This is a genomic window from Pseudomonas sp. LM13 (assembly GCF_041381355.1).
Lineage (GTDB): Bacteria > Pseudomonadota > Gammaproteobacteria > Pseudomonadales > Pseudomonadaceae > Stutzerimonas > Stutzerimonas frequens.
The window spans coordinates 1-55,946 of record NZ_JACBXH010000030.1; the positions used below are offsets into that span (position 1 = coordinate 1).

Here is a 55,946-nt window from a genome sequence, read left to right on the forward strand (position 1 = left end):
CTTCGATCGATCCGACCGAAGCCACCAACCAGGCTCAACCACCACCCTGTCAGCGCGGCGCATTCTACTCGAATCCGCCACCAGTGCAACCCTTTTAATTAGCTAACCTTTTGATTTACAAGAGGTTTTGCTTGAGGACTGCGCCGGAAGTGGTGCGCATTATAGGGGCCTGAAAACAGCCGTCAACCGTTTATTTCGGTTTTGTTGCGGCCTTTGCTCGTTTGTGTACGCAGTCGTCCTAAAACAGAGGCTACGACTGGGAGCCGTAGAACAAGCAAGATCGCAGCTATGCTGGCATAAAGCGACCATCTTCCAGCATCGGCACGTACAACCCAAAGCATATGTATCAACACCACAATGACGATGACGTAGATCAGTCGATGCAGGGTTTTCCAGCGTTTACCGAGACGCCGCATGCTCCATCGAGAGGAGGTAGCGGCCAGCACGGTGAGCCCAAGCAAGCCGAGCGCCCCGACAAAAATGTAAGGGCGTTCGCTCAACTCCTCAGGCAAACGCGAGAATTCAGCACCCAGCAGGAAGAAAAGATAACTGGCGACATGCATCAACGCGTAGGTGAAGCACCAAAGTCCAAGCTGGCGGCGTACGGCGAGCCAACCGGCCCAACCCGTCACCCGCTGCAGGGGCGTCATGGCAAGCGTTAGAAGCAAGAGGACCAGCGCGCCCTGCCCCAGGTTATCCACCAAAACCTTTCCAGGGTCAGGTCCCAACGCAAACGTCCAGGCGAGATATAGCCAGTACAAAGATACGCTGGCGGCGCATAGGAACACACCCAGCCGCCACAATGGGTAACGCATCAGTAGTCCTTGCTGAGATCCATCGAAGCGTACAAGCCTGCCACCTGATCGGCATAGCCGTTGAACAGCTGGGTCTCCCGGACGTTGGGGCTGAACAGGCTCCCAGGAAGCCGCCGCTCACGAGCCTGAGACCAACGCGGATGGGAGACCTGTGGGTTGACGTTGGCGTAGAACCCATACTCCTCAGGAGCCATCGACTGCCAGGTGGTGGTCGGCTGCTCACTTACAAAGCTGATTCGCACGATCGATTTGATGCTCTTGAAGCCGTACTTCCAGGGTACGACTAGCCGTAATGGCGCCCCATTCTGATTCGGCAATACCCGCCCATACATGCCAACGGCGAGCAGGCTGAGCGGATGCATCGCCTCATCCATGCGCAACCCTTCGACATACGGCCAATCGATCAATGCAAAGCTGGAACGCGTGCCACGCATCTCGTCGGGCCGGTAAGCCGTTTCGAAGCGTACAAACTTTGCTGCCGAAAGGGGGCGAACCCTCCGAATCAGGTCGCCCAACGGAAAACCTAGCCAGGGAATCACCATCGACCAGGCCTCCACACAACGCAGACGATAGATCCGCTCCTCGAGCTGCCCTTCCGCAAAAAGATCCTCGAGCGAATAGCGTCCTGGCTTTTCGACTGCGCCATCAATCAGCACCGTCCACGGCTCGACTTTCAACTCGCCGGCGTAGCGCGCCGGGTCGCCCTTGTTGGGGCCGAACTCATAGAAGTTGTTGTACTGCGTGGCGTCCCCATACGGAGTGATGGCTTCGTCTTCCGGGACGACAGCGCGCCAACGGGTATCGCTCAGTTTGCCAACGAACCAAGGAGAGGCTGGCGCATCGGGGACGCCGGGGTACTGCTCGGATGCCGGGGCCAGAGAGGGCAACCCCAAAGCCGCTCCGGCAATTGCTGCCCTCTGAATGAAGCGACGCCGACTTCGATAGACCGTCTCCGTCGTCACCTCAGATTCACGGCACGTACCGGAAGGGGGGATTCTGATCAGCATGAGCAGCTCCGCGTATCGGCTCTGAACGAGCAATACGCGCAGCCAGATCGAAAATCAACCCTCGACGCGCTTACGCCGACGCAGCTGCATCAGGTACTGAACCGGGCCGGAAACCGCATATGCGAGGAAGATCAGCAGGAGGATACGAGGCGGGTCGCTGAATACCACCGCAAACACCAAGACCACGACCAAAATCGCAACGAAGGGAACCCGCCCTTTCAGGTCCAGATCCTTGAAGCTGTAGTACTTGATATTGCTGACCATCAGCAGACCGGCAGCCGCGACCATCAGCGCAAAGAGCATGACCAGCACCAGCGGCAGATCGACGCCACGAATACCGGCATCATCGAGCGCCCAAACGGCCCAGACCCAACCAGCCACCACGCCCGCCGCGGCCGGACTTGCCAACCCGATGAACCAGCGTTTGTCGACCTTGCCGATCTGCGTATTGAAACGCGCCAGACGCAGCGCCGCGCAGGCAACGTAGATGAAGGCGACGGTGAGCCCAACGTTGCCGAGTTCCGAAAGCGCCCACTCGTATGCGAGTACCGCAGGCGCCAGACCGAAAGCCACCATATCTGACAGCGAGTCGTATTCCGCGCCGAAAGCACTCTGCGTATTGGTCAGGCGCGCAACGCGTCCGTCCAGACTATCGAGCACCATCGCGACGAAGACCGTCGCCGCGGCCACATAGAAATTGCCGTTGATCGCTGTGATGATCGAGAAGAACCCAGCGAAGAGGTTGGCAGTGGTGAACAGGTTCGGCAGCAGGTAGATGCCCCGGTGGCGTACCTTGCGGCCGTCAGCCTCCTGGGTTTCCTCCACATGCTCGTCGATCGGCAGAATGCTTTCTGGCTCGACTGGCTTGTTCGGCTCTTCGGATTGTCCACTCATGCGCATTCACCTTCTACAACAGGTACGGATAGATTTCGACCAGATCGACACACTCGCGGTTCAGCCTGGCCAAAGCCGCGATTTATACCAGAAGCCGGGGAACAGAATGAAAAAACGCGGCCGTAGCCGCGTTTTCTTGAGCAGAAAAACCGATCAGTTCTTGCTCTTGTCCACGATCTTGTTCGCAGCGATCCAAGGCATCATCGCGCGCAGCTTCTCGCCAACCACTTCGATGCCATGAGCCGCATTGTTGCGACGGTAGGCCGTCATGGACGGATAGTTGGCGGCACCTTCAGTGATGAACATCTTGGCGTATTCGCCGTCCTGAATGCGCTTCAGGGCATTACGCATGGCGGCGCGGGACTCGGCGTTGATCACTTCAGGACCGGTCACGTACTCGCCGTACTCGGCGTTGTTGGAGATCGAGTAGTTCATGTTGGCGATGCCGCCTTCGAACATCAGATCGACGATCAACTTCAGCTCATGCAGGCACTCGAAGTAGGCCATTTCCGGCGCGTAGCCAGCTTCGACCAGGGTTTCGAAGCCGGCCTTGACCAGCTCGACGCAACCGCCACAGAGAACGGCCTGCTCGCCGAACAGGTCGGTTTCGGTTTCGTCCTTGAAGGTGGTTTCGATGATGCCGGTACGGCCACCGCCGACGCCGCAGGCGTAGGACAGTGCGACGTTACGGGCATTGCCGGAAGCGTCCTGGTAGATCGCGATCAGGTCGGGAATGCCGCCGCCCTTGACGAACTCGGAACGCACGGTGTGACCCGGCGCTTTCGGAGCGATCATGATCACGTCCAGATCGGCACGCGGCACGACCTGGTTGTAGTGAACGGAGAAGCCGTGAGCGAAGGCCAGGGTCGCGCCCTGCTTCAGGTTTGGCTCGATCTCGTCCTTGTACAGGCGGCCCTGAAACTCGTCCGGGGTCAGGATCATTACCAGATCGGCAGCGGCAACGGCGGCCGGAACGTCACTGACCTTCAGGCCATGGGCCTCGGCCTTGGCAATGGAAGAGGAACCCGGACGCAGACCGACGGTGACGTCGACGCCGGAATCCTTCAGGTTGCACGCGTGCGCGTGACCCTGGGAACCGTAACCGATGATGGCGACCTTCTTGCCCTGGATGATGGAGAGGTCGCAGTCTTTATCGTAAGAAACCTTCATGAATTACCCCTGTTGCCGGCCTCGTGGGCCATTCGATAAAACGTTGCTGACTGACGAGACGACGTGTCCGGCAGTCGTTAGATACTCAGCACTTTGTCGCCGCGAGAGATTCCGGTGACACCGCTGCGCACAACCTCGAGGATCGAGGCTGTACCAATGGCCTGGATGAAGCTGTCCAATTTGTCACTGGTTCCGGCCAGCTGAATGGTATAGACGCTGGTGGTCACGTCGACGATCTGCCCACGGAAGATGTCGGTGGTGCGCTTGACTTCGGCGCGCTGAGCGCCGGTGGCCTTGACCTTGATCAGCATCAGTTCGCGCTCGATATGGGCGCTCTCCGACAGGTCGACCAGCTTGACCACTTCCACCAGCTTGTTGAGGTTCTTGGTGATCTGCTCGATCACTTCCTCGTGCCCTACCGTGGTCAACGTGAGACGCGACAGGGTCGGGTCTTCGGTCGGTGCCACGGTGAGGCTTTCGATGTTGTAGTTGCGTTGCGAAAACAGGCCGACCACACGAGACAGCGCACCCGGTTCGTTTTCCATCAGCAGGGAAATGATATGTCTCATGATCAGGTACGCTCCGTCTTGCTCAGCCACATGTCACGCATCGCGCCATCCTTGATCTGCATTGGATAGACATGCTCGGCGGTGTCGACGGCGATATCCAGGAAGACCAGGCGGTCCTTCATGGCGAACGCCTCTTCCATCATCGGCTTGAGATCTTTGAGATCGGTGATGCGCATGCCGACGTGCCCGTAGGCCTCGGCCAACTTGACGAAGTCGGGCAGCGATTCCATGTAGGAATGCGAGTAGCGACTGTTGTACACCATGTCCTGCCATTGGCGGACCATGCCCAGCGCACCGTTGTTGAGGTTGATGATCTTCACCGGCAGGTCGTACTGCAGGCAGGTGGACAGTTCCTGGATGTTCATCTGGATGCTGCCCTCACCGGTCACCACCGCGACATCGGCTTCGGGGAAATTCAGCTTCACGCCCATGGCTGCCGGCAGACCAAAGCCCATGGTGCCGAGGCCGCCCGAATTGAGCCAGCGGTTGGGCTTGTCGAACTTGTAGTACTGGCAGGCGAACATCTGATGCTGACCAACGTCCGAGGCTACATAAGCCTCGCCCTTGGTCACTTCGCAGAGCACCTCGATGGCGGCCTGCGGCTTGATGATCGAACCATCGCCCTCGTTGTAGGGGAACAGCCGGCCATTGCCGCGCCACTCGTCGATCTGCTTCCACCAGCTGGCCACGGTCTCGGCATTCGGCGCCTGGCCGATCTCCTTGACGATGGCGACCATCTCGGTGAGCACGCTGTCCACCGGACCGACAATCGGGATATCCGCCTTGATGGTCTTGGAGATGGATGCCGGGTCGATATCGATGTGGATGATCTTGGCGTTCGGACAGAACTTGGTCGCGCCGTTGATCACGCGGTCATCGAAACGCGCACCGACCGCGAGGATCACATCGGAGTGATGCATCGCCAGGTTGGCGGTGTAGCTGCCGTGCATGCCGAGCATGCCGACGAACTGGCGGTCGCTGCCCGGAAAGCACCCCAGGCCCATCAGGGTGTTAGTCACCGGCAGGTTGAGCATCTTCGCCAGCTCGGTCAGTTGCGCCGAAGCCTTGCCCAGGACCACACCGCCACCGGCGTAGATAATTGGCCGCTTGGCGCCCAGCAGCAATTCCGCTGCCTTGCGAATCTGGCCGGAATGCCCACGCACGGCCGGGCTGTACGAACGCAACTTGGCCTTCTTCGGGTAGACGTACTCGAATTTCTCGGCCGGGTTGGTCATATCCTTCGGGATATCGATGACAACCGGCCCTGGACGCCCGGACTCGGCGAGATAGAAGGCCTTCTTCATCACTTCGGGAATTTCCGAAGGATGCTTGATCATGAAGCTGTGCTTAACGATCGGACGGGAGATGCCGATCATGTCGGTTTCCTGGAAGGCATCGGTGCCGACCATGGTGCTGGGCACCTGACCGGAGATGACCACCATCGGGATCGAGTCCATGAAGGCGGTGGCTATACCGGTGATGGCATTGGTCGCCCCGGGACCGGAGGTCACCAGCACCACGCCGGCCTTGCCGGTCGCGCGCGCATAGCCATCGGCCATGTGCGTGGCGGCCTGCTCGTGACGAACCAGGATGTGCTCGATGGCCTTTTCCTTGAAAAGCGCATCGTAGATATGCAGAACGGCACCGCCCGGGTACCCGTAGATGTACTTAACGCCTTCGTCACGCAGGGAGCGGACGACCATTTCAGCGCCGGATAAGAGTTCCACGTTGTTCACCTCTGAACGCCAGATAGCGGTCCAAGCCGGAGCCGCCAGAAATAGGTTTACTGCCAACAGGGCATGAGCGACGGTGGTCGCCGACTACGTCAGCCACTGATTGAGCCAGTATCGGAAGAGTCCCTGGTGTCGCGGGCTCTCCACCCAGCGCGAGGTAACGCGTTGCGGGTGATGCAGGTCGGCGCGGGTAGCACCTCATGTCTGTCTAGACTGAGCCGGTATCGCTTGCGGCGAGGCGACTCAGGACAGCAAGCCTCGGATTGTTCGGATTCGGCACCCGCAAGTCAAGCCTGCCGTTACGTTTCAGCCAACCTCGAGCTGTGACGGCGCGCAGAAGTACGCCCTCGGCTTTTGGGTATAGTGGAGGCCGTTTTCCGATCCTGATGAAGGTAACAGCATGCGATTGACGGTTCTTGCGAGCGGCCTGGCACTGGCGCTTTGCGGCAATGCCATGGCCGCGCAGGTGTACAAATGGGTGGATGCCCAGGGCGTGACGCACTTTGGCGCCCAGCCGCCGCAGGGGCAGCAGGTGGAAACTGTTAATACCGTGGTTGCGCCAGGCAAATCCGTAACAGCGCCGGCACCTGCCCCGCAGGAAAAAAGCGGCGAGCCCGATCAGCAAAGCATCGACCGCAAGGTGAAACAGCAGGTCGCCGAGCAAGAGGCCGAGCGCAAGCGTTACTGCGAAACCATGCGCACCAACCTCGCGCAACTGCAGAACAATCCGCGGGTCCGTGTTGAAGAGAAGGGTGAAACCCGGCGAATCACCGAAGAGGAGCGGCAGGCCCGGATCGCAGAAACACGCGACAAGATCGCCGAAAACTGCAACTGATACCGCCGCTTCAGATTTTGAGCTGGCGGCCCGCCAAGCCGCTCAGCGCGAAGGCGCCTCGATCAAGGCATCGAAAGCACGCAACGCCTCTAGCAGACTGACTACCCGTCCCTCCCGATAGACCACCTCTGCCATCGCACAGATGCCCGACGCCTGTGGCAGAGGATGATCCGCTTCGACGATCGCTTTCATCCGCGGCAGGAATATCCACTGCAGCCATTGCTCGAAGCGCAACGTATCCACGCAAAATGGCTCGACGCTGGCCAGAGCCTCCGGCGACGGAGGTTCTGCGCTCCACAGGTCAAGCGTGCGCAGCTCGCGCTCGATCAAAAGCAGCTGCTGCGCGATCGCCGGAAGGCGCGGATCCATCACAGATTGACCTTGGCTCGCTCACGAGCTTGAGCGGCACCGGCACTGTCGCCCCGCCGCTCACGTGCCTGTGCGATCAATTCCCAGAGGCTCGCCTGCAGCGCGGGGCGTCCACTGGCATAACTCAATGCGCGGCGCGACAGCTGCTCCGCCTGAGTGGCATCCCCCTGTGCCAACCGGACCTGAGCCAGACGATAGAGGACCTGCGGCTCGCGCGGCGCAATACGCTGCGCGCGTTCGAGACTGGAAGCCGCACCATTCAGATCACCACCGCCCTGCTGCTGTTGAGCCGTAGTCAACAGCGCGAGCACAGGTCCATCCAGTTGCTCGTCGGCGGCCAGGCCGCTGCCGGAGGATGGGATACCGGTGGGCATGCTCGGCTGCTGCGTGCTGGCTGGCGCCGAGATTGACGGCGCCGGCTGCCACGCAGGCTGATCGCCGCCTGGCGTCCCACTCGCCCCAACAAAGGGAGCATCTGGCGCGGCGAACGTCTCAAGCGGAGCAGAGCTGCCTTGCGGCACCATCACCACCACCCCAGAGTCCTCCTGCTGCTGCCTTGGTGCTGCGACCCCGGCTGGCGCGCGGTATCCCTGGCGAGCCGCCACCTCCTCGGAAACGGGAGCGCCCGAGTCCACCACGGGGATCGAACCACGATCCACGGTCGCGCACCCCTGTACCAGCGCCACCGCTGCAACAACGGCCATCCACTGCTTGTTCACCAATTCAGACCTCTCAACGTAGAACCACGAAGCGCGCGACCTCTGCGGCAGTTACTCCAACCAGCCACGCACCCAATCCATGACCGACTCCGCTGGCGCCTGAATGCCGCAGCCAGGTCCGGGTGCCGGCTCGCTGCCGCGAATATAGGGCATCTGCACCGCATCGGGGCAGCGCTCATCCGTACCCAGTCCGCTTCTCGCATCCACCCAGGCGTATGTCACGTTGTCCGGCACAGGCATCTGCAGAGGCAGCGGATCGGCCCTCCGCATGAAGTCGCTCCACACCTGCAGCGCGCCGGTCGCTCCGGTCAGTGAAGTCTTGCCATTGTCATCACGGCCCAACCAGACCACGGCCAGCAGATCCTGACTGAAGCCGGCAAACCAGCTGTCACGCGAATCGTTGGTGGTACCGGTCTTGCCAGCCAGATTCAGCGACTGCGGCAAACGGTTGTAGGCGGAACGCCCCGTTCCTTCGCGCATGGCCCGCTGCATGGCGTACTGAGTCAGGTAGATCGCGCCCGGATCGAAGCGCTGCTGAATCTGGAACGGGTAACGCTTGAGTGGCTCACCGTCCGCGGTCAGTACACTGCGAATGCCCCGCAGCGGGGTATTGAAGCCACCGTTGGCAAGCGTCTGATACATGTCGGCCACTTCGATCGGACGCAGGCCGCCGGCCCCCAGCAGCATCGACGGGTAAGCCGGCCATTTGGGTGATGCACCCAGGCGCTCGAGCGTCTTCAGCACGTTCGGCACGCCCAGATCGAGCCCGAGCCGCGCGGTCGACAGGTTGTAGGAATTGGCGAGCGCCTGATACAGATACACTGTTCCATAGGCCTGACGCCCATAATTCTGCGGCTTCCAGACCTGCCCATCGGCACCTTTCACGGAGAAGGGCTCGTCCTCGAGCAGACTGGTCAGCGTGTACTGGCTGGGCTTCTCCAGCGCGGCCAGGTAGATGGCCGGCTTGATCAGCGAGCCGATCGGACGCGACGCGTCCAGCGCCCGATTGAAGCCGGCGAAACCTGGCTGGCGGCTACCCAGCATGGCCTGGATTTCACCGGTTTCGGGATTAGTGACGATCATCGCGCCCTCGACGCCCTCGGTGGCCTTGCCGAGTCGCTTGAGGGTTTCGCTCATGGCCTGCTCGGCCTTCAGCTGGAGCACCGGATCGAAACTGGTGAAGACGCGCAGGCCCTCTTCGGTGAGGTCCTCGTCCCGATAGTCCTCGCGCAGCTGACGCTTGACCAGGTCGAGGAAGGCCGGATAGGAACTGTCCGCCATGCTGCCGCGCTGGGTTACCCCCAGTGGCGCCTGCTTGGCCTTGGCCGCCTCATCGACACTGATGACCTGCTGCTCGGCCAAGAGATCGAGCACCAGATTGCGCCTCTCCAGCGCACGCTCGGGATTGCGTCGCGGGTTGTAGTAGGTAGGCCCCTTGACCATACCGACCAGCAGCGCCACTTGCGGCAGCTTCAGCTCGGCCAGCGGCTGACCGAAGAAGTACTGGCTGGCCAGTCCGAAACCATGCACGGCGCGACGGCCATCCTGGCCGAGGAAGACTTCGTTCAGGTAGGCCTCGAGGATTTCCTGCTTGTCGTAATGCAGCTCCAGCAACACAGCCATCATCGCCTCGGTTGCCTTGCGGCTGAGGCTGCGTTCGTTGGTCAGGTAGAAGTTCTTGACCAGCTGCTGGGTCAGGGTACTGCCACCCTGGCGAACCTGGCCGGCAGTCAGGTTGACCCAGACGGCGCGAGCGATGGATTTGGGCGACACGCCAAAATGATTGAAGAACTCCCGGTCCTCCACTGCGACCAGCGTTTCCACCAGATAAGGTGGCACCTGGTCCAGCTTGATCAGGATGCGATCTTCGTTGTGCGCCGGATACAGTCCACCGATCAGCACCGGCTCCAGACGCGCCACAGGCAGGGCGCTACCGTTGGCGCTGCTCAGGCCGGCAACGAAATCGCCGGAGAAGCGGACCCGCAGCCGCTGCGACTGCTCGGCACCTTCGTAGAATTGGAAGCCGCGGGTGTGCAGTTCGATGTCATTGCCGGCAACCGAAGCGCCGCCCGGGCCACTGACCGAGCGCTCGCGCCGATAGCCGAGCGCGTCCAGCTCAGCAAGGAAGTCGTTCTTGTCCAGCTTCTGACCGACGAACAGTTCCAGCGGTCGCGCATAAACCTTTGCCGGAATCGTCCAGCGCTTGCCGGAGAATTTCTCCTGCACGACAGCATCGAGGTAGATGGCGAAACCGGCCAGGATCACCAGGCCGACAATGGAGAGCTTGACCGCCCAGCCCAACCAGGGGCGAGCACCACTGGAGCGGCGCTTGGAGCGATTACGAGGGGAGCGAGGTTTAGTCATGGCGGCGCATTATACGCACTTTGCCGCCGCCGATTGACGGCCTCTCAGCGGTTTGCAGCGCAACGCTCAGCGGCCATAATGCCGGCGACTTTACGACTGTGTGGACTGCTTCGCAGTGGACTCGCACGCCCCGTTCAAGAACTTCGACAAGGAATGACCGTGAGCCAAGCACTGATCGCCGCCCTGCAGAATCCTGCCCTGTATCCGCACCCCACCGAAGGCTTTCGGGTCATCGAAACCCATATCTCCTGGGTCATCCTCACCGGCCAGTACGCCTACAAGATCAAGAAGCCGGTGAACTTCGGCTTCCTCGACTTCACCGATTTGTCTGCGCGCAAGCATTTCTGCGAAGAGGAGCTGCGCCTCAACCAGCGCATGGCGCCCGATCTCTACCTGGAAGTGCTGCCCATCAGCGGCTCGCCTGATGCCCCGGTGATCGGTGGCGATGGCGAACCCTTCGAGTACGCGCTGAAGATGCGCGAGTTTCCGCAATCCCAGCTGCTGGCCGAGGTCCAGGCCCGCGGCGAGCTGACCGACGCGCATATCGACGCCTTGGCCGAGCAGATCGCCAGCTTCCACCTCAGTACACCGCAGGTACAAGCGGACCATGCGCTGAACAGCGCCGACGCGATCGTCGCACCAATGCGGCAGAACTTCGAACAGATCCGCCCGCTGCTCAGCGAGCCGGAAGATCTGCGCCAGCTGGACGCGCTCGAAGACTGGACCGAAACCAGCATCACACGCTTGCGCCCGCTGCTCGAGCAGCGCTGCCAGCAAGGCCTCGTTCGCGAATGCCATGGCGACCTTCACCTGGGCAATGCGACGCTGATCGATGGCAAGGTCGTGCTGTTCGATTGCATCGAGTTCAACGAGCCGTTCCGCCTGATTGATGTCGCCTCGGATGCTGCGTTCCTGGCCATGGACCTTGAGGATCGCGGGCTGAAATGCCAGGCCCGACGTTTTATCAACGGCTGGCTGGAACACACCGGCGACTATGCCGCACTGGCCCTGCTCAACCTGTACAAGGCCTATCGTGCACTGGTTCGCGGCAAGGTCAGCCTGTTCCGCCTGTATCAGGAGCAGGACGCCGTGCAGCGCAAGGTAGTCCTGCGCCGGTATCGCGGCTACGCCAACCTTGCCGAAAGCTACAGCGCGATTCCGTCCCGCTTCCTCGCCATCACCCACGGCGTATCGGCCGTTGGCAAGAGCCACGTGGCACTGCGCCTGGTCGAAGCGCTGGGCGCGGTGCGTCTGCGCTCGGATGTCGAGCGCAAGCGTCTGCACGGCGAGCAGGCCGAGGCGCAGGCGGGCCAGCTCGATAGCGGCATCTACAGCCAGCAAGCCAGCGAAGCGACCTATCGCCACCTGCACCAGCTGGCGACTGCCGCACTGCAGGCCGGGTTCGCCGTGGTCATCGACGCAGCCTACCTGAAGCAGTCGCAACGCCAGACGGCATGGCAGGCGGCCGAAGCGACCGGCGTGCCGTTCCTCATCCTCGATTGCGAGGCTCCGGAAGCGGTGATCGCCCAGTGGCTCGCTCAGCGTCAGGCCGAAGGCACCGATCCGTCCGACGCGACAATGGAGGTGGTCCGCGCGCAGCAGGCCAGCCGCGAGCCGCTGAGCGACAGCGAGCGCCTGCACAGCTGCCGGGTCCAGACACAGGATGCCGGCAGCCTCGACGAGCTGGTCGCCAACATCCGCCAGCGCCTGCCGGGGCTTTGACCGTTAGGCACCGTCGCGGGCAGGCCGCGGCGGTGCCTCTATACTCCCGGTATAACAACCGTGGGAATGCCTATGCCTGCCAGCGAACCCCGCCTCTCCCGAGCCGGAGACAGCGTTCAGCTGTTTTCCAGCCGCTCCGATGACTACGCCCGTTACCGCCCGACCTACCCGGAGGCGCTTTTTGCCTGGCTCGCCAGTCAATGCGAGGCGACCGACAACGCGCTGGACCTGGCCGCCGGGAACGGTCAGGCCAGCCTTCCGCTGAGGAGCCACTTCCGCCAGGTGCTGGCCTGCGATGCCAGCGTCGAGCAACTTGCCGCGGGCGACGGTTGGGCGGACGTACAGCGTTTCGTCGCCGAGGCAGAGCACCTGCCTCTGCGAAACGGCCTGCTCGACCTGATCGTCGTCGCGCAGGCACTGCATTGGTTCGCCACTCCGGCATTCTTTGCCCAGGCGCGACAAGCGCTGAAGCCCAACGGACTGTTCTGCGCCTGGTGCTACAGCCTGCTGGAAGTATCCCCGGATGTGGACGCCGTCATTAATCACCTCTACCACGAAACGCTTGCTGGCTACTGGCCTGCCGGTCGCGCCAGCGTCGACGCCGGCTATCGAGATATCCGGCCACCGTTCGCATGCATCGACACGCCACCCTTCGCCCTTGAGGCACAGTGGAATCTCGGCGAGCTGTTGGGCTACTTGCGCACCTGGTCAGCCGTCAAGCAATGGCAACGGCAGCACGGCCGCGACCCCATCGAGCTGCACGAACCTCAAATTCTCTCGGCCTGGGGCCCACCCGATCAGCGGCGCCCAGTCCGCTGGCCGCTACACTTCCTTACAGGCTTCCCCAACCGCTAGCAATGCAAGGACGCCGCCATGCACGACGAACTGCTATCGCTCCGCAATCTCGGCAAGACCTCGGTTCAGTGGCTGCACGCTTCGGGCATTCACACAAGGGATGACCTGCGGCGGCTCGGCTCGGTCAGCTCTTATCGGGCAGTCAAGGCGCGCGGCTTTGCTGCTTCCAAGGTTCTGCTCTATGCCATTGAAGGCGCACTGCGTGACGTGCCCTGGCAGCAACTACCGTCCCCGCTGAAGGACGAGCTGAATCGGAACCTGAGCAACGAGTCCGACAACTAGAGCTAGCTCACAACCTCCGCTTGGCACGATTTACTCGCTCGCGCGACCGGGCCTATTGTGCGTCAACGTGACCCTGCCAATCGTCTGCCGCTCGTTCAAGGATTACCGACATGTATCTACTCGGGGAACAACCGGCGTATGCCGATCGCCTGATCAGCCGCCTGCAAGCCATCCCCAGCCAGTTGCTGGAGGGCCTGCAACCATCAGGCCCCAATCTCGACATCAAACACACCGACGACCTTTGCGCGGAGCTGCCGCCCCAGCAGCTGTTCGTGATCGAGACCGGCCTGCTGCATGCGGTGATCGACGGCAAACCGCTGTTCTATTTGCAGGAAGGCGACTTGATCGGCCTGCGCCAGTCGAGCGATCTGCCCGAGTGCCGCTACAGCAGCGACGAGCCCGTCACACTGGTGCCCTACTCGCGCAACGCGGTGTTTCAGCACGTTCATGGCGACACGCATCGGCAGGAACTCTTCACGCAATATCTGATCGGTCATACCGCCCTGCTCGGCGACGCCCTGGCACGCCTGAAGCAACCGGAAATCCGCCCGGCAACGGGGTTCAAGCATTTCGCGGTAGGCGAGGAGCTCATTCGCCAGGGCGACGAGGCGGACAACGTATTCATCATCATCGAAGGCCACGCGGACGCTATCGTCGACGGACAGAAGGTCGGCGACGTACAGAAAGACGAGATCTTCGGCGCCATGGCGGTGTTCACTCGCGAGCGCCGCAGCGCAACGGTGGTCGCCAGCGAGCCGTGCACGGTCATGGTGATTCCCAAGGAACAGTTCCTCGGCCTGACGCAGAGCAATCCGCGCATCGCCCACAGCCTCATCGAGAGCATGGCGCGCCGCATCGATCTGCTGAACAAGGAGGTCACCCACCTGCGGGTCAACATTGCCGTCTAGCGAGGCCGGAATCGCGGGCAGTAAATTTTTTGAGAAAGCCTGTTGACGCAGAAATGAGAATTGTTATTATTATCGCAACTGATCGCGAGGTCAGCCGATAGCTGAAGGCTCAGGCAGTCGATCCTTCAGGTTATCTCCTCATCAGGCTAATCACGGTTTTGACCCGGCGCTGCCGGGTCTTTTTTTGCCTGTATTTTGCGGCTGGCAGATAAGGCTGCGCTATTTGCCGCGCTGCTGCAGTTGCTCGCAATGATCCTGCTCTGGTTGTGCCGGTGTATACCAGACGAAGTCTGCCTTCTCGGCAGATACCCTCTCGCCGACCTCGGCAAGCATCAGCACCGTGACAGGCATGTCTGCCAGATCCTCGATATGCAGCGGCACTCCAAGGTCACGCCGCACATGGAACGCCCCCGCCAGCAGCATCGCGGGCTTTGGCGCCGCGAGCAGACGTTCGGCCATGCGTCGATCACGCTGCTGTTGCACCGCCAGCATCGCCGGAAGCTGACTTGCCGGCAGCATGCCGCAATGCGAGGTTTCGATCTGCGCGAGCAGAGCATCCCTCACCGTAGTCGTTGCCGAAGCGCGCCCCTGCAAGCGGGGAGCGGCCCGGTAGATGGACATGATCTCGTCGCGTCCGAGATTTGCCTGCAACAGCGGATAGGACTGCATCAGCGCATGGCTGACCAAAGGCCCGTAGAGGTTCCAGGCCCAGCCCTTCTGCCAGTCCAGCGCCTGGGCAAGATCGCCCGGCGCATGGCCCGCGCGAAGGTTTCGACGCACACTGTCGACACGCGCCTGCTGGCCGGGCTCGAGCATTTCCAGCAGCAGGCTGCCGTGCGGGCGTTGCTGCTCCAGCGCCTGCAGCAGCCAGAGCTGCAGCGCATGGTGATCGGGATTGTCGTGGCGCTCGCCGACCAGCAGGGCCTCGCTGTCCTGCAACCTGGCGACGAGCTGAGCCGGGGTCAGCACAGCGTCATTGTGCAGATCGACGATAAGGCCGAGATCGGCGTGGTCCCGGCCTTCCGGACCCTGCCACTCAGGTAGCGGTGGCAGTACGCTACAAGCGCTCAGCAAGACCACTGTCAATAAAACGATGATGCGCACCACATACCTCCTCAACGGGCGATGACCAGGGGGTGACCTCGTTCCGGATGCCGCTGGACCAGCACATCCAGGCCGAACACGGCTTGCAGCGGCGCCTCGCGCAACACCTCGTCCGGCGCGCCGGCGATCTGTGCGCGACCGTTCTTGAGCAGCAACAGCCGATCACAGTAACGGGCAGCCAGATTCAGGTCATGCAGGATCACCAGTGCGGCGCCGCCCTGCTCGGCGAAACGCCGAACCGCCTGGAGGATGCTGTGCTGATGTGCCGGGTCGAGCATCGAGGTGGGCTCGTCGAGCAGCAGCACGCTGCCCTCGTCCCCCGGCCAGAGCTGCGCCAGCACTCGGGCCAGATGCACCCGCTGACGCTCGCCACCGGACAGCCGCAGATAGCTGCGCCCGGCCAGATGCTGCGCATCCGCGGCCTGGAGTGCAGCGGCCACGATGCGAGCATCAGCCTGACGGCCGCTGCAATGCGGCAGGCGCCCCATCGCGACCACATCTTCGACCTGGAAGGCAAAGCTCAGCGTCGAACTCTGCGGCAATACCGCTAGGCAACGCGCCCGCTCGCGATCCGACCAGTCGTCAAGCGCTCGCCCATGCAGCATGACCTGCCCTCTGGCGGTTTTCAGCTCGCCGGACAGAGCCTCCAGCAAGGTGCTCTTGCCCGCTCCGTTCGGGCCGAGCACACCCGACACCTGTCCCGCCTGCAAGCGCAGAGAAACCCCATCCAGCGCCGTGATGGCGCCACGCCTTACCGTCAGATCGCTGCCGACCAGCATCAAACACGCTCCCGGAGCAGCAGGAACAGAAAGAACGGCGCGCCGAGCAGCGCCGTGACGATGCCGATCGGCAACTCGGCAGGCGCGATCACCAGCCGCGCGGCGACATCCGCCAGCAACAGCAGGGTGGCGCCGGCGAGCGCCGAGGCCGGCAGCAGCAGCCGATGATCCGGCCCCACCAGCAGACGCATCAGATGCGGGACGACCAGGCCGACGAAGCCGATCAGGCCCGCGGCAGCAACGGCGGCGCCGACACCCAGCGCGGTACAGACCACCAGCTCGCGCTTGATGCGCTCGACGTCGAAACCCAAATGGCGCGCCTCGGATTCGCCTAGCAAGAGTGCATTCAATGCCGTTGCGCGGCGTGGCAGCCAACAGCCGACGGCAAGCGTGATCAGCAACAGCGGCCATAGCCCCGCGTAGCTGGCGCCGTTCAGGCTGCCGAGATTCCAGAAGGTCAGTGAGCGCAACGTGGTGTCGTCGGCAAGATAGGTGAACAGGCCGACAATGGCACCGGCCAGTGCGGTCAGGGCGATACCCGCCAACAGCATGGTGGCGACGCGGGTCTGCCCGTCGCGCCGCCCCAGCCGATACACCAGCAAGGTCACCGCGAGGCCGCCAAGGAAGGCGAACATGGACAGCACATAGGGCTGCCAGACCTGCGGCAGCGCGGGCACGAAGGTGCTGCCGACGATCGCGGCAGCCGCACCGAGCGCGGCGCCGCTGGACACCCCGACGAGCCCGGGATCGGCCAAGGGGTTGCGAAAGAGTCCCTGCATCGCCACGCCGCACAGGGCCAGCACGGCACCTGCGGCGCAGCCGAGCAGCGTACGCGGCAGCCGGATCTGGCCCAGGATCAACTCTGCCTGCTGCAGACCATCATGTCCGATCGGCAGTCCCAGCAGGCGCAGCGCCGCCAGCGCAGTGTCGTCCAGCGCCAGGCTCAACGGACCCAGCGCCAACGACAGCCAGACGGCCGCCAGCAACAGCACGCTGAGTACGACAAACAGAATACGTACGGGAACCCGAGTGCCCATCAGGGATGCTTCGCCAGGCGGATGAGGGCGAAGGATAAGAGCGTGTCGGCGGCGCCGCCACCCCGCGGTTAGCATCAGGCTGCGCACGAGCAGTGGTTGCGGGATAATCGCCGTTCCTGCGAGAGGTCAAGATGATTCGATTGTGCGCAACATCCGAACTGCCGGAAGGGCAGAGCCGCGGTTTCACCGCAGGCGAACTGCAGATCATCGCGGTTCGCCGGGATGGCCGGCCCTACCTGTACGAGAACCGCTGTCCGCACCGGGGAGTGCCATTGGAATGGCTGCCCGACCGCTTTCTCGACGAAAGCGGCAGCCTGCTGCAATGCGCCACGCATGGAGCACTGTTCCTTATCGAGTCTGGCGAATGCGTCGCCGGCCCCTGCGCCGGTCAATCGCTGCGGCAGCTGGATGTGATCGAGCGGGACGACAGCATCTGGTTGCAAACTGATCGACAGGGCGACAGTTGAGCACGGGCACCAAGCTCGAGGCTTGGTTATCATGCCGCCAAAGCTTTGCCGTGAGATCACCATGCTTCGCCTACTGAGTCTGCTGCTCCTCTTCTGCGTACTACCCGCCAATGCCGGCCTGTTCGACAACAAACCCAGCGCGGGCTTCGGCAGCGCCCTGAACAATAGCAGCGACTTCCTGCCGGTACGCGAGGCATTCAGGCTGAGCCTCGTCGAAGCGACGCCCGAGCGAATCACCCTGCGCTTCGTCGCTGCCGAAGGCTACTACCTCTATCGGCATCGATTCGTCTTCAAGACCGACGAGCCGACGGTCACCATCGGCGAGCCTAAGCTGCCCGCTGGTGTGCCCAAGGTCGATGACTATTTCGGCGAGATCGAAGCCTACTACGGCATTGTCGATGTCGAACTTCCGCTGACCAACCCGGACAATCGCCCCTTCGTCCTGCAGGTCTCCTACCAGGGTTGTGCCGACAAAGGCCTGTGCTATCCACCGGAAACCGAGTCGCTTCCCATCGGCGATGGCGCAGGCGCATCCGCCGGAGCGGCCAACAGCGGGCAGGCCAGCGAAGGCGACCTCTCCTGGCGCTCGGTCGCGCTGTTCTTCCTCGCCGGCCTCGGCCTGACATTCACCCCCTGCGTGCTGCCAATGCTGCCGATTCTTACCGGCGTGGTCCTGCGCGGCCAGCCCGGCGGCATGCGCAGCTTCCTGCTGTCGGTGACCTATGTGTTGCCAATGGCTGGCGGCTTCGCCCTGCTCGGCGCGCTGATGGGCGTGTTCGGTGCAGAACTGAATCTGCAGGCACGCCTGCAATCGGCGTGGATTCTGGTGCCCTTCGCCCTGTTCTTCGTGATATTCGCCCTGGCCATGTTCGGCCTGTTCGAACTGCGCCTGCCGCGAGCCCTGAGCGGCCGCCTCGACCGGTTGGCCGGCAGCGCCCGCGGCGGTTCGTTCACCGGAGCGGCGCTGCTCGGTGCGGTGTCCAGCCTGCTGGTCTCGCCATGCGTTTCCGCACCGCTGGCCGGCGCGCTGCTGTACATCAGCGCCAGCGGCGACGCCCTGGGCGGAGGGCTGAAGCTATTCGCCCTGGGGCTGGGCATGGGCGCACCGCTGGTGCTGTTCGCCACGGGCGGCGGCGCCCTGCTACCCAAGAGCGGGCCCTGGATGGTTGGCGTGCGCAACCTCTTCGGCGTGCTGCTGCTGGCGGTCGCGATATGGATGCTCGAGCGCGTACTGCCCGGCCCCGTCGCCCTGGCGCTCTGGGGATTGCTGGCGGCGGGCAGCGCGCTGTTCCTCGGCACCCTCGAGCTCACCAGCAAGACGCCACGCCAGAAGCTCGCCCAACTGCTCGGCCTGGCTCTGCTGGTCTACGCCCTGGCCGCCTGGGTCGGCGCACTGCAAGGCGGCTCCGACCCGCTGCGCCCGCTGCCGATCGCCAGCAGCTCCGCACCGGGCAGCCAGGTTGGCGAAGGCTGGCACACCATTTCCACGCCAGCGGAACTGGACGCGCAACTGGCCGCCGCCCGCGCCGCCGGGCAACCGCTGATGCTGGACTGGTATGCCGACTGGTGCATCAGCTGCAAGGTCATCGAGCGCGAAGTCTTCGCCAATCCACAGGTGGCTCCGCGCCTGGCCGACTATCGTCTAATCCGCTTCGACATCACCGAGAGCAATGCTGCCCAACGTAGCCTGCTGGATCGCTACCAGCTGTTCGGCCCACCCGCCATCCTGTTCTTCGATGGCAACGGAAAAGAACTGAACGAGGTGCGCGTAGTCGGCGAAATAGACGCTTCCGGCTTCGCCGATCGACTGGATCGAGCGGCGGCTTTGCTCCAGGCGTCGCGATGATTTGCCGTGCTTCGTTGCAGGCACTCGAAGCACGCCTTGGGTCGACGAATGATTGCGGGAAACTTCAGACATAATGCAGGCATTTCCTTCGATCGCGACATGACTGGACAGTCAGCCCTTGCCTGGGGCATAGTTTTTCACCTCTCGCGACCCGGCCGGTACTTGCCGGATCGGCGCACCAAGAAAAACAAGGAACCTGCATGGCCACGTTTCTGGTCCTCCATGGCCCGAATCTCAATCTGCTCGGCACTCGCGAGCCCGGCGTCTATGGCGCTGTCACGCTGGCGCAGATCAACCAGGATCTGGAGCAGCGTGCCCGCGAAGCGGGGCATCATCTGCTGCACCTGCAATCGAACGCCGAGTACGAACTGATCGAGCGCATCCATGCCGCGCGCAGCGAAGGCGTCGATTTCATCCTGATCAACCCTGCAGCCTTCACTCATACCAGCGTCGCATTACGTGACGCATTGCTGGCCGTGAGCATCCCATTCATCGAAGTGCACCTGTCCAACGTGCACAAACGCGAACCTTTCCGCCATCACTCCTATTTCTCCGACGTAGCGGTAGGGGTGATCTGCGGCCTTGGCGCCAGCGGTTACCGACTGGCCCTGGAGGCCGCCCTGGAACAACTCGCTGCTTCCTGACGGACACTGATGTGGCTTGAAGAAGCGAGCAGCAATGCCCTTTGAACTTACCTGGGAGTCAACGCTTCATGGATATTCGCAAAGTCAAGAAACTGATCGAACTGCTGGAAGAGTCCGGTATCGACGAGCTGGAAATTCACGAAGGTGAGGAGTCGGTTCGCATCAGCCGCCACAGCAAGCAGGTAGCGATGCAGCAACCGATCTACGCCCATCAGGCACCGGCCGCCCCGGCACCCGCTCCCGCCGCTGCTGCCGCCCCAGCTGCCGACGCCGCTCCGGCCGCGCCCAAGCTGAACGGCACCGTAGTCCGTTCGCCGATGGTCGGCACCTTCTACCGCGCCTCCTCGCCGGAAGCCAAGCCGTTCGTCGACGTGGGCCAGACCGTCAAGAAGGGCGATATCCTCTGCATCGTCGAAGCCATGAAGATGATGAACCACATCGAGGCCGAAACCAGCGGCACCATCGAATCGATCCTGGTGGAGAATGGTCAGCCGGTCGAATACGACCAGCCGCTGTTCACCATCGTTTGAACCGCGGAGAGCCAGCGATGTTGGAAAAAGTACTGATCGCCAACCGCGGCGAGATCGCCCTTCGTGTCCTGCGCGCCTGCAAGGAACTGGGCATCAAGACCGTGGCGGTGCACTCCACTGCCGACCGTGACCTGATGCACGTGTCGCTGGCCGACGAGTCCGTGTGCATCGGCCCGGCCTCCTCCGCCCAGTCCTACCTGAGCATTCCGGCGATCATCGCCGCTGCCGAGGTAACCGGCGCCGATGGCATTCACCCCGGTTATGGTTTCCTCGCCGAGAACGCCGATTTCGCCGAACAGGTGGAGAAATCCGGCTTCACCTTCATCGGCCCGACCGCCGATGTGATCCGCCTGATGGGCGACAAGGTGTCGGCCAAGGACGCCATGAAGCAGGCCGGCGTCCCCACCGTTCCCGGCTCCGACGGCCCGCTGCCGGAAGACGAGCAGGAAGCGCTGCGAATCGCTCGCGAAGTAGGCTACCCGGTGATCATCAAGGCCGCCGGTGGTGGTGGTGGTCGCGGCATGCGTGTGGTGCACAAGGAAGAGGACCTGATCGCCTCGGCCAAGCTGACCCGCAACGAAGCCGGCGCCGCCTTCGGCAACCCGATGGTCTACCTCGAGAAGTTCCTGACCAATCCACGCCACGTGGAAATCCAGGTGCTGGCCGACGGTCAGGGCAATGCAATTCACCTGGGCGATCGCGACTGCTCGCTGCAGCGCCGCCACCAGAAGGTGATCGAGGAGGCCCCTGCCCCGCTGATCGACGAAGAAGCCCGCCGCAAGGTCCAGGCTCGCTGCGTCCAGGCGTGCATCGATATCGGCTACCGCGGCGCCGGCACCTTCGAGTTCCTCTATGAAGACGGCAACTTCTACTTCATCGAGATGAACACCCGCGTGCAGGTGGAGCACCCGGTTACCGAGATGGTCACCGGTATCGATATCGTCAAGGAAATGCTGCTGATCGGTGGCGGCCAGAAGCTGTCGATCAAGCAGGAAGACGTGGTCATCCGCGGCCACGCCGTCGAATGCCGCATCAACGCCGAAGACCCGCGCAACTTCATGCCGAGCCCAGGCAAGGTCAAGCACTTCCATGCTCCGGGCGGCAACGGCGTACGCGTTGACTCCCACCTGTACGACGGCTACTCGGTTCCACCGCACTACGACTCGCTGATCGGCAAGCTGATCACCTTCGGGGCGAACCGCGATGAAGCCATGGGCCGCATGCGCAACGCACTGGACGAGCTGATCGTCGACGGCATCAAGACCAACGCCCCGCTACACCGCGACCTGGTGCGCGACCCCGGCTTCTGCAAGGGCGGCGTGAACATCCACTACCTGGAGAAGAAGCTGGGTATGGATAAGCACTGAGCCACGCTCGGCGCTGTACTGCAGAGGCTGCCTTCGGGCGGCCTCTGTCGTTTCTACCTGGTGTTCGTCGAGCCCAGGCTGGCCGCACAACGCCCCCTCCAGTAAGCTTGCCGGCTTTTACCGCGACCCCATTCGAGAGGCCTCCATGTCCTGGCTGCAGATCCGACTCGCCATCACCCCCGATCAGGCCGAAGCGCTGGAAGACCAGCTGCTGGATCTGGGTGCGGTCTCCGTGACCTTCATGGACGCCGAAGATCAGCCGATCTTCGAGCCGGACCTCGGCACCACCCCGCTGTGGTCGCACACTCATCTGCTGGCATTGTTCGAAGCCGATACCGACGCGGACGCCCTGCTCGCCCATCTGCAGCTGCTACGTGGCGGCGAGCTGCCCGAGCACCAGGTCGAGGTGATCGAAGATCAGGACTGGGAACGCAGCTGGATGGATAACTTCCAGCCGATGCGCTTCGGCCGCCGCCTGTGGATCGTCCCCAGCTGGCACGTGGCACCCGAGCCCGACGCGGTCAACCTGCTGCTGGATCCCGGCCTGGCGTTCGGTACCGGCACTCACCCCACTACCGCACTCTGTCTCGAGTGGCTGGATGCCCAGTCGCTGAACGGCCAGAGCCTGCTGGATTTCGGCTGCGGCTCGGGCATCCTCGCCATCGCCGGCCTTCTGCTGGGCGCCGCGCATGCCGTCGGTACCGACATCGACACCCAGGCGCTGGAAGCCTCGCGTGACAACGCCCAGCGTAACGGCATCGCCGAGGAGCGTTTCGCCCTTTATCTGCCCGAGCAATTGCCGCAGGAACCGGCCGACGTGGTAGTCGCCAACATCCTCGCCGGGCCGCTCGTCTCCTTGGCACCGCAGATCACCGCACTGGTCAAACCGGCCGGACGGCTGGCGCTGTCCGGAATCCTCGCCGAGCAGGCTGAAGAGGTGCGTGCGGCTTATGCCCACGCCTTCGAACTCGACCCGACCGCCGAGAAGGATGGCTGGGTGCGCATCAGCGGGACGCGGCGTGGCTGATCCTGCGACCGCAGCCACATGCTGCACGCCCATGACGGCGGGCCACTGCCGCTTGCCGATCGGCATGCGCTAGACTAGCCGGCACATTTGCGCGGAACCTCGCATGACCAGCTTCGTCACCCAGTGTCCCCACTGCCGTACCCGCTTTCGCATCGGCCGCAGCCAGCTCCGTGCAGCGCGAGGAGCGGCACGCTGTGGTGCCTGCATGGAGGTATTCAATGCCGCACACCATCTGCTACGCGACGACATCGATCCGACTCGCCCGCTGACGCCGCCGCCCTTGGCCGCAGAGCAGGCGGAACCGGAACCAGGTGCGATCGCGACTGCTGCCTCGCCCAGCCCGCGCAGCGATGACGAGACTCTCTGGATCCACGACGACCTGGACCTCGACAGCCTTGACCTAGACGCTGAGCTGGCCAAGCTGGAGCGCCAGGAGCGCGAGCTGTCTGCCGACCTGAATGCCCTGAGGCACGACAGCCCCGGCACATCGCTCCCTCACGAAGCACCGGCGGACGAGGCAGCCCCGCAGGATGAAAGCTGGGCCGAGCTCCTGCTCAATGCTGAGCAGAGCGTTAGCGCACGTCGCGCCGATGAGCCGGACGACCCGATCAGTTTCACCCCGGTCTCGGCGGAAACGCCCCGCCAACCCGCCCCCCTGGCACCGAGTACCAGCGCGCTGTCGACAGCGAGGGCCCAGCAGGCACGCAACGAGCGGGTCGAACCGGAGCTGGCGCCACCCGAGCAGCCGATGCAGGCGGCCGAAGCGATCGCACCACCACGACGCGAACCGGATCTGCGTGACGAGCCGCTCTTCGAACTCGATGACGAACCGCTGCAGCTGGATTGGCAGGAACGCAAGAACCCCTGGCCGCGCCGGCTTGGCTGGGGCGCCCTGAATCTGCTCGCGCTGCTGGCCCTGGGCGCCCAGTACGTGGCGTACAACTACGACGAGCTGTCACGGCAGGCGGCTTACCGCCCCTGGTTCGAACGGGTCTGCCCGACGCTGGGCTGCGAGCTACCTGCACTCGTCGACATATCGCAGATCAAGAGCAGCAACCTGGTCGTGCGCAGCCACCCCGACTTCACCGGGGCGCTGGTGGTCGACGCCATCCTCTACAACCGTGCCGCCTTCGCGCAGCCTTTCCCGCTCCTGGAAATCCGCTTCGCCGACATCAACGGCAAGCTGCTGGCGAGCCGCAGCTTCAAGCCCAGCGAATACCTCTCGGGCGAGCTTGCCGGGCAAGCCCAGATGCCCCCGCAGGTGCCGATCCACATCGCACTGGACATCCTCGACCCGGGCGCGCAGGCGGTGAACTACAGCCTGGGTTTCCACTCCCCCGATTGATACGACTTGCCGATGCGATGGGTCAGCCATCGCGCTGATGGCATATCCATGCCCTCCAGCAAACCACTGGCGATAAGGCGGCCGCTGTTCAGAATTTGTTCAAAACAGCCTTTAACCCGTCATGCGGAGCGGGTATTATGACCACCCTTTTTTGCAGTCCCGATCGACCTAACAAGCAGGCCCCAAGCAGGGAATCTTCATGTCAGCGGTGCGCATCGGCCCCTACACCTTATCCAACCGGTTGATTCTCGCGCCCATGGCGGGCGTGACCGATCAACCGTTCCGCCAGCTGTGTCGCCGCTTCGGCGCGGCCCTGGTGGTTTCGGAAATGCTCACCAGTGACGTGCGCCTGTGGAACAGCCGCAAGTCGCGGTTGCGCATGCCCCATGCCGACGAGCCCGAGCCACGCTCGGTGCAGATCGCCGGCGGCGACCCGCAGATGCTCGCCGAAGCCGCACAGCGCAACGTCGAACTGGGCGCACAGATCATCGATATCAACATGGGTTGCCCGGCGAAGAAGGTCTGCAACAAGGCCGCAGGCTCCGCGCTGATGCGCGATGAGCGACTGGTCGCAGACATCCTCGAGGCCGTGGTCGCGGCGGTGGATGTGCCGGTGACGCTGAAGATCCGCACCGGTTGGGACCGCCAGAACAAGAATGGCGCAACCATCGCCCGCATCGCCGAACAGTCCGGCATCGCCGCATTGGCGGTGCATGGGCGTACCCGCGCCGACCTGTATACCGGCGAGGCCGAGTACGACACCATCGCCGCGATCAAGCAGGCGGTGTCGATCCCGGTTTTCGCCAATGGCGACATCGACTCGCCGCAAAAAGCCGCGCAGGTCCTGCACTCGACCGGTGTCGACGGCCTGCTGATCGGACGTGCGGCACAGGGTCGCCCGTGGATATTCCGCGAGGTGGAGCATTATCTGCGCACCGGCCAATTGCTGGCGGCGCCAACGCTGGACGAGATCGAAAGCACCCTGCTGGAGCATGTGCAGGCGTTGCATGAATTCTACGGCGAGGTGATGGGAGTCCGTATCGCCCGCAAACACGTGGGCTGGTATCTCGCAACACTGCCGGGCGCGCGGGACTTCCGCGCCCGTTTCAATCATCTGGAAGACAGGGATGCACAGGGCTTCAGCATTCGGCAGTTCTTTGCCGAACAACGCTCAGGGCCTGGCTCGGTGGATGGAACAGAGGTGGCCGCATGACGCTGTTGAATGAAACATTGGTAAGTGGAACAACATCCGTGAGTGACAACCTGAACCTCAAGCAGCACCTGAACACGCCGAGCGAAGCGGGACAGACGCTGCGTGGTAGCGTCGAGAAGGCGCTGCACAACTATTTCGCACGCCTCGAAGGCGCCGACGTCACGGACGTTTACAACCTCGTGCTCTCCGAGGTGGAAGCACCGCTGCTGGAAACCGTGATGCACTACGTCAAGGGCAACCAGACCAAGGCCTCCGAGCTGCTGGGTCTGAACCGCGGCACCCTGCGCAAGAAACTCAAACAGTACGACCTGCTCTGAAGCGACCGCCGGCAGGCGCGCCTGCCGGCTTCGCGGCCTCAAGCCTGTAGCCTCTAGGAAACGTCAATGACCGACCAAACCACCCGCCTTCCCGTGCGCCGCGCGCTGATCAGTGTGTCCGACAAGACCGGCGTCGTCGATTTCGCCCGCGAGCTCGCCGCCCTCGGCGTCGAGATCCTGTCCACCGGCGGCACCTTCAAGCTGCTGCGCGAAAACGGCATCGCCGCCGTCGAAGTGGCTGATTACACGGGCTTCCCGGAGATGATGGACGGCCGGGTTAAGACCCTGCATCCGAAGATCCACGGCGGCATTCTCGGTCGCCGCGATCTGGACGGCGCGGTCATGGCCGAGCACGGCATCAACCCAATCGATCTGGTGGCGGTCAACCTTTACCCGTTCGCCGCGACCGTGGCCAAACCCGGCTGCACCCTGCCCGATGCCATCGAGAACATCGACATCGGCGGCCCGACCATGGTCCGCAGCGCCGCGAAGAATCACAAGGACGTGGCCATCGTGGTCAACGCCGAAGACTATGCGGCGGTGATCGACAATCTGAAGCACGGCGGCCTGACCTACGCTCAGCGCTTCGACCTGGCCCTCAAGGCCTTCGAGCACACCTCCGCCTACGACGGCATGATCGCCAACTACCTGGGCGGCATCGACCAGAGCGCCGAGACCCTCACCACCGAAGGCCGCAGCCTCTTCCCACGCACCTACAACATGCAGTTCGTCAAGGCGCAGGACATGCGCTACGGCGAGAACCCGCACCAACAGGCCGCCTTCTATGTCGAGAAGCCGGATGAGGCCAGCGTCGCCACCGCCAAGCAACTGCAGGGCAAGGAACTGTCTTTCAACAACGTGGCTGACACTGACGCCGCGCTGGAATGCGTGAAGAGTTTCACCAAGCCGGCCTGCGTGATCGTCAAGCACGCCAACCCCTGCGGCGTGGCCGTGGTGCCGGAGAACGAAGGCGGCATTCGCAAGGCCTATGACCTGGCCTACGCCACCGACAGCGAATCGGCTTTCGGCGGCATCATCGCCTTCAACCGCGAGCTGGATGGCGAGACCGCACGCGCCATTGTCGAGCGCCAGTTCGTCGAGGTGATCATTGCCCCGAGCGTGTCCGCCGAGGCTCGTGAAGTGGTTGCCGCCAAGGCCAATGTGCGCCTGCTCGAATGCGGCCAGTGGCCGGCCGAGCGTGCGCCGGGCTGGGACTACAAGCGCGTCAATGGTGGCCTGCTGATCCAGAGCCGTGACATCGGCATGATCACCGAGGCTGACCTGAAGATCGTCACCCAGCGTGCACCCACCGAGCAGGAGATCCACGACCTGATCTTCGCCTGGAAAGTGGCCAAGTTCGTCAAATCCAACGCCATCGTCTACGCCAAGAACCGCCAGACCGTCGGCGTCGGCGCCGGCCAGATGAGTCGCGTCAACTCCGCGCGCATTGCCGCCATCAAGGCTGAGCATGCCGGCCTGCCGGTACCCGGCGCGGTAATGGCCTCGGATGCTTTCTTCCCCTTCCGCGACGGCATCGACAACGCCGCCAAGGCCGGCATCACCGCGGTGATCCAGCCAGGTGGTTCGATGCGCGACAACGAGGTGATCGCCGCGGCCGACGAAGCAAACATCGCCATGGTGTTCACCGGCATGCGCCACTTCCGCCACTAATATCGGCGTACTCGGACAGGTATCTGCGGCGTTGCCCGACTCTTCCCCATGCTCATTGCCAGAAGGCAACTCCGCGGGGGGAAGAATCGGGCGCCTTGCATCTACCAGCCCGATTGCGATCTCGGAATTCATAAGGGTGGATAACGCTTCGCTTATCCACCAGACGGGCTACCCGCCCGCCTCCATCGGGAGAGAGAAATGAACGTACTGATCATCGGCAGCGGCGGCCGCGAGCACGCCCTGGCCTGGAAGGTCGCGCAGGATCCGCGCGTTGCCAAGGTGTTCGTCGCCCCGGGCAACGCCGGCACCGCCACCGAAGCCAAGTGCGAGAACGTCGCCATCGACGTGCTGGCAATCGAGCAGCTGGCCGATTTCGCCGCCGCCAATGTGCAGCTGACCATCGTCGGCCCCGAGGCACCGCTGGTCAAAGGCGTGGTCGACCTGTTCCGCTCGCGCGGCCTGGATATCTTCGGCCCCACCGCCGCCGCCGCGCAGCTGGAAGGCTCCAAGGCGTTCACCAAGGACTTCCTGGCGCGTCACGCCATCCCGACCGCCGACTATCAGAACTTCACCGAAGTCGAACCGGCGCTGGCCTACCTGCGCGAGAAGGGTGCCCCGATCGTGATCAAGGCCGACGGCCTGGCCGCCGGCAAGGGCGTGATCGTTGCCATGACCCTCGAGGAAGCCGAGGAAGCCGTGCGTGACATGCTGTCCGGCAATGCTTTCGGTGACGCAGGCGCGCGCGTGGTGATCGAGGAGTTCCTCGACGGCGAGGAAGCCTCCTTCATCGTCATGGTCGATGGCGAGCATGTACTGCCGATGGCCACCAGCCAGGATCACAAGCGCGTAGGCGATGGCGACACCGGCCCGAACACCGGCGGCATGGGTGCCTACTCTCCCGCCCCGGTGGTCACCCCCGACGTGCATCAGCGGGTGATGGACGAGGTGATTTATCCGACCGTGCGCGGCATGGCGGCCGAAGGCAACGTCTACACCGGCTTCCTCTACGCCGGCCTGATGATCGACCAGAGCGGTGCACCCAAGGTCATCGAGTTCAACTGCCGCTTCGGCGACCCCGAAACCCAGCCGATCATGGTGCGCCTGGAGTCCTCGCTCGTGCTGCTGGTCGAGGCCGCTCTGGCCAAGGCGCTGGACAAGGTCGAAGCGACCTGGGATCCACGCCCGACAGTCGGCGTGGTGCTGGCCGCAGGCGGCTACCCGGGCGACTATGCCAAGGGCGACGTGATCGAGGGACTTAGCGAAGCTGCCTCCCTGGACGGCAAGGTCTTCCATGCCGGGACCGCGCTGAATGCGCAAGGCCAGATCATCACGGCCGGCGGCCGCGTACTGTGCGCCACCGCCATCGGTCGCAGCGTGTCCGAGGCGCAGCAGCAGGCCTACCGCCTGGCGGAAAAGATCCGCTGGAATGGCTGCTTCTACCGCAAGGACATCGGCTACCGCGCCATCGCCCGCGAACAGGGCGAAAGCTGAACCCCGCCAGTCACCAGGAATGCGCGCGGCGCCAGATTTTATCGACACCGCGCGCATTACAGGCTGACAACGGCATGGCTATAATCCGCCGTCACACTCATGAACGGACTTCTCCAGTGGGTCGGCTCCGGATCGCCATCGCTCTCATCTTCGGCCTGCTGCTGATCAATCTGATCCCGCTGTCGGCTCAGGCGTCCATTGCCCCGCCGTCCTCTACGCCGCTGGCCGCAACGCCGAATTCACTGCCACAGAACTGGCGCATTCTGGTCGATCAGTCCGGCAAGCTCACACTGGAGGAAGTGGTTGCCCAGCGCGCCCTGTTCCAGCGGCTGGAAAAGCTGTCCTACAGCGCTCCGGCCAGTGATCGGGCGGTCTGGCTGCAAGTCAGCCTCCCCCCTCTGACCAAGCCGAAATGGCTTTCGCTGTTCGCGCCGCGTGTGCAGTACCTGGATTTCTACCTGCTGCGCGAAGGCCAGCTTGAGCAGCACGTCGCCACCGGCGAGCTGCGACCGGTCAGCGCGCGCCCGCTGCCGAACCAAGCATACCTGTTCAGCCTGCCCAATGATGGTCAGGCGAGGGAAGCCTACGTTCGCCTGCAGTCCAGCCATCCGGTGATGACCTGGTTCAAGGTCATCGACGACAGCGGCCTGGTCAACCAGTCCAGGCCCGCCTACCTGTTCGGCGCCCTGTTCGGCGCCCTGGCACTGCTGATGGTGTACAACCTGCTGCGCTTCGCCTACACGGTCAGCTACACGCATATCTGGCTCAGCCTGCTGCATGGCGCGCTGCTCGCTTGCGCCATGGCGAACCTGGGCGTCCTGGCGGTCTGGTTGCCGGGATTGACCTATAGCCAACCGTTGATCGCCGACCTGTCGGCGCTCGCCGCGAGTTGTGCGCTGCTCGGTTACACGCTGGGCTTTTTCAACCAGCGCCGGCGCACCTGGATTACATGGCTGCTGGGCATCGAACTCAACGTGGTGCTGGCCATCGCCGCCAGCATCCTACTTGGCCAGTGGCTGTGGCACAGCTGGCTGATCTACTCGCTGGTGCTGGTCGCCTCGTGCAGCGCTCTGGTGGTCGCTCTGTACCACTGGCGTCAGGGCTATCAGCCGGCACGACTGGTAGTCGCCGGCGCGACGCTCTTCAACAGCGGCATGGTGTTCTTCATGCCCATGCTGCTCGGCTTCGACCAGCTCGACCCGGGCTGGCTGACCGGCGGGCTTTTCAGTCTTGCCACGATCGCCGGCCTGCTGCTCAGCTTCGCTCTGCTCGAACGGCAGCGCCAGCGTCAGAGCGATAGCCGCACCCAATTCACCGCAGCTGCAGTCAGCAGTGCGGAGCTCAAGACCAAGGCTGACTTCCTGTCCAAAATCAGTCATGAGCTGCGCACGCCGATGAATGGAGTGCTCGGCATGAGCGAGCTGCTGCTGGGCACCTCGCTCTCGGCGAAACAGCGCGATTACGTGCAGACGATTCACAGCTCCGGCAACGAGCTGCTCAATCTGATCAACGAGATTCTCGACATATCCAAGCTGGAGTCGGGCCAGATCGAGCTGGACGACGTTCAGTTCGACTTCAACGCGCTCATCGAGGATTGTCTGAGCATCTTCCGCGCCAAGGCAGAGCAGCAGAAGATCGAGCTGATCAGCTTTATCCAGCCGCAACTGCCACAGGTCGTGGCCGGCGATCCGACACGCCTGCGCCAGACGTTGCTCAATCTACTGGAGAACGCCTTCAAGCAGACCGAGGAAGGCGAGGTGCTGCTGATCGCCGCGATCGACGGACCGATGGATGCGCCGCGACTGCGCATCACCGTGCAGGACAGCGGTCGGCCGTTGGAGGCATACGAGCGCGATGCCCTGCTCAATGCGGCGGTAGACAGCCAGGACTTCCTCGCCGCGACCCGTCATGGCGGACGGCTCGGCCTGATCATCGCTCGCCAGCTGGTCCAGCTGATGGGTGGCGATTTCGGTATCCAGACCGGTAGCAATCAAGGCAATACGCTTTGGATCAGCCTGCCGCTGGCCGGCGAAGGCCTGGCCCAGAGCAACGCCGACCTGGACGGACCGTTACGAGGCACGCGCCTGCTGATCGTCGATGACAACGATACCTGCCGCAAGGTACTGGTCCAGCAGTGCAGCAGCTGGGGACTGGAGGTCAGTGCGGTGGCGTCGGGCAAAGAGGCGCTGGCGTTGCTGCGCACCAAAGCGCACCTGAAGGAATACTTCGATGTGGTACTGCTCGACCAGGACATGCCCGGCATGACCGGTATGCAGTTGGCGAGCAAGATCAAGGAAGACTCCAGCCTCAACCACGATATCCTGCTGATCATGCTCACCGGCATGAGCAGCGCCCCGAGCAAGATCATCGCGCGCAACGCCGGCATCAAGCGCATCCTGGCCAAACCGGTGGCCGGCTACACCCTCAAGACCACGCTCGCCGACGAACTCGCGCAGCGTCAGCAGGGCAACCAGCAGCGCTCCACGACAGCACCCCAGGCGTCAACGCCACTCGAGGTTCCGGGTGATTTCCGCATCCTGGTCGCCGAAGACAACAGCATCTCCACCAAGGTCATCCGCGGCATGCTGAACAAGCTCAACCTGCAGCCCGATACCGCCTGCAACGGTGAGGAGGCGCTCGAGGCCATCAAGACCACCCCTTACGACCTGGTGCTGATGGACTGTGAAATGCCGGTGCTCGATGGTTTCCAGGCCACCCGCCAATTGCGCGAATGGGAGGCCAACAGCGGTCGGCGGCGCACGCCGGTGGTCGCCCTGACTGCACACATCCTCAGCGAGCACCGTGAACGTGCCCGTGAAGCGGGAATGGACGGGCATATGGCCAAACCCGTCGAGCTCTCGCACCTGCGCGAGCTGATCGACCACTGGGTGCGCGTCAAGCAGGCCGAGCAGGTCGACTGAGCGGCGCGCGGTACCGGTCTCAGCAGACGCCGCACTTCACGTCTCGGATCAGCATCCCACTCTCGGGCCTGGCCGGCATACGCGTCAGATCGATACGCAGATCCTGCGCTGGCACCGCGTAGGCCATTTCGCGCGTCAGCATGCGCAGCGCCATCTTCAGCAACTCGATTGCCAGCCGCTCGCCTGGACAACGATGCCCTTCGGCCGCGTCACCGCCGCCCTGGGTGACAAAGCTGAAGGCATTGCCCGGCCAGTTCAGGAAGCGCTCGGGCTGGAACGCTTCGGGCTGATCCCAACGGCTCGCTTCGCGGTTGGTCCCCCACAGATCCAGCATCACCCGGGTGCCCGCCGGAAAATGCTGACCCTGCCAGTCGAAGTCCTCTCGTACGCGGGCAGCCGTGAACGGAAAGAACGCATGCAACCTGCGAATTTCCTGCGCGAAGGGCTCGAGCAGTTCATCGTCCGTACGCAGGCGCGCGGCCCATTGCGGCTGCGCCAGCAGTTCCAGCGCGGCATAGGTGATGAAGTAGGAAACCGCCACTGTCGGCCGCAACAGATTGAGCAACTCGACAGCGGCGACCTGCTCATCGAGCGGTGTGCCGTCGAGGTCGCGGTGATGCGCGATCACCATGAGCGCCATGGTCGGCTCGGCTGGCAGCCGGCCGGCGCGGGCCTGCTGGATCAGCTGCCGCGCCCAGGCTTCGGCGTCGCGCCGCGCCTTGCGCGCCTCCCAGTGACGTGCCCCGATGCCACCCGCACCGTCAACCATCGTCGCCAGCTGCTCGGCCCGGATCTCCCGCTCGGCGGGTGCCAGCGGCACGCCGGCCCAGCGACATACCGCTTCGGTCAGAATCAGCTGCACTTCCGTCATCAACCGGACCTCCGGGCGCGCCTGCCACTCACCGATCGCCTGGCGCCAGGCCTGCTCGGCCAGGCTGACCAGCTTCTCGACCGCAGCACCGTCGAGCAACTGCAGGAACATTCGCTTTCGATTCCGGTGCGCCTCACCGTCCAGCCCCTGCACGCCTCCTTGTCCGACCAGCGTCTTTATCAGCATGCGCGGCATGGCATGGGCGCGCTGCAGATAGCGTTCGTCGTAGAACAGGCGCGCGGCGTCTTCGCCGCTGAGACAGATGGTGTTCTGCAGTAGCAGACGCGCCTGGAATACGTTGCTGTGCAAACGAGCACAGCGATCACGGATAAATGGATAGCCTTCGCCCAGCAGCGCCAGTGAGCTTTCCAGATGATCATCATGGGGTATTTCGGTCATGCCGCTCTCCAATCAACCAGTCCTGCAATCGACCTCCGTGCGCTCGGAGTGTTATCGCGCGAACGACCCGAAGGTCGGATAACTGAACAAAAAGGGCCGAGCGCTGCCGATTACTGAACGACTCACGAAACGGTGCAGGTCTCGGCATGCCGTGTCCATCACGTCGCAGAACGCGGCGTGGCCGCAGTCCTGCCCCGAGGAGCCACTCGATGATGAAGAGGAGCGATGTCGCCTGGACCCTGATCGGGGTTTCGGCCGTGCTGCTGTCCGGCTATCTGCTGTATCACGAGGTCCGCAACATCTCGCTGAGCGAACTCGCCAACAGCCTGCACGCGATCGGTGCCCACCGCTGGTTGCTGGCGGCGCTGTCGACGCTTGGCGCCTACCTGGCGCTGGCCTGGTACGACCGCATCGCCATGGCCCATCTGGGCCGGAAGATCTCCTGGTGGTTCATCACGCTTTGCTCGTTCACCACCTATGCGCTGGCCCACAACATCGGCGCCTCGGTTTTTTCCGGCGCGCTGGTGCGTTATCTCGCCTACCGCAGCCGCGGCCTGACGCCTCAGGAAATCGGAATCCTGATCGTCTTCTGTTCCTTGACGTTTGTCCTCGGTACCGTCCTGGCAGGTGGCACGGTGTTGATCCTCGAACCGCAGTTACTCGACCGCCTGATGGACAGCGCGAGTTGGCTATCGACCGCGGTCGGGTGTGGGCTGTTGCTGCTGATCGCGTTGTATGTGTTCGGCGCATGGCGGCAGTTGCCGGCGTGGCGGCTGGGCAAATGGCACATCGAGTATCCGCGGCTGCCGGTCGTCGCGCGCCAGTTGCTGGCCGGACCACTGGAGCTGCTATGCGCGGCGGCGATCATCTACTTTGCCCTGCCGGCTGCGAACAACCCAGGCTACCTGACCATCCTCGGCGTGTTCCTCGCGTCCTTCTCGCTGGCCCTGCTCTCCCATGCCCCAGGCGGGCTCGGGGTGCTGGAACTGACCTTCGTCGCCGCACTGCCAGAACTCGCGACCGTCGACGTGCTGGCTGCACTCATCGTGTTTCGTGTCTTCTACCTGCTGCTGCCGTTCGCCATTGCCATGGTGGTCGTGCTGCTGTTCGAACACGGTCAGTGGCGGGCTCGACGAACCGACGCGGTAGGTCGTTGATCCGCGCGCAGCCCTCCATACCTCTCATCCCGACGAAGATGGTCTGGCGCGAAACGGCCACAGAGGCCATCATGCTGCCCTTTCCAACCCAACCCGACGTCATGACCGAAACCACCCATTCCCACGCCGAACACAAACCGCGCCCATTGGTCGACCTGGCTGTAAGCATCCTGATTCCTTCACTGATCCTGATGAAACTCAGTGGCGAGGAGCGCCTGGGTGCCGATGGCGCGCTGCTGCTGGCCCTGGCCTTCCCGCTGGGCTGGGGCCTGTGGGAGCTGGCCCGCTACCGCAAGTTCAACTGGATCGCCCTGCTCGGCCTGATCAGCGTGCTGCTCACCGGCGGCATCGGTCTGTTGCAGCTCGACACCCAATGGCTGGCGATCAAGGAAGCGGCCGTACCGGGGATCATCGGCATCGGCGTGCTGGCCTCAACTCGCACGCGCTACCCGTTGATTCGTACCCTTCTGTACAACCCGAAGGTGCTCAATGTGGACAAGATCCACGAGCAGCTGGAACGCAATGGTCAGGTCGCGCATTTCGAAACCCGCCTGCTACGGGCGACCTACCTGCTCAGCGGCACCTTCTTCTTCTCGTCCTTCATGAACTACGTCCTGGCCAAATGGATCGTGCACAGTCCGGCCGGCAGCGAAGCGTTCAACGCCGAGCTGGGACGCATGACCCTGCTCAGCTACCCGATGATCGCCATACCCAGCATGCTGATGATGATGGCGATCTTCTTCTATCTCTGGCGGACCATCCATGGCCTGACCGGCTTGCGCCTGGAGGACATCATGGCCGCCCACGATCAGCGCGACGGCAAATGAAGCCGCGGAAGCATCCGGCAGCCAGGCGCCAAGCCGTCAGAACAGCAGTTTGAAGATGCCGATCACCACGATCAGGCCAATGATGAAGATGACGCCCGCGGTACCGCCGATGAATTTCAGCATGCCGTACTCTCCGTATTTTCTGGACTGTGCTCTTGTGACAGTCCGGTGCGGAAGGACGTTCAGCGCCAGACGCCGGGGTGCTCGGCAGTCAGCTGGTCGTCAGCAGCATCCATAGCGGCAGGCTGACGGCAGCCGCCAGCGTCGACAGAAATACGGTGGAGCTGACCGCGCGGCTGTCGTCGGCATGCTTGACGAAGGCCAGCACATTTACGCCACTCGGACAGGCTGCCAGCAGCACCAGCACGCTGCGCGCGTCCTGACTCAGCCCGGGCAAGCAACCGCTCAGCCACCACACCAGCGCCGGGAACAGGACCAGCTTGGCCAATGTGAGCACGACGACCGACGCGCTCGGCCGCAAGCGATAACGCGACAGACTGATACCCAGCACCATCAACGCGCAGGGCAGTGCTGCCTGCGCGAGCCAGCCAATCACTCGCCACAACGGCTCGGGCAGTGACAGGCCGCTCAGGTTCAACAAGGCTCCGAGCAGCAGGCCGACGATCAAGGGGTTGGCCAGGTTCTTCAGCAGCGACGGCGCGCTGACCCTGTCGCCATCACCGAGCGCGGCATAGAAACTCTGCAAAGAGAACAGCACCAGGCTGTGGAACACCAGAATGGCGAACACGTAGACCAGACTCTCGGCGCCGAGCAGCGTGGTCACCAGGGGAATGCCGACCAGCACGTTGTTCGAGTAGGCTGCGGTCAGTCCCAGCGGGCTCGCTCGCCCCTTCAGACGATGCGCGACGACGTTCACCAGCAGAAAAATCAGCAGCACCGGGGCGAAGTATGCCAGCAGCAACATCGGCGACATGCCCTCGCCCAGCTCGGCGCGAGCGATGCCATTGAACAGCACCGCAGGCATGAACAGCTTGAAGGTCACGCTGGCCAGCCCGGCGGCACCTTCGTTGCTCAACCACTGGCGCCAGCCAAACAGATAACCGAGCGAGATCAGACCGAAGATCGGCAGGATCGCCAGCACCACTACCATGTCGCCCCTCCAGAGCCGAACTTCAGGCCGCGTCGAGGCGCGGGGGCGCAAGAATACACTGGCGAGCGGACGCCCGCACGGAAGCCGGGTCTCCGTCGGGTGGGCGAATCAGACGCGAAAGCTGCGCTGCCTGACGACGGCAGCCGGCTCCGCTTGCTGCAACACGTCGAGCACCTCGGCGAGCTCGAGCTTCCATGGCCGAGGCGCCAGACCAAAGGTCGACTCGAAGCGACGGCAGTCGAGCACTGACCAGGCCGGACGGCGCGCCGGTGTCGGGTACTGTGCAGTCATGATCGGCGACACCTCGGGCTGCCTGGCTAGCAGTCCGACCGCTTCACCTTGACGGAAGATCTCTACGGCGAAGTCGTACCACGAGCAGGCCGGTGTACCGCTGTAGTGATAAACGCCCCAGGCCAGCCTGTCGCCGGCGGCATAGCGGCGCGCCAGTTCCAGCAGCACGGCGGCGATACTGCCGGCCTGGGTCGGACATCCCAGCTGGTCGCTCACCACGCCAAGCGCATCGCGCTGACGCGCCAGCCGCAACATGGTCTTGACGAAATTGTGCCCGTGGACGCCGTACACCCAACTGGTACGCAGGATCAGGTGCGCGGGCAGGCAGTCACGGATGATCTGCTCGCCGGCCAGCTTGCTCGCCCCATAGACACCCGTCGGAGCGGTTGCATCGTCCTCGGTATAGGGTCTGTCGGCTTCGCCGGAGAACACATAGTCGGTGGAGATGTGGAACAGCGGCACGCCCGCACGCCCGGCAGCCTCGGCAAGATTGCGCGCACCATCGCGGTTGACGGCATAGGCCTGCTCGCTGTGAGATTCGGCGTTGTCCACATGGGTGTAGGCAGCCGCATTGATGATCAGACCGGGGCGCTGCGCCATGGCCGCCGCAATTTGTTCTGGCCGGACGATATCCAGCTCGGTGCGATTCGGAGCCAGCACATCCAGGCCGAAACTCGCCGCACGCTCGGCCAGCTCGCGCCCAACCTGACCACCGGCACCGCAAACGAGGATTCGCATTCTCTTTAGCCTCATCGACGACGCTCGCGCCAGGGCGAACGTCCGAAATAATCTTTGCCAACGACACCTCTCGGCGCATCGAATGGCACCGCCGGATATGCCGCCGATGCGGGCGAGGCCGCGTCGACACCGCGCTGCGCGGCGGAGCAGAGCCTCTGCGAGCATGAAGGGATGCATTTTCCAGCTTCGTTGAGGCCAGACAGAAAGCGCTTTGTTCCCCAGCCCGGATAAAAATTTTCATCCACCGAGCCGAGCGTGCTCACAGCAGCACGGGCAGCGGCCGACTCAAGCGCAGCTCGTGCGGGGACAGCTCGACGCCATACGCCAGTACCTCCACTCCCGCCGCAATCGCCTCATGCAGCGCCGCCGCATAGGTCGGGTCGATTTCCATTGCCGGGCGTACCGCCTCGATGCCGCTGAGATTGACGCAGTACAGCTGCACGGCGCGCACCCCGCTGCGCGCGAGCGCAGCCAGCTCTCGCAGATGACGACTGCCGCGTGTTGTCACCGCATCGGGAAAGGCGGCCACGGCGGTGTCGTCGAACCCCAGCGTAACGCTCTTGACCTCGACGTAGGCCGGCAGGCCGGCATAGTCGAGACGGAAATCCACCCGACTGTTTTCCACGCCATAGGCCACCTCGCGCTTGAGCGCCGAGAAGCCTGCCAACTCGGCGATCTGCCCGTTCAGCAACGCTTCCTCGACCAGTGGATTGGCTCGCGCGGTATTCACGCAGGCCAGCCGCCCCTGCGGCGTCTCCACCAGCTCCCAGGTGCCCGGCAACTTGCGCCGCGGATCGCTGCTGCGCTGAAACCACACCCGCGCGCCCTCGCTCATGCAGTTGAGCATCGAGCCGGTGTTGGGACAGTGAATGCACAGCGCCTCGCCTTCGTCAGTGACGATATCGGCGAGAAAACGTTTGTAGCGCCTGACCAGTCGCCCCTGCTCCAGCGGTTGCGCGAAACGCATCAGGATTGCCAGCTGCGCAGGCCGCGGGCAATACGCTCGACGGCCTGCTCCAGGCGCGGCAGATCCTGGGTGTAGGCGAAGCGCACATGATGACCGGCCTGGTGACGACCGAAGTCCAGCCCCGGCGTGATCGCGACGAACTCGGTTTCCAGCATGTGCTGACAGAACGCATAGGCATCGCCACCGAAGGCACTGATGTCGGCGTACAGATAGAAGGCGCCCTGCGGTTCGACCGCGATGCCGAAGCCCAGCTCGCGCAGGGCTGGCAGGAGGAAGTCACGGCGACGGGCGAACTCAGCGCGCCGCGCCTCGAGAATTTCCAGGGTCGCCGGTTCGAAACAGGCCAGGGCTGCGTGCTGAGCCATGCTCGGCGCGCTGATGTAGAGGTTTTGCGCCAGCTTCTCCAACTCCGGCACAGCCGCGGGCGGCGCCACCAGCCAACCCAGGCGCCAACCGGTCATGCCGAAGTATTTGGAAAAGCTATTGAGCACGAAGGCGTCATCATCGACCTCCAGCACGCTGGCCGCGTCCGTGCCGTAGGTCAGCCCATGATAGATCTCGTCGACCACCAGATGGCCGCCGCGCTCCTTCAGCGCCGCCGAAAGGGCGGCCAGTTCGGCACGCTCGAGCAGCGTTCCGGTGGGATTGGCCGGCGAGGCCACCAGCGCACCGACACTGTCGCGATCCCAGTAGCGCTCGACCAGCTCGGGTGTCAGCTGATAGCGCATCTCCGGGCCGACCGGCACCAGTTGCGCAGCACCTTCCACCAGGCGCAGGAAGTGCCGGTTGCATGGATAGCCCGGATCGGCCAGCAGCCAGTGCTTGCCAGGGTCGACCAGCAGGCTGGAGGCCAGCAGCAGCGCACCGGAGCCACCGGGAGTAATCAGGATGCGCTCGGGGTCAATGCTCAAGTGATAGCGCTGGGCATAGAAGCCGGCAATCGCCTCGCGCAGCTGCGGCAGGCCGCGCGCGGCGGTGTAGCGCGTATGACCTGCGGCCAGCGCGGCCTGCCCGGCGGCGACGATGGGCTGTGCGGTGGTGAAGTCCGGTTCGCCGATTTCCAGGTGAATAACGTCGCGGCCTTGAACTTGCAGCTGGTTGGCCCGCTCCAACAGCGCCATGACGTGGAAAGGTTCGATTGCGCGACTGCGTGCGCTGTACGACGAGGTCATCTGACCTTCCTGTTGACGATAAAACGTGAATTCTACCCAAGGTCCCAAGGCCGCCGCAGCCACTGTCGGATTGGGGAGTAGCGCACCCCGATCCGATCTGGTAAGTTCGCCCGCTTGCAGCCGCAGGGCCGGCACGGGCCGGCAAGGGACAAATCATCCTGCGCAATGGACATAGCGAGAGGCGTTCATCCATGCCCATTACCAAAGAAACACCGTCGAGCAAGCAACTGATTCGCGCCTTCGAGCCCTATAAGGAAAGCAAGGGCGAGGAGTACATGAGCGAGAAGATGCGCGCCCATTTCACCGGCATCCTGAACAAGTGGAAGCAGGAGCTGATGGAAGAAGTCGATCGCACCGTCCATCACATGCAGGACGAGGCAGCCAACTTCCCGGACCCGGCCGATCGCGCCAGCCAGGAAGAAGAGTTCAGCCTGGAACTGCGTGCCCGCGACCGCGAGCGCAAGCTGATCAAGAAGATCGACGAGACGCTGCAACTGATCGAAGACAACGAATACGGCTGGTGCGATTCCTGCGGTGTCGAGATCGGCATCCGCCGTCTGGAAGCGCGGCCTACCGCCACGCTCTGCATCGACTGCAAGACGCTGGCGGAGATCAAGGAAAAGCAGATCGGTTCCTGATCCCGAACGGGGCGCTTCGGCGCCCCGCTTCATTTCCAGGCCCGGCAACCGCCTCACCCGCCCCGCCATCCCTGATCGCGCCGGCCCCGCCATGCCCCTGTCCAGCTCACCCCAACCTGCCCGCTATGTTGGCCGTTTCGCCCCGACGCCGAGCGGCTATCTGCATTTCGGCTCACTGCTCGCCGCCCTTGCCTCCTATCTGGATGCCCGCTCGGTGGGCGGTCGCTGGCTGCTGCGCATGGAAGACATCGACCCGCCCCGAGAGATGCCCGGTGCGCAGCAGGCGATCGTCGAGACACTGCAGAGCTACGGCTTCAAATGGGACGGCGAAATGCTGCGCCAGAGTCAGCGCCATGCCGCCTACCGGGATACGGTCGAGCATCTGCTGGAGAAAGGGTTGGCGTATGCCTGCACCTGCTCGCGCAAGCAGCTCGAAGACTACCCGGGCCCTTACCCCGGCTTCTGCCGCAACGCCGGGCACGGCCTCGAAGATGCCGCCATCCGCCTGCGCGTGCCCGATCGCGAGTACGGCTTCGTCGACCGTTTACAGGGCGAGTTCCGCCAGCACCTGGGACGCGAGGTCGGCGACTTCGTCATCCGCCGCCGCGATGGCCTGATCGCCTATCAGCTGGCCGTGGTGCTGGACGACGCCTGGCAAGGCGTCACCGATGTGGTGCGCGGCGCCGACCTGCTCGATTCGACGCCGCGTCAGCTCTACCTGCAGGAAATCCTCGGCTTGCCGCAGCCGCGCTACCTGCATCTGCCGCTGATCATTCAGCCGGACGGCCACAAGCTCGGCAAGCGCTATCGATCACCACCGCTGCAAGCCGAGGAAGCCAGCCCACTGCTGCTGCGCGCACTGCGCGCCCTTGGTCAGCAACCACCGACCGAACTGGACGGTGCCCTGCCGGCGGAGATCCTCGGCTGGGCGATTGGCAATTGGGATGCCGGTCGCATTCCGCGGACCCGAACCCTGGCCGAGGCTCAGCTGCGCTGAGCAGCATTTGCCCGTCACCGGTGGCTAGCAGCGTGCCGCTGCTCTACCATCGCCCTCACTTTCGACACGAGACCCGGCATGTATATCTACCGACTGGTGCTGCTCCTGGTGGTGGGGATCTATCTGTTCTCCCCGGCCATCATGGACTGGTGGATCGACCCCAACGGTGCCTGGTATCGGCCCTACCTGCTGTGGCTGATCCTGATCGTGGTGACCTTCATTCTCCAGAGCCAGCGTGATGCAGACGAGCTTTAGCCTGAGCCACCTGATCCTGATCAGCGCCGCCTACCTGTTCATGCTGTTCGGTGTCGCCTGGGTCAGCGAGCGCGGACTGATTCCGCGCTGGATCATCCGCCACCCACTGACCTACACCCTCTCGCTCGGCGTCTATGCCAGTGCCTGGGCCTTCTACGGCACCGTGGGCCTGGCCTATCAATACGGCTACGGGTTTCTCGCTACCTACCTCGGCGTCTGTGGCGCGTTCCTGCTGGCACCGGTGCTGCTCTACCCGATCCTGCGCATCACCCGCACCTACCAACTGTCGTCCCTGGCCGATCTGGTGGCCTTCCGCTTCCGCAGCACCTGGAGCGGCGCGCTGACCACCATTGTCATGCTGATCGGCATGCTGCCGCTGCTGGCCCTGCAGATCCAGGCGGTCGCCGACGCGATCGGCATCCTCACCCTCGAGCCGCTGCAGGAACGTGTCGCACTGGGCTACTGCCTGATGATCATGCTGTTCACGATCCTCTTCGGGGCCCGCCACATCGCCACGCGGGAGAAGCACGAAGGGCTGGTGTTCGCCATCGCCTTCGAATCGATCGTCAAGCTGGCGACATTCGGCGCCATCGGTCTGTACGCGCTGTACGTGGTGTTCGGCGGTCCGCACCAGCTGGAGATCTGGCTGCTGCAGAACCAATCGGCGCTGCAGGCGTTGCATACGCCGCTGCAGGAAGGCCCGTGGCGCACCCTGCTGCTGGTGTTCTTCGCCTCGGCCATCGTGATGCCGCACATGTACCACATGACCTTCACCGAAAACCTCAACCCGCGTGGCCTGGTCAGCGCCAGCTGGGGCCTGCCGCTCTATCTGCTATTGATGAGCCTGGCCGTGCCGCTGATTCTCTGGGCCGGGCTGAAGCTGGGCGTAAGCACCAACCCGGAGTACTTCACGCTCGGCCTGGGGATCGCCGCGCAGAGCGAGATGCTGGCACTGCTGGCTTTCGTCGGCGGGCTGTCGGCCTCCAGCGGGCTGATCATCGTCAGCACCCTGGCGCTGTCCGGCATGGCGCTCAACCATCTGGTCCTGCCGCTCTACCAGCCGTCGAGCGAGGGCAACATCTACCGTTGGCTGAAATGGACGCGGCGCAGCCTGATCTTCGCCATCATCATGGCCGGTTACGGCTTCTACCTGCTGCTCGGTGCCGAGCAGGACCTGTCCAATCTCGGCATCGTCGCCTTCGTCGCCACCCTGCAGTTCCTGCCCAGCGTGCTCTCGGTGCTGTACTGGCCGACCGCCAATCGGCGCGGCTACATCGCCGGCCTGCTGGCCGGCATCGGCGTCTGGGTGGTGACCATGCTGCTGCCGCTGGTGGGCAACCTGGATGGCTTCTACATTCCGCTGTTCAACGTGGTCTACGTGCTGGACGACACCAGCTGGCACCTGGCAGCGATCGCCTCGCTGGCGGTCAACGTGCTGGCGTTCTCGCTGTTCTCCATCTTCAGCGAAACCAGCCCGGAGGAGCAGAGCGCCGCCGAGGCCTGCGCGGTGGAGAACGTCCGCCGCCCGCAACGACGCGAGCTGCTGGCTGCCTCGCCGCAGGAATTCGCCACCCAACTGGCCAAGCCGCTGGGAGCCAAGACCGCCCAACGCGAGGTGGAACAGGCCCTGCGTGACCTGCAGTTGCCGTTCGACGAGCACCGCCCCTACGCGCTGCGCCGCCTGCGCGACCGCATCGAGGCCAACCTGTCCGGGCTCATGGGGCCCAGCGTCGCCCAGGACATCGTCGAAAACTTCCTGCCCTACAAGAACGGCGCCGAGGGCTACATCACCGAGGACATCCACTTCATCGAGAGCCGCCTGGAGGACTATCACTCACGCCTGACCGGCCTGGCCGCCGAACTCGATGCGCTGCGTCGCTACCACCGGCAGACCCTGCAGGAGCTGCCCATGGGCGTCTGCTCGCTGGCCAAGGACCAGGAAATCCTCATGTGGAACCGCGCGCTCGAGGAGCTCACCGGGATCGCGGCGCTGCAGGTGGTCGGCTCGCGCCTGTCGACCATCGCCGAACCTTGGCGGAGCCTGCTGATCGACTTCATCGAACAACCCGATGAACACCTGCACAAGCAGCGCCTGGCGCACAACGGTCATCGCCGCTGCCTCAACCTGCACAAGGCGGCGATCGCCGAGCCGCTGGCCCCGAGCAACAGCGGCCTGGTTCTGCTGATGGAAGACCTGACCGAAACGCAGGAGCTGGAGGATCGTCTGGTGCACTCCGAGCGCCTGGCCAGCATCGGCCGGCTGGCAGCCGGCGTGGCGCACGAAATCGGCAATCCGATCACCGGTATTGCCTGCCTGGCGCAGAATCTGCGTGATGAACGCGAAGCCGACGAGGAAATCGTCGAAATCAGCGGCCAGATCATCGAACAGACCAAGCGCGTGTCGCGCATCGTGCAGTCGCTGATGAGCTTCGCCCATGCCGGCGAGCGCCAGCAGCGGCTGTATCCGGTGAGCCTGGCACAGGTCACGCAGGATGCCATCGCCCTGCTATCACTCAACCGCAATCGCACCGAGGTGCGCTTCGTCAACGCGTGCGCCCCGGAGCACCTGGCCGAAGGCGACCCGCAGCGACTGGCCCAGGTGCTGATTAATCTGCTTTCCAATGCCCGCGACGCATCGCCGCCGGGCGGCTTGATCCGCATCAGCAGCGAGGTCGCCGAGCAGACCGTGTACCTGGTGGTGGAAGACGAAGGTAGCGGCATTCCCAAGGAAATTCAGGACCGCCTGTTCGAGCCATTCTTCACCACCAAGGATCCGGGCGAAGGCACCGGCCTGGGCCTCGCGCTGGTCTATTCGATCATTGAAGAGCATTATGGCCAGATCGATATCGACAGCCCGGCCGACCCGGAAACACAACGCGGCACCCGTTTTCGCATCACCCTGCCGCGGCATGTCGAAGCGTCACATGCCGTAAGTTGAAGAGGCGACTGCCGTACCGGCCCTGCGCCGGCTCTGCCTCCAGACCGTCGAGAGAGTACTGATGTCACATATTCTGATCGTCGAAGACGAAACCATCATCCGCTCCGCCCTGCGGCGCCTCCTCGAACGCAACCAGTACGAGGTCAGCGAAGCCGGCTCGGTACAGGAGGCGCAGGATCGCTACAGCATCCCGGGTTTCGATCTCATCATCAGCGACCTTAGGCTGCCCGGCGCACCGGGCACCGAATTGATCAAGCTCGCCGAAGGCACACCGGTGCTGATCATGACCAGCTACGCCAGCCTGCGCTCGGCGGTGGATTCGATGAAGATGGGAGCGGTGGATTACATCGCCAAACCGTTCGATCACGACGAGATGCTGCAGACTGTGGCGCGTATCCTCAGCGATCATCAGCAGGCCGCCACCACACAAACCCAAGCTACTCGCAATGCAGGCGCAGCGCCGGGCGCCGCCTCGCGCGACGACATCGGCATCATCGGCCATTGCACGCCGATGCAGGAACTGTTCAGCAAGATCCGCAAGGTTGCGCCGACCGACTCGAATGTCCTTATCCAGGGTGAGTCCGGGACCGGCAAGGAACTGGTGGCGCGGGCCCTGCACAACCTCTCGCGCCGGGCCAAGGCACCGATGATCTCGGTGAATTGCGCGGCGATTCCGGAAACGCTGATCGAGTCGGAACTGTTCGGCCATGAGAAAGGCGCCTTCACCGGCGCCAGCGCGGGTCGCGCCGGGCTTGTGGAAGCGGCCGATGGGGGCACGCTGTTCCTCGATGAGATCGGTGAGCTTCCGCTCGAAGCCCAGGCGCGCCTGCTCAGAGTGCTACAGGAAGGCGAGATCCGCCGCGTCGGCTCGGTGCAGTCGCAGAAAGTCGATGTGCGCCTGATCGCCGCCACCCATCGCGACCTGAAAACGCTGGCCAAGACCGGCCAGTTCCGCGAAGACCTCTACTATCGCCTGCATGTCATCGCCCTCAAGCTTCCGCCGCTGCGTGAACGTGGCAATGACGTGCTGGAAATCGCCAAGGCCTTCCTCGCCCGTCAGGCTGAACGCTTGAACAGTGATGAACTGCGTTTCTCTCGCGACGCCGAACAAGCGATCCGCCACTATTCCTGGCCGGGCAATGTCCGCGAACTGGAGAATGCCATCGAGCGTGCCGCCATCCTCAGCGAGAGCCCGGAGATCGACGCCGAACTGTTGGGCATCGATATCGAGCTGGATGAGCTGGACGATGACTTCGATGAGCCGCTTGGCACCATGCGTGGCGTGGTCGGCGGCAACGAGCCGACCGAAGACCTTTCGCTGGAAGACTACTTTCAGCATTTCGTGCTCGAGCACCAGGATCACATGACCGAAACCGAACTGGCGCGCAAGCTGGGAATCAGTCGCAAATGCCTGTGGGAGCGACGCCAGCGCCTGGGCATTCCCCGCCGCAAGTCGGGTAGCGTCACCGGGTAATCTGTTACCGCCCTCGCATCGTTCGTAACAGAAACCGGGAGCATCGGTAACGGTGCCCCGGTTTTTTCTTGCAGCTCGCACCCCTGAAAATACACAAGCGATTGAAATAAAAGGATTTTAAAAAGCTGGCACGGCAACTGCTTACTTAATGGCACAACAACAATAACAAGCAGATCCCACAATAAGAACAAGACGTAACGGCTCCAGCAAAACAACGACAAGAAGGCGGAGGCGCAGCTAACTGATTCTTTTGGAGAGGACTTGCCACGGGGCTAACCCCACGACCAGGCCGAGAACAACAAAAACTGCTCAAGCAGCGCCTGAACTGGTTGGATCGTAGATCGAGGCAAAGTCAGCGACCAAAGAAATCCGTTTGCTATTAGCTCCCAGTGTAGGAGCGCTCCTGATGGCTACGGCCGGACGGAACAGGCGAACAACAAGAACAGCACGCCTGCATGACCAATAACAATAAATAAGCACGCGACATCATTCAGAGGGGAGCTTCGGCTCCCATCAGTGCTATCTGCTACCTCACATAACGCCAGCCAAACAGTCACCAGTCGTGCCTGCATCGCAATCGGCGACGTGCTTTTTGACACCTCTCCGCGCTTCGTTCACCATCCGAGCCTCTCGGTGCTAGAATCCGCGCAGGTTTCGCGGCTATTCGCGACACCGGCCCGTCATTCCGTCACACAGTTGCCCCCATGCTGAAAAAGCTGTTCCAGTCTTTTCGTCTTCCGCTGCGCCGTATCCCGCACGCCCGACGCTCACCTGAAATTCTGTCCAGCCGGCAGCATTCCCTGCAGCGCAGCGCGATCAGTCGGCATGCGGTGAGCGTGGTCGAACGCTTGCAGCAGGCCGGGTACGAGGCCTATGTCGTGGGTGGCTGCGTGCGCGATCTGTTGCTGCAGCTCAATCCCAAGGATTACGACGTCGCCACCAGCGCAACGCCCGAGCAGGTTCGAGCCGAATTCCGCAACGCACGCGTGATCGGTCGGCGTTTCAAGCTGGTGCATGTGCATTTCGGGCGCGAGATCATCGAGGTTGCCACCTTCCGCGCCAACCATCCGGAAGAGGATGACGACGACGCCAGCCATCTCGCCTCGCGTAACGAGAGCGGCCGCATCCTGCGCGACAACATCTATGGCACCCTCGAAGACGACGCGCAGCGCCGCGACTTCACCATCAATGCGCTGTACTACGACCCGACCACCGAGCGCATCCTCGACCACACCCGTGGCGTGCACGACATCCGCAATCGCCTGATCCGCCTGATCGGTGACCCCGAGCAGCGCTACCAGGAAGACCCGGTACGCATGCTGCGCGCGGTGCGTTTCGCCGCCAAGCTCGATTTCGAAATCGAGCGCCACAGCGCCGAGCCCATCGTCGACCTGGCCGACCTGCTCGACGGCATTCCCTCGGCACGCCTGTTCGACGAGGTGCTCAAGCTGTTCCTCGGCGGCAAGGCCGAGCGCACCTTCGAACTGCTACTCGAATACGATCTGTTCGCCCCGCTGTTCCCGGCCAGTGCCGCCGCGCTGGAGCGCAACCCCGAGTACGCCGGTACGCTGATTCGCAATGCGCTGGCCAATACCGACCTGCGCATCCAGCAGGGCAAGCCGGTAACACCGGCGTTTCTCTTCGCCGCACTGCTCTGGCCAGCCCTGCCGGCCCGCGTGCTGGAGCTGCAGGACCGCGGCATGCCGCCGATTCCGGCGATGCAGGAAGCCGCCCACGACATCATCTGGGAGCAGTGCCAGCGCACCGCCATTCCGAAGCGTTTTACCATCCCCATGCGCGAGATCTGGGACATGCAGGAGCGCCTGCCACGCCGGCAGGGGCGACGGGCCGACCAGTTGCTGGAGAACCCACGCTTCCGTGCTGGCTATGACTTCCTGCTGCTGCGCGAAAGCGCCGGAGAGAAAACCGGCGGCCTAGGCGACTGGTGGACCGACTATCAGGAAGCCAGTGACAGCGAGCGCCGCAACATGATTCGCGGCCTCAGCGGCAAGGATGACGGCGGCGCCAAGAAACGTCGCCGTGGCGGTCGTCGGCGGCGCGGCCCGGGCGACACTCCTGCCGGTTCGGCCGACTGAGATGGAGCGCGCCTATATCGGCCTGGGCAGCAACCTGGCCGATCCCCAGCGACAGCTGCGTGGCGCTCTGCAGGCACTGGCCGAACTGCCGCAGACCAGGCTGGTCGCGGTCTCATCCCTTTATGCCAGCGATCCGCTCGGGCCTGCCGACCAGCCACGCTATGTCAATGCCGTCGCGGCACTGGATACCGATCTCCAGCCTCTGGACCTGCTCGATGCCCTGCAACGTATCGAGCAGGCCCAGGGCCGCGAGCGCAAGGCCGAACGCTGGGGTCCGCGCACCTTGGATCTGGACATCCTGCTGTTCGGCGAGCGGCTGATCGACGAGCCGCGACTCAAGGTTCCGCACTATCACATGCAGGCCCGCCCATTCGTGCTCTATCCATTGGCAGAGATCGCCCCCGCGGAGCTGGCGCTGGCCGATGGTCGCCGCCTGGCCGAGCTGCTCGCGGCCTGCCCGTTCAGCGGGCTGGAGCGGCTCGCCGATGCGGGTGTCACCGCCGAGGTAACGAACGTAACGCGTAGGTAACACTCGCGATTGACTTAGGCTGCCGCCGCCGGGACTATAAGCGCCCTCTGCCATCCGCGGTCTTGGCACACCATAGGTGCACCGCATGGCAACCCTGACCTCCGAGGCTCGAAGAGGACGGCATTCATGCCAGACGTCACCCTGACCACGCTGCAAGGGCTCAAGCAGAAGGGCGAGAAGATCGTCATGCTCACCTGCTATGACGCCACCTTCGCCAAGACCGCCTGCGATGCGGGCGTCGAGATGTTGCTGATCGGCGATTCACTCGGCATGGTCCTGCAAGGTCACGACAGCACCCTGCCGGTCACCGTCGCCGACATGGCCTACCACACCGCCAGCGTCAAGCGCGGCAACCGTGGTGCGATGATCGTCGCCGACCTGCCGTTCATGGCCAACGCCACCACCGAGCAGACCCTGAACAACTCCGCAGTGCTGATGCAGGCCGGAGCCCACATGATCAAGCTGGAAGGCACCGCCTGGCTGGCCGAGTCGATCCGCCTGCTGGCCGACCGCGGCATTCCGGTGTGCGCGCACATGGGGCTGACGCCGCAAGCGGTCAACCTGTTCGGTGGCTACAAGGTACAGGGCCGTGAAGAAGCGCAGGCGCAGCAGATGCTGGAGGATGCCAAGTCGCTTGAAGCCTCCGGCGCCGCCATGTTGCTGCTCGAATGCGTGCCCAGCGAGCTGGCCGCACGCATCACCCGTGCCGTGCAGATTCCGGTAATCGGCATCGGCGCCGGCAGCGACACCGACGGCCAGGTGCTGGTGCTGCACGATATGCTCGGACTGTCGCTCAGTGGCCGCGTACCGAAGTTCGTGAAGAACTTCATGCGTGAGCATGGCGACATCCCCTCGGCCATCGCCGGCTATGTCAAGGCGGTCAAAGCCGCCGAATTCCCTGCAGCCGAACACGGGTTCTCCGCATGAACGTCGTCAAGACCATCGCCGACCTGCGCGCCGCGGTTGCCCGCGCGCGCGGCGAGGGCAAGCGCATCGGTTTCGTGCCAACCATGGGCAACCTGCACGCCGGCCACATCGCGTTGGTGAAGAAAGCCGGTCAGCGTGCCGATTTCGTCGTCGCGAGCATCTTCGTCAACCCGCTGCAGTTCGGCCCCAACGAAGACCTGGACAACTATCCGCGTACCCTCGCCGCAGATCAGGACAAGCTGTTCGACGCCGGCTGCCACCTGCTCTTCGCGCCCAGCGTGGAGGAGATGTACCCCCACGGCCAGGCCAACCAAACCATCGTTCGCGTACCCGGCGTATCGGAAGGCCTCTGCGGCGGCAGTCGCCCCGGTCATTTCGACGGCGTCTCCACGGTGGTCAGCAAGCTGTTCAACATGGTCCTGCCGGACCTCGCCGTGTTCGGCCAGAAGGATTTCCAGCAGCTGGCGGTGATCCGCACCATGGTGCGCGACCTGAACATGCCGGTGCAGATCATCTCCGAGCCCACCGTGCGCGACGTGGATGGCCTGGCGTTGTCCTCGCGAAACGGCTATCTGAGCGCCGACGAGCGTGCCACGGCACCGCTGCTGTACCGTACGCTGACCCAGCTGAAAGATGCGATCCAGAACGGCCGACGCGACTACTCGACACTCGTCGCCAAAGGTCTGGAAACCCTGCGCGTTGCGGGACTACGGCCGGACTATCTGGAAATTCGCAATGCGATCGACCTGCAGCCGGTAAGCGACGCGTCTGCCGAGCTGGTCATTCTCGCCGCAGCCTTCCTGGGCAAGACGCGGCTGATCGACAACCTGATGGTCGATATCCACACATCGGCCTGATCCATGCCATTTGCCTGCAGCCTTGATCACGTTCGAGGCTTCGGGCACACTCTGCGCCGCTTGCGCACCCGGAGGACCCTGCCATGCACGCCATCATGCTCAAGGCCAAACTGCACCGCGCCCAGGTAACTCACTCGGTGCTCGACTACGAAGGCTCCTGCGCCATCGATGGCGAGTGGCTGGACCTGGCCGGTATCCGCGAATACGAACAGATCCAGATCTATAACGTCGACAACGGCGAGCGCTTCACCACCTACGCCATCCGCGGCGAGGAAGGTTCGAAGATCATTTCGGTCAACGGTGCCGCCGCCCACAAGGCAGGTGTCGGTCATCGCCTGATCATCTGCGCCTACGCGCACTACAGCGAAGCCGAGCTGGCCAACTTCAAGCCGCATGTGCTCTACATGGGCGCAGACGGCGAGCTGAGCCATACCAGCAACGCCATCCCGGTACAGGTCGCCTGAGTCACCATTCAGGCGCTGTCGAATAGAAGCCCGAAGTGTTCCGCACTTCGGGCTTTTTCGTTGTGTGCAGCATCGGCGCTCAGACAGCAGGCCGGCGCGAATTGAATAGAAGGCGAAGGCCCGGAACACAGCAGGGGTTTTCTCTGTCTGAGCTGTCTCTGATGGCATAGGATGTGCCTTCGCCGGCTCGGTGAAAGCCAGGTTCGGCCAGCATCCGCAGCATTCAGGAACGAGTGCCGGCGTGCCAGCACGGTCATACACATCACTGAATCCGCGAGGCAACATGCGCGCTCGCTGCGCGAATTCACGGGGGTTCAGCGGCCTGTCAAAGCAAAGGAAGCCGCATCACCATGAGCTACTACCAGCATCCGCTCGATGTCACCGGCCTGCCGTCCTGGAAGGCCCTGGAAGAACACCGCCTGGCCATGCAGAACTTCAGCATGCGCGAAGCATTCAAGGCCGACCCGACCCGCTTCGCTGACCTGTCGGTTTCCTGCAGCGGCCTGTTTCTGGACTACTCGAAAAACCTCATCACGCCCGAAACCCGCACCCTGCTGGTCAACCTGGCCCGCGAGGCCGGGGTCGAGCAAGCCGCGCACGCCATGTTCGAAGGCGAACGCATCAACGCCTCGGAAAACCGTCCGGTGCTGCACACGGCTCTGCGCCGCCCCATGGGCGACACGGTGATGGTCGACGGCAAGAACATCATGCGTGACGTGCACACCGCCCTGGCGCAGATGACCGACATCGTCACCCGCATCCACAACAACCTGTGGCGCGGCTTCAGCGACAAGACCATCACCGACGTGGTGAACATCGGTATCGGCGGCTCGTTCCTCGGCCCGCAACTGGTCTCCGAGGCGCTGCTGCCCTTCACCCAGCACGGCGTGCGTACGCACTACCTGGCCAACATCGACGGCAGCGAATTCCGCGAAGTGACCGCCAAGCTGAATGTCGAGACCACGCTGTTCATCATTTCCAGCAAGACCTTCGGTACCCTCGAGACACTGAAGAATGCCCAGGCTGCGCGCACCTGGTATCTAGGCAAGGGCGGCACCGAAGAGAAGCTCTACCGCCACTTCATCGCCGTCACCAGCAACAAGCAGGCGGCCATCGACTTCGGCATTCGCGAAAAGAACATCTTCCCGATGTGGGACTGGGTCGGCGGGCGCTACTCGCTCTGGTCGGCGATCGGTCTGCCCATCGCCCTGGCCATCGGCATGTCCAACTTCAAGGACCTGCTGTCCGGCGCCTACAGCATGGACCAGCATTTCCTCAGCGAGCCGTTCGAAAGCAACATGCCGGTGCTGCTGGCGATGCTCGGCATCTGGTACCACAACTTCTGGGGCGCGCAGAGCTACGCCTTCCTGCCCTACGACCACTACCTGCGCAACTTCGTCAAACACCTGCAGCAGATGGACATGGAATCCAACGGCAAGAGCGTGCGCCAGGATGGCACGCCGGTGACTTACAGCACCGGCCCGGTGATCTGGGGCGGCGTCGGCTGCAATGGCCAGCACGCCTACCACCAACTGCTGCACCAGGGCACACCGCTGATTCCGGCCGACTTCATCGTGCCGGTGGTTAGCCACAATCCAGTGGCCGATCACCATGAATGGCTCTACGCCAACTGCCTGTCGCAGAGCCAGGCGCTGATGCGCGGCAAGACCCGTGAGGAAGCCGAGGCCGAACTGCGTGCCAAAGGCCTTAACGAAGACGAGGTTCAGCGCCTGGCGCCGCACAAGGTGATCCCGGGCAATCGGCCGAGCAACACCGTGGTGATGGAAACCATCAGCCCCGGCCGCCTCGGTGCGCTGATTGCGCTATACGAGCACAAGGTATTCGTCCAGGGCGTGATCTGGGGTATCAACTCCTTTGACCAGTGGGGCGTCGAGCTCGGCAAGGATCTTGGCAAGGCGGTCTACAATCAGATGACCCGCTTCGATGCCGCACCGGCCGAAGACGCTTCGACCCAGGGCCTGATCGACTTCTTCCGCGGTCGCCACCGCGGCTGATAAGTCCTCTCGACCGGACAGCGCGCAGCTGCTGTCCGGTCTATCTTGCCCTCCTTTTACCCCGACAACTGGCGAGCCCTCTGCGCCTCTTCAGGTACCATCGCCGCTTGCCAAGCCAGCAGCGCTGTCGCCATGGAATTTCTCCGCCGTCATATCGAAACCCGCGTGCTCAGCCTAACCGGCCTGGCGATTGGCGGTGTCGACTACGAAAACCCTCCGGGCGATCCCGGCCTGTTCGGGCCTGATTCAGTGTGCTGGCGCGTGCATGGCGACTTCACATCGATGATGGTCGGCGGGATCTCTGCACTGCTATTGCAAGCGCTGCACCCATTGGCGCTGTCGGGCGTATGGGATCACTCGAACTTTCGCGAGGATCTGCTCGGCCGTCTGCGGCGTACCGGGCAGTTCATCGCCGCCACGACGTTCGGCAGCCACGCCGATGCCGAACGCCTGATCGAGCGGGTCCGACGCATCCACCTGGACGTGGCCGGGACGGCACCGGATGGTCGACCCTACGCCGCCTCCGATCCCGACCTGCTGACCTGGGTGCATGTCGCCGAAGTCAGCAGCTTTCTCAAATCGCACCTGCGCTACCGCGACCCCGGTCTCTGCGCAGCCGACCAGGATCGCTACTACGCCGAAGTCGCACTGATTGCCGAACGGCTCGGCGCCGGTGAGATTCCACGCTCGCGCGCCGAAGTCGAGGCGTACCTCGAACGGCTCCGCCCGCAGCTGCGGATCGACGAACGCGCCCTGGAGATCCTGCGCATACTGCGCACCGCTCCGGCACCAAGCCCGCTGCTACGGCCGTTCGGCACGCTAATGTTGCACGCTGGTGTTGAGTTGCTGCCGGAATGGGCCGCAGCCATGTTCGGCATATCGCTGAGCGACGCGCGCCGTCAGTTGCTCCGCAGCGGCGTACGCAGTACCGCGCCAGCGCTACGCTGGGCAGTGCGCAATGCCTCGGTGCATCGCGCACACCGACGCATGGGCTTGCCGCCACGCGGCTGAGGCGCATGCCGCGTCCGCCATCGCCAATCTGCGGCGCGCTGCCCAATGCCCATATCGGGCCGATTCGGGAACCGCGCACCCATGCCATACTCCAAGGCAACCATTCGCCAGGAATACTTCCGGTCATGCCCAATGGAATGAAGCGAGCGTTCAGCGGCCTGGCGCTCGTGCTGATCTGCTACAGCCTGCTTGGCTTCCTGATCCTGCCAGGCATTGCCCAGCGCATCGCTAATCAGCAGCTTGCGGCCTACGCGACTGTGCCGGCCAGTCTGCAACGTGTCGAGTTCAATCCCTTCAGCCTTGAGCTCTCCCTGTTCGACCTGCGCATCGGTGACGAAAATGATCGCCCGCTGGCCTTCGAGCAGCTCAACCTCGATCTGCAATGGGCGAGCCTCTGGCAACGTACACTGCACCTGGCTACCGTCGAGTTGGTGGCACCGCATACCGAAGTCCGTATTGCCAATGACGGCACCCTGAACCTCAGTCAACTCTTCGATTTTCCTCCAGCAGAGCCGTCCGACGACGGCGAACGCGACCTGTTCGCGCTGCGCATCGACCAGTTGCGGCTGGTACGCGGCCACGTCGCTTTCGAGGATCGGCGCCCGAGCGAGCCCATCGAGCTGGTCTACGACTCCCTGGACCTCGAGCTGCACAACCTTGCCACCCGCAGCGACCACAGCGCCGACGCACGCCTCACCGCCAGCGGCGCGAGTGGCGGACGCATCGATTGGCAGGGCGACCTCAGCTTGCAGCCGCTAGCCTCCCGCGGCCAACTGCAGATCAGCAAGCTACCGCTCGAGGCCTTCTGGCCCTATGTGCGCGACGCAGCGCCTCTGGTTCTGCAGGATGGCAGCATCGACCTGAGTACCGGCTACCGCCTCGATCTCAGCGACGGCCTGGCCCTGACGCTGGATAACGCCCAGGCCACCCTGGCGCCGCTGGCCCTCGACAGCCCGGACGGGCGCAAGCTGGTGCGCCTGGAGCGCCTGGAGCTGAGCGAAACGACGCTGGACCTGGCCAGGCGGCAGGTCAGTATCGGCAAGCTGCGCAGCCGCAACCTGGAAACCTGGGTCGCGCGTGAAGCCGATGGCCAGCTGGACTGGCAGAAGCTGTTGGCCACAAGTGCGTCCCCGTCGAAGGCCGACGACCAGACTCCGGACAGCGAAGCCCGGAAATCTGGCGAACCATGGCAGGTATTGCTGCACGATGCTCAGCTGCGTGATTACCGGGTGCACCTGGCCGATCGCGTCCCGGATGAGGAGGTCGAGCTGGAGCTCGGCCCGCTGAACCTGGACATCAGCGATTTCGACAGCCTCGCTACCCGCCCCTTCTCGCTGAAGCTGGACACAGGGGTCGGCAAGCAGGGGACGCTTCAGGCCCAGGGACAGCTGCAGCTCAGCCCGGTCAGCGGTGAGCTGGCAGTAACCACCCGCGACATAGACCTGCGCATCGCTCAGGCCTACCTCAGCCCACTGGTGAGCCTGGAGCTACGCAGCGGCATGCTCAGCAGCGAACTGCAGGTCAACCTGCAGGGCATCGAGCCATTGGCGTTCAACGTTCGCGGTAGTGTCGATGCCACGCAGCTGCACACTCTCGATACCATCAACAATCGCGACTTCATCAAATGGCAGCGGCTGCAGCTCAATGGTCTCGATTACCAGCACCCACGGAGCCTGGAAATCGAACGGATCGATCTGAGCCAGCCCTACGCCCGCTTCATCATCAACCCAGATCTGAGCACCAACATCAACGACCTGCTGGTCGAGCGCAGCGAATCCACCGCGCAAGAGGCTTCCGAGGAGCAGGCATCGGAACCATTGGCCATCCGCATCGGCGGCATCGCCATCGCCGACGGATCGGCCAACTTCGCCGACTTCAGCCTGCGCCCGCCCTTCGTCACCGCCATCCAGTCGCTCAATGGCGACATTGGCACGCTGGATAATCGCGAGCAGAAGCCAGCCTCAGTGAACATTGCCGGCAAGGTCGATCAATACGCACCCGTGAGCATCAAGGGCAGCCTGACGCCCTTCGACCCGCTGCAGAGCCTGGATATCGCCACCAGTTTCCGCCAGGTCGAGCTGACCACCCTGACGCCTTATGCAGGCAAGTTTGCTGGCTATCGGATCCGCAAGGGACGCCTCAACCTGGACCTGCACTATCGCATCCAGAACGGCCAGCTGAACGCCGACAACAAGGTGGTCCTGGAGCAGT

Annotated in this window: 50 protein-coding genes; 32 read left to right on the top strand and 18 right to left on the bottom strand. The window is 63.5% G+C overall.

Going from position 1 to position 55,946, the window contains the following annotated elements:
- Window positions 1-182: 182 nt before the first annotated feature.
- The 6 genes from msrQ to HZR81_RS16980 form a co-directional block, all read right to left on the bottom strand.
- Window positions 183-815 (bottom strand): protein-methionine-sulfoxide reductase heme-binding subunit MsrQ, encoded by a 633-nt coding sequence (gene msrQ / locus HZR81_RS16955; RefSeq protein WP_500128787.1) that lies wholly within the window; start codon window positions 813-815, stop codon window positions 183-185.
- Window positions 815-1,822, bottom strand: a complete 1,008-nt coding sequence (msrP, locus tag HZR81_RS16960; protein WP_500128788.1) for a protein-methionine-sulfoxide reductase catalytic subunit MsrP — start codon at window positions 1,820-1,822, stop codon at window positions 815-817. Before msrP ends, msrQ begins: the two co-directional genes overlap by 1 nt.
- A 54-nt stretch (window positions 1,823-1,876) precedes the next feature.
- Window positions 1,877-2,716: a CDP-diacylglycerol--serine O-phosphatidyltransferase gene (gene pssA, locus HZR81_RS16965; protein WP_063540400.1), complete on the bottom strand. Its 840-nt coding sequence runs from the start codon at window positions 2,714-2,716 to the stop codon at window positions 1,877-1,879.
- 153 nt (window positions 2,717-2,869) lie between these two features.
- Entirely contained in the window at window positions 2,870-3,886 is a 1,017-nt protein-coding gene (ilvC, locus tag HZR81_RS16970; protein WP_500128789.1) for a ketol-acid reductoisomerase, read from the bottom strand.
- 77 nt (window positions 3,887-3,963) lie between these two features.
- Window positions 3,964-4,455, bottom strand: coding sequence for an acetolactate synthase small subunit (gene ilvN / locus HZR81_RS16975; RefSeq protein ID WP_013983830.1), 492 nt, complete (start codon window positions 4,453-4,455; stop codon window positions 3,964-3,966).
- Between the two features lie 2 nt (window positions 4,456-4,457).
- Entirely contained in the window at window positions 4,458-6,182 is a 1,725-nt protein-coding gene (locus HZR81_RS16980) for an acetolactate synthase 3 large subunit (RefSeq protein ID WP_063540430.1), read from the bottom strand.
- A gap of 406 nt (window positions 6,183-6,588) precedes the next feature.
- Between HZR81_RS16980 and HZR81_RS16985 the strand changes: the two genes are divergently transcribed.
- Window positions 6,589-7,023, top strand: a complete 435-nt coding sequence (locus tag HZR81_RS16985; protein WP_133455753.1) for a DUF4124 domain-containing protein — start codon at window positions 6,589-6,591, stop codon at window positions 7,021-7,023.
- Window positions 7,024-7,065: 42 nt separating this feature from the next.
- On the opposite strand, the gene HZR81_RS16990 is transcribed toward HZR81_RS16985, so the two are convergent.
- From HZR81_RS16990 to mrcB, 3 genes are all read right to left on the bottom strand, one after another.
- Entirely contained in the window at window positions 7,066-7,392 is a 327-nt protein-coding gene (locus HZR81_RS16990; protein WP_500128790.1) for a YqcC family protein, read from the bottom strand.
- Window positions 7,392-8,096 carry a tetratricopeptide repeat protein gene (locus HZR81_RS16995; RefSeq protein WP_458993427.1) on the bottom strand — a complete coding sequence of 235 codons (705 nt, stop codon included), beginning with the start codon at window positions 8,094-8,096 and terminating at the stop codon, window positions 7,392-7,394. The genes HZR81_RS16990 and HZR81_RS16995 overlap by 1 nt, the downstream gene beginning before the upstream one ends.
- Window positions 8,097-8,162: 66 nt before the next feature.
- A complete protein-coding gene (gene mrcB / locus HZR81_RS17000; protein ID WP_500128791.1) occupies window positions 8,163-10,475 on the bottom strand; it encodes a penicillin-binding protein 1B in 2,313 nt (770 codons plus the stop codon).
- Between the two features lie 159 nt (window positions 10,476-10,634).
- On the opposite strand from mrcB, the gene HZR81_RS17005 reads away from it, so the two are divergent.
- The 4 genes from HZR81_RS17005 to HZR81_RS17020 all read left to right on the top strand — a co-directional run bounded on the left by HZR81_RS17005 (window position 10,635) and on the right by HZR81_RS17020 (window position 14,242).
- On the top strand, window positions 10,635-12,197 hold the full coding sequence (locus tag HZR81_RS17005; RefSeq protein ID WP_500128792.1) for a bifunctional aminoglycoside phosphotransferase/ATP-binding protein: 1,563 nt from the start codon (window positions 10,635-10,637) through the stop codon (window positions 12,195-12,197).
- 72 nt (window positions 12,198-12,269) lie between these two features.
- Window positions 12,270-13,052, top strand: a complete 783-nt coding sequence (locus HZR81_RS17010) for a class I SAM-dependent methyltransferase (protein ID WP_500128793.1) — start codon at window positions 12,270-12,272, stop codon at window positions 13,050-13,052.
- An 18-nt stretch (window positions 13,053-13,070) separates the two neighbouring features.
- Window positions 13,071-13,334 (top strand): TfoX/Sxy family protein, encoded by a 264-nt coding sequence (locus HZR81_RS17015; RefSeq protein ID WP_500128794.1) that lies wholly within the window; start codon window positions 13,071-13,073, stop codon window positions 13,332-13,334.
- Between the two features lie 110 nt (window positions 13,335-13,444).
- Window positions 13,445-14,242 carry a Crp/Fnr family transcriptional regulator gene (locus HZR81_RS17020; protein WP_270053922.1) on the top strand — a complete coding sequence of 266 codons (798 nt, stop codon included), beginning with the start codon at window positions 13,445-13,447 and terminating at the stop codon, window positions 14,240-14,242.
- Between the two features lie 219 nt (window positions 14,243-14,461).
- Here HZR81_RS17020 and HZR81_RS17025 read toward each other — a convergent pair whose 3' ends face one another.
- From HZR81_RS17025 to HZR81_RS17035, 3 genes are read right to left on the bottom strand one after another with little or no spacing between them, the layout of a single operon-like run.
- The gene (locus HZR81_RS17025) at window positions 14,462-15,346 is read right to left on the bottom strand and encodes a ChaN family lipoprotein (RefSeq protein WP_500128795.1); all 885 of its coding nucleotides are present in this window, start codon (window positions 15,344-15,346) and stop codon (window positions 14,462-14,464) included.
- A gap of 11 nt (window positions 15,347-15,357) precedes the next feature.
- On the bottom strand, window positions 15,358-16,125 hold the full coding sequence (locus tag HZR81_RS17030; protein WP_102838508.1) for a heme ABC transporter ATP-binding protein: 768 nt from the start codon (window positions 16,123-16,125) through the stop codon (window positions 15,358-15,360).
- On the bottom strand, window positions 16,125-17,108 hold the full coding sequence (locus HZR81_RS17035; RefSeq protein ID WP_180981615.1) for a FecCD family ABC transporter permease: 984 nt from the start codon (window positions 17,106-17,108) through the stop codon (window positions 16,125-16,127). Before HZR81_RS17035 ends, HZR81_RS17030 begins: the two co-directional genes overlap by 1 nt.
- A gap of 185 nt (window positions 17,109-17,293) precedes the next feature.
- Between HZR81_RS17035 and HZR81_RS17040 the strand changes: the two genes are divergently transcribed.
- The 12 genes from HZR81_RS17040 (at window position 17,294) to HZR81_RS17095 (ending at window position 32,001) form a co-directional block, all read left to right on the top strand.
- A complete protein-coding gene (locus HZR81_RS17040; protein ID WP_500128796.1) occupies window positions 17,294-17,629 on the top strand; it encodes a Rieske (2Fe-2S) protein in 336 nt (111 codons plus the stop codon).
- 61 nt (window positions 17,630-17,690) lie between these two features.
- Window positions 17,691-19,475: a protein-disulfide reductase DsbD gene (locus tag HZR81_RS17045; protein WP_500128797.1), complete on the top strand. Its 1,785-nt coding sequence runs from the start codon at window positions 17,691-17,693 to the stop codon at window positions 19,473-19,475.
- Window positions 19,476-19,675: 200 nt separating this feature from the next.
- On the top strand, window positions 19,676-20,119 hold the full coding sequence (gene aroQ / locus HZR81_RS17050) for a type II 3-dehydroquinate dehydratase (RefSeq protein WP_063540412.1): 444 nt from the start codon (window positions 19,676-19,678) through the stop codon (window positions 20,117-20,119).
- Between the two features lie 68 nt (window positions 20,120-20,187).
- A complete protein-coding gene (gene accB / locus HZR81_RS17055; RefSeq protein ID WP_063540413.1) occupies window positions 20,188-20,649 on the top strand; it encodes an acetyl-CoA carboxylase biotin carboxyl carrier protein in 462 nt (153 codons plus the stop codon).
- A gap of 17 nt (window positions 20,650-20,666) precedes the next feature.
- Window positions 20,667-22,016: an acetyl-CoA carboxylase biotin carboxylase subunit gene (gene accC, locus HZR81_RS17060; RefSeq protein WP_102838512.1), complete on the top strand. Its 1,350-nt coding sequence runs from the start codon at window positions 20,667-20,669 to the stop codon at window positions 22,014-22,016.
- Window positions 22,017-22,161: 145 nt separating this feature from the next.
- Window positions 22,162-23,043 carry a 50S ribosomal protein L11 methyltransferase gene (gene prmA / locus HZR81_RS17065; RefSeq protein ID WP_200597824.1) on the top strand — a complete coding sequence of 294 codons (882 nt, stop codon included), beginning with the start codon at window positions 22,162-22,164 and terminating at the stop codon, window positions 23,041-23,043.
- A gap of 103 nt (window positions 23,044-23,146) precedes the next feature.
- On the top strand, window positions 23,147-24,388 hold the full coding sequence (locus HZR81_RS17070) for a zinc-ribbon and DUF3426 domain-containing protein (RefSeq protein WP_500128798.1): 1,242 nt from the start codon (window positions 23,147-23,149) through the stop codon (window positions 24,386-24,388).
- Window positions 24,389-24,587: 199 nt separating this feature from the next.
- Complete coding sequence (gene dusB, locus HZR81_RS17075) at window positions 24,588-25,601, top strand: tRNA dihydrouridine synthase DusB (protein ID WP_063540417.1); 1,014 nt, start codon at window positions 24,588-24,590, stop codon at window positions 25,599-25,601.
- Entirely contained in the window at window positions 25,598-25,918 is a 321-nt protein-coding gene (fis, locus tag HZR81_RS17080) for a DNA-binding transcriptional regulator Fis (RefSeq protein ID WP_003293170.1), read from the top strand. Before dusB ends, fis begins: the two co-directional genes overlap by 4 nt.
- Window positions 25,919-25,984: 66 nt before the next feature.
- Complete coding sequence (purH, locus tag HZR81_RS17085; RefSeq protein ID WP_063540419.1) at window positions 25,985-27,589, top strand: bifunctional phosphoribosylaminoimidazolecarboxamide formyltransferase/IMP cyclohydrolase; 1,605 nt, start codon at window positions 25,985-25,987, stop codon at window positions 27,587-27,589.
- Between the two features lie 198 nt (window positions 27,590-27,787).
- Window positions 27,788-29,080, top strand: a complete 1,293-nt coding sequence (gene purD, locus HZR81_RS17090) for a phosphoribosylamine--glycine ligase (RefSeq protein WP_063540420.1) — start codon at window positions 27,788-27,790, stop codon at window positions 29,078-29,080.
- Window positions 29,081-29,196: 116 nt separating this feature from the next.
- Complete coding sequence (locus HZR81_RS17095; protein ID WP_500128799.1) at window positions 29,197-32,001, top strand: hybrid sensor histidine kinase/response regulator family protein; 2,805 nt, start codon at window positions 29,197-29,199, stop codon at window positions 31,999-32,001.
- Between the two features lie 19 nt (window positions 32,002-32,020).
- On the opposite strand, the gene HZR81_RS17100 is transcribed toward HZR81_RS17095, so the two are convergent.
- Window positions 32,021-33,271 (bottom strand): cytochrome P450, encoded by a 1,251-nt coding sequence (locus HZR81_RS17100; RefSeq protein ID WP_500128800.1) that lies wholly within the window; start codon window positions 33,269-33,271, stop codon window positions 32,021-32,023.
- 209 nt (window positions 33,272-33,480) lie between these two features.
- On the opposite strand from HZR81_RS17100, the gene HZR81_RS17105 reads away from it, so the two are divergent.
- Together HZR81_RS17105 and HZR81_RS17110 are read left to right on the top strand one after the other, a co-directional pair.
- Window positions 33,481-34,428 (top strand): lysylphosphatidylglycerol synthase transmembrane domain-containing protein, encoded by a 948-nt coding sequence (locus HZR81_RS17105; protein ID WP_500128801.1) that lies wholly within the window; start codon window positions 33,481-33,483, stop codon window positions 34,426-34,428.
- A 101-nt stretch (window positions 34,429-34,529) separates the two neighbouring features.
- Complete coding sequence (locus HZR81_RS17110) at window positions 34,530-35,255, top strand: VC0807 family protein (protein WP_331250363.1); 726 nt, start codon at window positions 34,530-34,532, stop codon at window positions 35,253-35,255.
- Between the two features lie 36 nt (window positions 35,256-35,291).
- Here HZR81_RS17110 and HZR81_RS17115 read toward each other — a convergent pair whose 3' ends face one another.
- The 5 genes from HZR81_RS17115 to HZR81_RS17135 form a co-directional block, all read right to left on the bottom strand.
- A complete protein-coding gene (locus HZR81_RS17115) occupies window positions 35,292-35,378 on the bottom strand; it encodes a small membrane protein YohP (protein WP_442807067.1) in 87 nt (28 codons plus the stop codon).
- An 88-nt stretch (window positions 35,379-35,466) separates the two neighbouring features.
- Window positions 35,467-36,366 (bottom strand): AEC family transporter, encoded by a 900-nt coding sequence (locus HZR81_RS17120; RefSeq protein WP_063540425.1) that lies wholly within the window; start codon window positions 36,364-36,366, stop codon window positions 35,467-35,469.
- A gap of 108 nt (window positions 36,367-36,474) precedes the next feature.
- The gene (gene rfbD, locus HZR81_RS17125) at window positions 36,475-37,395 is read right to left on the bottom strand and encodes a dTDP-4-dehydrorhamnose reductase (RefSeq protein WP_063540426.1); all 921 of its coding nucleotides are present in this window, start codon (window positions 37,393-37,395) and stop codon (window positions 36,475-36,477) included.
- A gap of 259 nt (window positions 37,396-37,654) precedes the next feature.
- On the bottom strand, window positions 37,655-38,362 hold the full coding sequence (gene sfsA, locus HZR81_RS17130) for a DNA/RNA nuclease SfsA (protein WP_500128802.1): 708 nt from the start codon (window positions 38,360-38,362) through the stop codon (window positions 37,655-37,657).
- On the bottom strand, window positions 38,362-39,534 hold the full coding sequence (locus tag HZR81_RS17135; protein ID WP_500128803.1) for a pyridoxal phosphate-dependent aminotransferase: 1,173 nt from the start codon (window positions 39,532-39,534) through the stop codon (window positions 38,362-38,364). Before HZR81_RS17135 ends, sfsA begins: the two co-directional genes overlap by 1 nt.
- A 191-nt stretch (window positions 39,535-39,725) precedes the next feature.
- Between HZR81_RS17135 and dksA the strand changes: the two genes are divergently transcribed.
- The 13 genes from dksA to HZR81_RS17200 form a co-directional block, all read left to right on the top strand.
- Window positions 39,726-40,172 carry an RNA polymerase-binding protein DksA gene (gene dksA / locus HZR81_RS17140; protein ID WP_063540429.1) on the top strand — a complete coding sequence of 149 codons (447 nt, stop codon included), beginning with the start codon at window positions 39,726-39,728 and terminating at the stop codon, window positions 40,170-40,172.
- Between the two features lie 91 nt (window positions 40,173-40,263).
- Window positions 40,264-41,169 carry a tRNA glutamyl-Q(34) synthetase GluQRS gene (gluQRS, locus tag HZR81_RS17145; protein WP_500128804.1) on the top strand — a complete coding sequence of 302 codons (906 nt, stop codon included), beginning with the start codon at window positions 40,264-40,266 and terminating at the stop codon, window positions 41,167-41,169.
- A 78-nt stretch (window positions 41,170-41,247) separates the two neighbouring features.
- A complete protein-coding gene (locus tag HZR81_RS17150) occupies window positions 41,248-41,424 on the top strand; it encodes a hypothetical protein (RefSeq protein WP_003095129.1) in 177 nt (58 codons plus the stop codon).
- Window positions 41,408-44,362 (top strand): sensor histidine kinase, encoded by a 2,955-nt coding sequence (locus tag HZR81_RS17155; RefSeq protein WP_500128805.1) that lies wholly within the window; start codon window positions 41,408-41,410, stop codon window positions 44,360-44,362. The genes HZR81_RS17150 and HZR81_RS17155 overlap by 17 nt, the downstream gene beginning before the upstream one ends.
- A 61-nt stretch (window positions 44,363-44,423) precedes the next feature.
- Complete coding sequence (locus HZR81_RS17160) at window positions 44,424-45,836, top strand: sigma-54-dependent transcriptional regulator (protein WP_500128806.1); 1,413 nt, start codon at window positions 44,424-44,426, stop codon at window positions 45,834-45,836.
- Window positions 45,837-46,540: 704 nt separating this feature from the next.
- Entirely contained in the window at window positions 46,541-47,932 is a 1,392-nt protein-coding gene (locus tag HZR81_RS17165; protein ID WP_208216666.1) for a polynucleotide adenylyltransferase PcnB, read from the top strand.
- Between the two features lies 1 nt (window position 47,933).
- Complete coding sequence (gene folK, locus HZR81_RS17170; protein ID WP_500128807.1) at window positions 47,934-48,461, top strand: 2-amino-4-hydroxy-6-hydroxymethyldihydropteridine diphosphokinase; 528 nt, start codon at window positions 47,934-47,936, stop codon at window positions 48,459-48,461.
- Between the two features lie 126 nt (window positions 48,462-48,587).
- Entirely contained in the window at window positions 48,588-49,388 is an 801-nt protein-coding gene (gene panB, locus HZR81_RS17175) for a 3-methyl-2-oxobutanoate hydroxymethyltransferase (protein WP_152481695.1), read from the top strand.
- On the top strand, window positions 49,385-50,245 hold the full coding sequence (gene panC, locus HZR81_RS17180) for a pantoate--beta-alanine ligase (RefSeq protein WP_500128808.1): 861 nt from the start codon (window positions 49,385-49,387) through the stop codon (window positions 50,243-50,245). Before panB ends, panC begins: the two co-directional genes overlap by 4 nt.
- An 83-nt stretch (window positions 50,246-50,328) precedes the next feature.
- Window positions 50,329-50,709 carry an aspartate 1-decarboxylase gene (gene panD, locus HZR81_RS17185; protein ID WP_014597581.1) on the top strand — a complete coding sequence of 127 codons (381 nt, stop codon included), beginning with the start codon at window positions 50,329-50,331 and terminating at the stop codon, window positions 50,707-50,709.
- A 350-nt stretch (window positions 50,710-51,059) separates the two neighbouring features.
- Window positions 51,060-52,724, top strand: coding sequence for a glucose-6-phosphate isomerase (gene pgi / locus HZR81_RS17190; protein ID WP_102838531.1), 1,665 nt, complete (start codon window positions 51,060-51,062; stop codon window positions 52,722-52,724).
- 132 nt (window positions 52,725-52,856) lie between these two features.
- Complete coding sequence (locus HZR81_RS17195) at window positions 52,857-53,735, top strand: oxygenase MpaB family protein (protein ID WP_500128809.1); 879 nt, start codon at window positions 52,857-52,859, stop codon at window positions 53,733-53,735.
- Window positions 53,736-53,860: 125 nt separating this feature from the next.
- Window positions 53,861-55,946, top strand: a 2,086-nt coding sequence (locus HZR81_RS17200) for a DUF748 domain-containing protein (protein ID WP_500128810.1), incomplete at its 3' end; no start/stop codon positions are given.

Bases quoted from the DNA above. Each gene is read 5' to 3' on its own strand.
- HZR81_RS17195 (WP_500128809.1), top strand. From the start codon at position 52,857: ATGGAATTTCTCCGCCGTCATATCGAAACCCGCGTGCTCAGCCTAACC.
- accC (WP_102838512.1), top strand. From the start codon at position 20,667: ATGTTGGAAAAAGTACTGATCGCCAACCGCGGCGAGATCGCCCTTCGT.
- gluQRS (WP_500128804.1), top strand. From the start codon at position 40,264: ATGCCCCTGTCCAGCTCACCCCAACCTGCCCGCTATGTTGGCCGTTTC.
- HZR81_RS17015 (WP_500128794.1), top strand. From the start codon at position 13,071: ATGCACGACGAACTGCTATCGCTCCGCAATCTCGGCAAGACCTCGGTT.
- accB (WP_063540413.1), top strand. From the start codon at position 20,188: ATGGATATTCGCAAAGTCAAGAAACTGATCGAACTGCTGGAAGAGTCC.
- HZR81_RS17100 (WP_500128800.1), bottom strand. From the start codon at position 33,271: ATGACCGAAATACCCCATGATGATCATCTGGAAAGCTCACTGGCGCTG.
- pgi (WP_102838531.1), top strand. From the start codon at position 51,060: ATGAGCTACTACCAGCATCCGCTCGATGTCACCGGCCTGCCGTCCTGG.
- mrcB (WP_500128791.1), bottom strand. From the start codon at position 10,475: ATGACTAAACCTCGCTCCCCTCGTAATCGCTCCAAGCGCCGCTCCAGT.
- aroQ (WP_063540412.1), top strand. From the start codon at position 19,676: ATGGCCACGTTTCTGGTCCTCCATGGCCCGAATCTCAATCTGCTCGGC.
- dksA (WP_063540429.1), top strand. From the start codon at position 39,726: ATGCCCATTACCAAAGAAACACCGTCGAGCAAGCAACTGATTCGCGCC.
- HZR81_RS17020 (WP_270053922.1), top strand. From the start codon at position 13,445: ATGTATCTACTCGGGGAACAACCGGCGTATGCCGATCGCCTGATCAGC.
- HZR81_RS16990 (WP_500128790.1), bottom strand. From the start codon at position 7,392: ATGGATCCGCGCCTTCCGGCGATCGCGCAGCAGCTGCTTTTGATCGAG.
- pssA (WP_063540400.1), bottom strand. From the start codon at position 2,716: ATGAGTGGACAATCCGAAGAGCCGAACAAGCCAGTCGAGCCAGAAAGC.
- ilvC (WP_500128789.1), bottom strand. From the start codon at position 3,886: ATGAAGGTTTCTTACGATAAAGACTGCGACCTCTCCATCATCCAGGGC.
- panB (WP_152481695.1), top strand. From the start codon at position 48,588: ATGCCAGACGTCACCCTGACCACGCTGCAAGGGCTCAAGCAGAAGGGC.
- HZR81_RS17010 (WP_500128793.1), top strand. From the start codon at position 12,270: ATGCCTGCCAGCGAACCCCGCCTCTCCCGAGCCGGAGACAGCGTTCAG.
- HZR81_RS17155 (WP_500128805.1), top strand. From the start codon at position 41,408: ATGCAGACGAGCTTTAGCCTGAGCCACCTGATCCTGATCAGCGCCGCC.
- HZR81_RS17030 (WP_102838508.1), bottom strand. From the start codon at position 16,125: ATGCTGGTCGGCAGCGATCTGACGGTAAGGCGTGGCGCCATCACGGCG.
- HZR81_RS17070 (WP_500128798.1), top strand. From the start codon at position 23,147: ATGACCAGCTTCGTCACCCAGTGTCCCCACTGCCGTACCCGCTTTCGC.
- purD (WP_063540420.1), top strand. From the start codon at position 27,788: ATGAACGTACTGATCATCGGCAGCGGCGGCCGCGAGCACGCCCTGGCC.
- HZR81_RS16985 (WP_133455753.1), top strand. From the start codon at position 6,589: ATGCGATTGACGGTTCTTGCGAGCGGCCTGGCACTGGCGCTTTGCGGC.
- HZR81_RS17105 (WP_500128801.1), top strand. From the start codon at position 33,481: ATGATGAAGAGGAGCGATGTCGCCTGGACCCTGATCGGGGTTTCGGCC.
- ilvN (WP_013983830.1), bottom strand. From the start codon at position 4,455: ATGAGACATATCATTTCCCTGCTGATGGAAAACGAACCGGGTGCGCTG.
- HZR81_RS17120 (WP_063540425.1), bottom strand. From the start codon at position 36,366: ATGGTAGTGGTGCTGGCGATCCTGCCGATCTTCGGTCTGATCTCGCTC.
- rfbD (WP_063540426.1), bottom strand. From the start codon at position 37,395: ATGCGAATCCTCGTTTGCGGTGCCGGTGGTCAGGTTGGGCGCGAGCTG.
- msrQ (WP_500128787.1), bottom strand. From the start codon at position 815: ATGCGTTACCCATTGTGGCGGCTGGGTGTGTTCCTATGCGCCGCCAGC.
- HZR81_RS16995 (WP_458993427.1), bottom strand. From the start codon at position 8,096: ATGGCCGTTGTTGCAGCGGTGGCGCTGGTACAGGGGTGCGCGACCGTG.
- HZR81_RS17150 (WP_003095129.1), top strand. From the start codon at position 41,248: ATGTATATCTACCGACTGGTGCTGCTCCTGGTGGTGGGGATCTATCTG.
- folK (WP_500128807.1), top strand. From the start codon at position 47,934: ATGGAGCGCGCCTATATCGGCCTGGGCAGCAACCTGGCCGATCCCCAG.
- HZR81_RS17110 (WP_331250363.1), top strand. From the start codon at position 34,530: ATGACCGAAACCACCCATTCCCACGCCGAACACAAACCGCGCCCATTG.
- sfsA (WP_500128802.1), bottom strand. From the start codon at position 38,362: ATGCGTTTCGCGCAACCGCTGGAGCAGGGGCGACTGGTCAGGCGCTAC.
- HZR81_RS17135 (WP_500128803.1), bottom strand. From the start codon at position 39,534: ATGACCTCGTCGTACAGCGCACGCAGTCGCGCAATCGAACCTTTCCAC.
- HZR81_RS17160 (WP_500128806.1), top strand. From the start codon at position 44,424: ATGTCACATATTCTGATCGTCGAAGACGAAACCATCATCCGCTCCGCC.
- panD (WP_014597581.1), top strand. From the start codon at position 50,329: ATGCACGCCATCATGCTCAAGGCCAAACTGCACCGCGCCCAGGTAACT.
- purH (WP_063540419.1), top strand. From the start codon at position 25,985: ATGACCGACCAAACCACCCGCCTTCCCGTGCGCCGCGCGCTGATCAGT.
- dusB (WP_063540417.1), top strand. From the start codon at position 24,588: ATGTCAGCGGTGCGCATCGGCCCCTACACCTTATCCAACCGGTTGATT.
- HZR81_RS17115 (WP_442807067.1), bottom strand. From the start codon at position 35,378: ATGCTGAAATTCATCGGCGGTACCGCGGGCGTCATCTTCATCATTGGC.
- HZR81_RS17165 (WP_208216666.1), top strand. From the start codon at position 46,541: ATGCTGAAAAAGCTGTTCCAGTCTTTTCGTCTTCCGCTGCGCCGTATC.
- fis (WP_003293170.1), top strand. From the start codon at position 25,598: ATGACGCTGTTGAATGAAACATTGGTAAGTGGAACAACATCCGTGAGT.
- HZR81_RS17045 (WP_500128797.1), top strand. From the start codon at position 17,691: ATGCTTCGCCTACTGAGTCTGCTGCTCCTCTTCTGCGTACTACCCGCC.
- prmA (WP_200597824.1), top strand. From the start codon at position 22,162: ATGTCCTGGCTGCAGATCCGACTCGCCATCACCCCCGATCAGGCCGAA.
- panC (WP_500128808.1), top strand. From the start codon at position 49,385: ATGAACGTCGTCAAGACCATCGCCGACCTGCGCGCCGCGGTTGCCCGC.
- msrP (WP_500128788.1), bottom strand. From the start codon at position 1,822: ATGCTGATCAGAATCCCCCCTTCCGGTACGTGCCGTGAATCTGAGGTG.
- HZR81_RS17040 (WP_500128796.1), top strand. From the start codon at position 17,294: ATGATTCGATTGTGCGCAACATCCGAACTGCCGGAAGGGCAGAGCCGC.